This window comes from Kineococcus mangrovi, assembly GCF_041320705.1.
Classification (GTDB): Bacteria; Actinomycetota; Actinomycetes; order Actinomycetales; family Kineococcaceae; genus Kineococcus; species Kineococcus mangrovi.
On sequence record NZ_JBGGTQ010000005.1, the window covers coordinates 287,456 to 342,661 of the forward strand.

A 55,206-nucleotide genomic window follows, 5' to 3' on the forward strand; every position below is an offset into this window, starting at 1 on the left:
GGGCGGCGGGCACGTCGTGCGCGACGGCCTCGCGCAGCCAGCGCTCGAACAGCACCACCGGGTCACCCGGAGCGGTCTCGGGGTCGAACGCGGGCGCCTGCGGGCGGGGCCAGGACAGTTCGGCGAGGAAGCCGGACAACTCACTGCGCACCCCGCGACGGTAGCCCGTCACCCCGCCCGCCCCGGACACGGCTCCGGCCCGCCACCGCACCCGACCCCGCCGGTCAGGGACCGACGTCCCACAACGCCCGGTAGTACGCCGTGCGCACCGGGTCCGGCTCCACGCCGTACGCGGCCAGGAACACCTCCTGCCACCCCGGCCCGTAGTTCCAGTCCAGGCTCATCGTCGCGACCGCGATGTCGGCCCACCGGTCACCCACCCCGACCCCCGACAGGTCCACCCACGCCACCGCCTCCCCGGTCCCCTCCGCCAGCAGCGTGTTCGGCGCGCACGCGTCGCCGTGGCACACCACCAGCCGGTCCACCGCCGGCGGCTCCCGCAACCCCGAGACGTCCCGCACCGCCCGCCGCAACCGGAACGGCACCGACCAGTCGAACGGGCACCCGGACACCGGCAGCTCCTCGTGCCAGCGCCGCAGCGCCCGCCCCAGGGAGGGCACCACCACCTCCGGGCGCGCCAGCCAGTCCGGGTCCACCGCCGAACGACCCGGCAGCGCCCGCGACAGCAGCCACGACCCGCTCACCCCCGCGCCGGTCTCCACGACGTCGGGCACCGGCAGCCAGCGCGCCGCCCACCGCGCCTTCACCGCCTCCGCCGCCAGGTCCAGCCCCACCCCGGCCGGGGCCCACTTGCAGAACAGCGCACCCCCGGGCCGCTGGAGGCGGAACGTCGTCCCACCCGCCGCGTTCACCCACACCGCCGGCACCGCCGCCACCGCCGGCGGCGCGCCCCACCGGGCCAGCACCGGCCGCAGCTCCGCGGGCACCGGCACCGGCCCGGCCGGCACCTGGCTGATCGGCACGCTCACCCGGACCAACCTAGGGGTGGTGTCGAACCGTTTCCCCGCCCACCTCGTGATGTCCTCGACAGGACGGACGACGAAGGGGAGGACCACCGGTGACCGGTGCCGACGAGGACCTCGTGCGCGCCCTGCACGACGAGCACGCCGGCGCCCTGTGGGCGTACGTGGTCTCCCTCACCGGCGACCGCGTCAACGCCCACGACGTCGTCCAGGAGACGCTGCTGCGCGCCTGGCGCCACCCCGAGTCCCTCGACCCCGCCCGCGGCTCCACCCGCGCCTGGCTGTTCACCGTCGCCCGCCGCCTCGTCATCGACGACTGGCGCTCGGCGCGCAACCGCCGCGAGAGCGTGCACGCCGACCTGCCCGAGCGCGCCGTCCTCGACGAGTCCGAGCAGGTCCTGCAGCAGTGGGTCCTCGCCCAGGCCCTGACCCGACTCTCCGGCGAGCACCGCGCCGTCCTGCGCGAGTGCTACTTCGCCGGCCGCTCCGTCGCCGACGCCGCCCGCAGCCTCGGCATACCCCCCGGAACCGTGAAGTCCCGCACCCACTACGCCCTGATGAACCTCAGACTGGCCCTGCAGGAGATGGGGGTGACCCACCGGTGAACCAGCCACCCCGCCACGAGCACGACGACCACGCCTTCGACGCCGACCCGTACGCCACGACCGCCGGCCCCTACGTCCTGGGCGCCCTGACCCCCTCCGACCGCGCCGACTTCGAGCACCACCTGCGCAGCTGCGCCGACTGCCGGCGCAGCGTCGAAGAACTCGCCGGCCTGCCCGGCCTGCTCGCCCGCACCCCCCGCGAAGTCGTCGACACCCTCACCGAGGACGACCCCCACGCCGCCCTGCGCGAGGGCACCGGCGTCCCCGACACCGTCCTGCCCGCCCTCCTGCGCGCCGTCCGCCGCCACCGCCTCACCCGCCGCGCCGCGCTCGCGGGCGGCCTGGTCGCCGCCGCAGGACTCGCGGCCCTCGCCCTCACCGGCGGACTGCGCCCCGACGCACCCGCACCGACCCCCCAGGCGCTGCCGACCGCACCGTCCTCCGCGCCGCCCTCCACGCCGCAGACCCCCGCGGCCCCACCCGGTCCCGCGCTGTCCATGGACCCGCTGGTGCCCACGCCCATCACCGCCACCGTCGCCCTCACCGAGGTCGGCTGGGGCACCAAGGTCGACCTCGTCTGCGCCTACGCCGACGCCACCACCACCCAGACCCGCGGCTACGCCCTCTACGTCACCGGCACCGACGGCTCCACCCAGCAGATCGGCACCTGGACCGCGGTCCCCGGCGGCGACGCCCAGCTCAGCGGCGCCACGTCCTGGACCCCCGCGCAGATCAGGAGCGTGGAGATCAAGACCCTCGAGGGGGCCACCGTGCTGCGGCGCCAGGAGACCTGAGGACCCGGGCACACCGCGACGGCGCGACCGCGCGACGTCCCGGGGCCCGGGGGCCGGGGCGGCGTCAGCCCCCGAACCCCTGCGCCGCCAACTCGTCGGCGACCCGCTGCACCAGCTGCACGTACCAGTCCGCGTGGTTGTACCGGAACACCGCCGCCGCCTCCGCCTCCCGGCCCCCGCCCGCCCCGTTCGCGCACAGGTACCCCGCCGCGCTGAACACCGCGTCCGCCGGGTCACCCGCCTCGACGTCCCCGTCACCGTCCCCGTCCACCCCGTACGCCGCGAACGTCGCCGGCATGAACTGCATCGGCCCCACCGCCCCCGCCGCACTCGGCCCGGTGCTCACCCCGTGCCCGCTCTCCACCTGACCCACCGCCGCCAGCAACGCCGGACGCATCCCCGCGCACGTCGCCGCCGCCCGCACGTACAGGTCGGCGTAGTCCGCCGGCACCCCGCGCGCGTGGACCCCCGCCGCCCGCCCCGACACCGCCACCTCCAGCGCCGCAGCCGCCGCCTGCGCCGCGGCCAACGCCGCCGCCGCGTCCTCCGCGGCCTGCAGCTGCGCCGCCTCGCCCGCCAACGCCTCCACCCGCGCCCGCGCCACCCCCAGCGCCTCTTCCGCCCGGCCGACCCGCACCGCCACGTCCCCCAACGACGCCACCGCCGCGCTCGCCCCCGACTGCGCCTCCTGCGCCTGGCGCCCCGCCGCCGCCGCACCGGCTTCCCGCTGCGCCACCAGCGCCCGGTCCCCGCGCCGCACGGACGAGAACGCCCGCTCGGCCACCGCCGGGTCACCCCCCGAGACCGCCGAGGTCAACAGCGCCAACCCCCGCCGCGCCCCCACCGCCCCCGACCCCAGCGCCCCGTCCATGTAGATCGCCCGCACCCGCGCCGTGGCCGCCGCCCGCTCCCGCCGCGCCGCCGCCGCCGACCGGTCCGCCTCCACCTGCGCCCGCACGCTCGCCCCGACCGCCACCCCCACCGCCGACGTCGACCGCGCCAACTCCTCCTGCGCCCGCGCCACCGCCACCACCGCCGCCTGCGCCGCGCTCGCCGCCGCCGCCGCGTCCGCACGCGCCTGCGCCGCCGTCCGGCCCGGGTCGGCGCTCGCGGGCGCGGCGGTCAGCAGGCCCGAGGCGGTGACGGTCGCGGCGAGCGCGAGCGCGAGACCGGTGCGGCGGGCGGTGGTGGGGGCGCTGGTCCGGTGGCCGCGGGCTCGGGTCGACACCGGGAGGTGATCGACCGCGGCGGGGAACGTCTTGAGGTTCCGGACGGCCCAAGACATGAGCAGCGTGTGACCATGCGATTACCCCGATATGCTCCGCCACACGACGCCGGATCCTCACGCCGTGTTCACGGAGAGGATCCAACGACGCTGCGGTCGGGAGCAGCTACGGGGAGCAACCGTGGCCGGTCCCGCGACGAGGGGGTGGGCAATGGGTGCTGCGCGTGACGTGGCGCACCGGGGCAGGTGGCACCGACGACTGGACGGCGTCTGCGCCGACCCGGCCGCGCTGCGCCTGGTCCTGCACCCGGTGGTCGACGTGGGCGCCGGACGCGTCGCCGGGTACGAGGTCCTCAGCCGCTTCGCCTCCGACGTGCCGACCGAGGAGTGGTTCCGCGCGGCCCGCGCCCTGGACCGCGACGCCGACCTCGACCGCGTCGTGCTGGCCGGGGCGTTGCGCCTGCTGCCCGACCTGCCACCGGGCACCTTCCTGACCGTCAACGCCAGCCCCACCTCACTGGCCGACCAGCGCGTGCTGGACGTCCTGACCGCCCACGACCTCACCGGCGTGGTGCTGGAGCTGACCGAGCACGCCGACTGCGACCCCCGCCAGCTCCTGGAACCACTGCGGCTGCTGCGCGCCCACGGCGCGCTCGTCGCCCTCGACGACGTCGGCACCGGGCACTCGGGGCTACTGCGGATGGCGGTCGTGCGCCCAGAGATCCTCAAGGTCGACCTGCAGCTCGTGCGCGACCTGCACCGCGACCTCGTCAAGCGCTCCCTCGTGCAGTTCCTGGGGGAGTGCGCCGGACGGCTCGACGCGTGGATCATCGCCGAGGGCGTCGAGACCGTCGACGAGCTGGACGTCCTGCGCGCCATGGGCGTCCCCCTCGTGCAGGGGTTCCTGCTGGCCCGGCCCGCAGAACGCTTCGCCGATCTCGACGACCACGCCCGCCGGCTGCTGCACCCCACCCGCGGCCCCCACCGCCCGTCCGCCACGACGGGGGGGCACGCGCGGCGGGCGAGGGACCTGGCCCGGCGCACCAAGACCGACCGCACCGTCGGCGACGCCGTCCGCACCGCCGCGGAGCAGAGCGCCCCGGTCGTCGTCGTGGACGCCGAGGACGTCCCCCGCGTCATCGTCCTGCCGGCCCAGCGCCCCGGTGAGGCCCCCCGGGTGGAACCGGTGGAGGTGACCGTGGCCCCGGAGACGGCCGTCACCGACGTGGCGGCCCGCGCCGTCGCCCGCTCGGCCGGGGTCCGCTTCGACCCGCTGGTGTGCACCGACGCCGCCGGCCGCTACGTCGGCGTCGTCGGCGTCGAGGACCTCGTGCTGGACCTTGCGGTGACCCCCCGGGGCCGTCCCGCGGTGCCGGCCGGAGCAGGGGAGTGGAGGAGAGGCGCGTGAAGGCCTTCCGCTGCGGGGACGTCGTCCCCGGCTGCACCCGCGAGTTCACCGGCACCGACCGGCAGGACATCCTCGAACAGGTCGCCGAGCACGCTCGCGCCGACCACGACCTCGACCCCGACCCGACCCTCACCCAGGCCGTCGAGGCCCACCTGCGGGACCGCTGACGCGGTCCCCGCGGACGGTGCCCCGGGGCCTCAGCCCGCCAGCCGGGCCGGGAAACCCCCGGTGGCGATCGGGCCCCAGCGTTCGGCCGTCAGCCGCATCAGCGACTTGCCCTGCTCGCGCATGGCCTGGCGGTACTCGGCCCAGTCGGGGTGCTCACCGGAGATGCAGCGGAAGTACTCCACGAGGGGTTCCACCGCGTCCTCGCCGTCCAGGACCTCCCACCGCCCGTCCACCTGCACCCACGCGCCGCCGAAGTCGTCGGACAGCACCAGCACCGAACCGCGAGGGTCGCGGCGGGCGTTGTTCGCCTTGGCCCGGTCGGGGTAGGTCGAGACCACGATGCGGCCCGAGGCGTCCACACCGGCGGTGACGGGGGAGGACTGCGGGAAACCGTCGGCGCGGAACGTCGAGGCGACCACGTGGTGACGGGGGCGGACGAAGTCGAGGAGTTCGGGCAGGTCGACACGACGCGCGGTCGCGATGGTTCGCGGGCTCATGCCCGGCGACGCTACCCGCCCACGCGCTCGGCACCACCAGGAGACGCCGCGAGGTCCACCACGAGGGGCCGCGGGAACCGGCCCCGGACCGCGCCACACCGCGCCACACCCCCGCACGGTGCCGGTCCGGCAACCGCGGTGGCCCCCCACCCCGACGCGGCACCTAGCGTCGGGGCATGGAGTTCTGCTCGTGAGCATGGAGAACGTCGCCCAGACCGCCCTGTGGAAGGCGACCAGCGCACCCGAAGGCGCCCCCGGCGCACGCCCCTTCCGCCCCACCACCCCCCGCCGCGTCCTGGCCATGGCCCGCGAACGATCCCGCCTGCTCGCCCTCTTCGTCCTCGGCAGCGTCGTCCTCGCCGTCCTCGCCGTGGCCACCCCCGTCCTGGCCGGCCGCGCCGTCCACGCCGTCAGCACCGGTGACCGCTCCCTCGTCACCACCCTCGCCCTGCTCATCGCCGCCGTCGCCCTCGCCGAAGCCGCCCTCGGCCTCCTCGTGCGCTGGCTGTCCTCCACCCTCGGCGAGGACCTCATCCTCGACCTGCGCACGCGCGTCTTCGACCACGTCCAGCGCATGCCCGTCGCCTTCTTCACCCGCACCCGCACCGGCGCCCTCGTCAGCCGGCTCAACAACGACGTCCTCGGCGCCCAGCGCGCCTTCAGCGACACCCTCTCCGGCATCGTCAGCAACGTCGTCGCCGTCGCCCTCACCGCCGCCGTCATGATCGGCATCTCCTGGCGCATCACCGCCCTGGCCCTCGTCCTGCTACCGGTGTTCCTGCTGCCCGCCCGCCGCACGGGCCGGTCCCTCGCGCTGCTGGCCCGCCGCGCCGCGCACCTCAACGCCACCATGATCAACCAGAGCACCGAACGCTTCTCCGCCCCCGGCGCCACCCTCGTCAAGCTCTTCGGTCGACCCGAGGAGGAGTCCCGCGCCTTCGCCCGCGCCGCCCGCGCCGTCCGCGACATCGGCGTCACCACCGCGGTGCGCCGCACCGTCTTCGTCACCGCCCTCACCCTCGTCTCCGCGCTGGCGCTCGCCGTCGTCTACGGCGTCGGCGGTCTCGCCGCCATCGCCGGCACCCTCGACGCGGGCAGCATCGTCACCCTGGCCCTCCTGCTCACCCGCCTCTACGCACCCCTCACCGCCCTCGCCGGCGCCCGCGCCGACGTCACCAGCGCACTCGTCAGCTTCGACCGCGTCTTCGAGGTCCTCGACCTTGTGCCCCTCGTGCGCGAACGCCCCGAGGCCCACGACCTGCCCGACGGCCCCGTCGCCCTCGAGTTCGACCACGTCGGCTTCGCCTACCCCGCCGCCGCCGACGTCTCCCTGGCCTCCCTCGAGGACGTCGCGACCCTGGACGCCCGCGGTGGCGTCCCCGTCCTGCACGACGTGTCCTTCCGCGTCGAACCCGGCCAGGTGGTCGCCGTCGTCGGCTCCTCCGGAGCCGGCAAGTCCACCCTCGCCCAGCTCCTGGCCCGCCTGTACGACGTCGACACCGGCGCCGTCCGCATCGGCGGCCACGACGTCCGCGACGCCACCACCGAGTCGCTGCGCCGCACCGTCGGTGTCGTCACCCAGGACGGGCACCTCTTCCACGAGTCCCTGCGCTCCAACCTGCGCCTGGCCCGCCCCGAGGCCACCGACGCCGAACTGCTCGACGCTCTCGACCGCGCTCGCCTCACCGACCTCGTCGCCGCTCTGCCCGAGGGGCTCGACACCGTCGTGGGGGAGCGGGGCTACCGCTTCTCCGGCGGTGAACGCCAGCGGCTCACCATCGCCCGCCTGCTCCTGGCCCACCCCCGCATCGTCGTGCTCGACGAAGCCACCGCCCACCTCGACAACGCCTCCGAGGTCGCCGTCCAGGCCGCCCTCGACGAAGCCCTCGAGGGCCGCACCGCCGTCGTCATCGCCCACCGGCTGTCCACCGTCCGCGGCGCCGACCAGATCCTCGTCCTGGAAGCCGGACGCGTCGTCGAACGCGGGACCCACCGCGAACTGCTCGCCCTCGGTGGCCGCTACGCGGAGCTGCACCGGCACGGCGGGCAGGAGGAGGACGCCTCCGCGGTGGGCCTCACCCCCTGAGCGCGCGGTCCGCGGACCCCGGTCGGGCGGCTCACTCCCCGAGGACCTTGCGGCACAGCCGTGCCAGCTCGGCCAGCTCCTCGACCGTCAGCGCCGAGAACTCCCGCGCGACCCCGGCCGCGTGCCGGCCGCCGACCTCCCGCTGGAGCGCGGCGCCGTCGCCGGTCAGCACGACGACGACCCCGCGACCGTCGTGGGGGTCGGGTTCGCGGGTGAGCAGGCCGCGCACGACGAGGCGGTCGACGAGCCTGGTCAGCGACGGCTGCGGGAGGTAGACCTCCTGCGACAGCCCACCGAGGCGACACCGACCACCGGAGCGGGCGAGCGTGTAGAGCACGTCGTACTCCCGCACGCTCAGCCCGCCCCAGACCTCCTGAGCGCTGAACCGGCGCAGGAGGGTGGCCTGCACCCGGAACACCTGCTCCCAAGCCCTGACCGCGGCCCGGGTCCGACCGTCAGGCACCGGGGGTCGCGGCGCTCGTCCTCGCGGCGACCCGGGACGCGTGCGAGGGCGGGTCGCTCGGCACCCCCGGGGCGCGACGGGCCTCGAACTCCTGGCGCAGCACCGGGACGACGTGTTCGCCGAGGAGGTCGAGCTGTTCGAGGACGGTCTTCAGCGGCAGGCCCGCGTGATCCATGAGGAACATCTGACGCTGGTAGTCGCCGAAGAACTCCTGGAAGGTCAGGGTCTTCTCGACGACCTGGTCGGGGGTCCCCACGGTGAGCGGTGTCTGCTGGGTGAACTCCTCCAGCGACGGCCCGTGCCCGTAGACGGGGGCGTTGTCGAAGTAGGGACGGAACTCGCGCACCGCGTCCTGGGAGTTCATCCGCATGAACACCTGCCCGCCGAGCCCGACGACCGCCTGCTCCGGCGTGCCGTGCCCGTAGTGGGCGTAGCGCTCCCGGTACAGGTCGATGAGCCGGATGTAGTGCTCCTTCGGCCAGAAGATGTTGTTGGCGAAGTACCCGTCCCCGAAGTACGCGGCGATCTCGGCGACCTGCGGGGTCCGGATCGACCCGTGCCAGACGAAGGGCGGCACGCCGTCCAGGGGTCGCGGGGTGGAGGTGAACCCCTGCAGCGGGGTGCGGAACTGCCCCTCCCAGTCGACGACCTCCTCGTCCCACAGGCGGCGCAGCAGCTGGTAGTTCTCCACCGTCAGCTCGACGCCGCGCCGGGGGTCCTGGCCGAACCAGGGGTAGAGCCGGCCGTCGTTGCCGCGGCCGAGGACGAGGTCGACGCGCCCCCCGCTCAGGTGCTGGAGCATCGCGTAGTCCTCGGCCATCCGCACCGGGTCGTTCGTGGTGATGTGCGCGATGGACGTCGAGACGGTCAACCGGCGGGTGCGGGCGGCCACCCACCCCAGGAGGGTCGTCATGGCGGACGGCACGAACGGGGGGTTGTGGTGCTCCCCGACCGCGAAGACGTCGAGCCCGACCTGCTCGGCGTGCTCGGCGATGGTCACCAGCGCCTGGATGCGCTCGTGCTCGCTCGGCGCGCGGCCGGTGGTGGGGTCGGGGGTGATGTCGCCGACGCTGAAGATCCCGAACTGCATGTCCGCTCCTCGTCAAAGTCCATGCGTTTGCATGTACCTCCTCAAAGAGTTTCGGAGGTGCGTCTGTTCCCGGGACCGGGGGGGCGGACGACCGGGTGCCCCGGTGCGGCGGTCAGGCCGTGCGCGCGACCCTGATGATCTTGCGCCGGAGCCACACCTTGCGGCTGCCCCCCATGTAGAGGCGCACCCGGGCGAGCTCCCAGCGCCCGTACTCGGCGTGCTCGGTGAGCAGTCGGCGCGCGTCCGAGCGGGAGGTCTCCCGGGGCAGCGTCAGCACCCGGTACTCGTACTCCTCCGGGCTCCCCGGACCCGACGTCCTGCCCGTGCCCCGACCGGGACGACGACCCTCCGGTCGGTCCGGCGTGTTCCCCTCGTGCGCAGCCATCGCGACCATGATGCACCCGGTGGGGCGGCGGCACCCGTTCCCGGTACGGTCGGTCCATGACGCCCGACCCGCGCGCGGCCCTGGCCCGACTCGTGGCAGCCCTCGAGGACCACCTCGCCGCCGCCGCCAACCGGCGCGGTGAGACCGACCCCGCCGTCGCCGACGCCTACCAGCGCGTGGCGGACGCCTTCGAGGTGTACGAGGAGGCGATCTACGACGCGTACGACGAGGTCACGCCCTTCGTCCTCTACGACGACGTCGAGGACGAGCGCGAGGACGAGCGCGAGGACGACGACGAAGACGACGAGGACGACGAGGACGACGAAGACGACGAAGACGAGGACGAGGGCCCCGCACCCCTCTGACCGTCGCGTGTGAGGGTTCCGTGCGGCCCCGGTGACGTGCCGGGTCGCCGGGCGGTGGCCTCCGGGGTGGCCCGATAGCGTTCGGCCGTGCTCACCCCCAGTTCGCGCGTCATCACCCCCTGCCCGCCGACGGGGGGTGCCCCGGCGTGAGCATGGGCGTCCTCGAGGGTGCGTTCCTCGGGCTGGTGCAGGGGCTGACGGAGTTCCTGCCCATCTCCTCCAGCGGCCACCTGGCCATCGTCGGCACGCTCGTCGGGACGCAGGACCCCGGTGCGGCGTTCACCGCCATCAGCCAGCTCGGCACCGAGGCGGCCGTCGTCCTCTACTTCCGCCAGGACATCGCGCGCATCATCAGCCGGTGGGTCCTGTCGCTGACCGGCCGGGTGCCGCGCGCGGACCCCGACGCCCGGATGGGCTGGCTCGTCATCCTGGGGACCATCCCCATCGGCGTCCTCGGCCTGCTCTTCCAGGACGCGATCGAGACCACGCTGCGCGGGTTCGTCGTCATCGCCACGACGCTGTGGGTCTTCGCCCTCGTGCTCGGCGCGGCCGACCGCTTCGGTCGCAAGCAGCGGACGCTGGACCGGCTGACGTGGAAGCACGGCGTGCTCTTCGGGCTGGCGCAGTCGATGGCCCTCATCCCCGGCGTCTCGCGCTCGGGCGGCACCATCTCGATGGGTCTGCTGCTCGGGTACACGCGGGAGGCGGCTGCCCGCTACTCCTTCCTGCTGGCGATCCCGGCGGTCGTGCTGTCGGGCTTCTACCAGCTCTACGACGAGGTGAGCACGGGCGCGGCCATCGCCTGGGCCCCCACCGCGGTGGCCACCGTCGTCGCGTTCGCGGTGGGGTACGTCGTCATCGCCTGGCTCATGCGCTTCATCACCACGCACAGCTACACCGTGTTCGTCGTCTACCGCATCGCCCTGGCCGCCGTGGTCTACGGCCTCGTGCTCACGCAGGTCCTGCCGGCGTGGCACGGCACCAGCTTCGGCTGAGACGGCGGGACCGGCACCGGGTCGTCACAGCCACCCCGAGCGCTTGAAGAGGCGGTACAGGGTCGCGCAGACCGTGAGCATGACCAGCACGCACACCGGGTAGCCGTACCGGAAGCCGAGCTCGGGCATGTGCTCGAAGTTCATCCCGTAGATCCCCGCGATGAGCGTGGGGGCCACCGCGATCGCCGCCCACGCCGAGATCTTGCGCGCGTCGTCGTTCTGCTGGACCGACACCTGCGCGAGGTGGGCGTTGAGGATGTCGGTCAGCAACCGGTCGTACGTCTCGACGTGCTCGACGGTGCGGACGAGGTCGTCCAGCACGTCGCGCAGGACGAACAGGGCCTGCACGTCCGCGGGGTGGTGCGCGTCCTCGGGGCCGCGAGCGGGCTGCTCGCCCGCCCCGGCGTCGACGAGCTTCTTCAACGGCGCGACCAGCGGGAAGGCTCCGCGGCGCACCTCGAGGACCTCCCGCTTGAGGGAGTAGATGCGCTCGGCGTCGGAACTGCGGCTGGGGGAGAAGACCTGCTCCTCCATCTCCTCGACGTCCCGCTCGAGCTCACCGTCGATCGCCACGTAACCGTCGACGACGTGCTCCATGACGGCGTGCAGCACGCCCTGGGGTCCCCGGGCCAGCCGGCGCCGGTCCTGCTCGACGGCGGAACGGACACCCGTCAGCGCCCCCACCGCGCCGTGCCGGACGGTCACCACGAACCGGCGGCCGACGAACAGCACGATCTCGGCGGTCTCGACGCTGGAGGTCTCGTCGAAGTACGCGAGCACCTTCAGCACGACGAAGACCGTGTCCCCGAACCACTCGATCTTCGGCCGCTGGTGCCCCTCGACCGCGGCCTCCACGGCGAGGCGGTGCAGCTGCAGGGCCGCCGCGATGTCCGCGAACTCCTCCGCGGTCGGGTCCTTCAGGCCGAGCCAGAGGAAGTCCTCCTGCGCCGGGTCGGCGGCGGGTCCCGGACCGTCCTGCCGGCACGCGCGGAGGGCGGCGGGCAGGTCGGGGACCTCGTGCCGGCGCCCGTCCCGGTAGGTGGCCACGTCGACGATCACCGGTGCATCACGGGGCCATCGTGCCGCACTCCCAGAACAACGATGGAAGTTCAGTTACCGGAGCTAATTTTGGTTAAGCGTGTTTGCCCTTGAAAAACCGCGCCTACAGTGACGCCGTGCCGACTCTCCTACTCGTCCGTCACGGCCGCAGCACCGCCAACACCGCCGCCGTCCTCGCCGGCTGGACGCCCGGGGTCCACCTCGACGACACGGGGCGTGCCCAGGCCGAGGGACTGGCCCAGCGGCTCGCCCCGGTACCGGTGGCCGACTTCGTCGTCTCGCCGCTGGAACGGTGCCAGGAGACGGCCCGGGCGCTGGGCGCGGTGGACGGGCCGGCGGGGCCTCGCCCGGCCCTGCGCACCGAGGAACGACTGGGGGAGTGCAAGTACGGCGACTGGACCGGTAAGGCGCTGAAGGACCTCGCCAAGGAACCGCTGTGGCGGACCGTGCAGTCCCACCCCTCGGCGGCGGTCTTCCCCGGCGAGGGCGGGGAGGGGCTGGCGACCATGCAGCACCGGGCCCTGGAAGCGGTGCGCGAGCACGACGCCCGGGTGGCGGCCGAGCACGGGGACGACGCGGTGTGGGTGGCCGTCAGCCACGGTGACGTCATCAAGGCGGTGCTGGCCGACGCCCTCGGCATGCACCTGGACCTCTTCCAGCGCCTGTCCGTCGACCCGTGCTCGGTGTCGGTCGTGCGCTACGCACCCCTGCGGCCCTTCGTGTTGCGGATGAACGACTCCGGTGGCGACCTCGCCGGGTTCGCGCCGGCGAGGAAGAAGCGCCGCTCGACGCGCCGGGCGGCCAGCAGCGACGCGGTCGTCGGCGGCAGCACGGGCTCGGCGTAGGGTCGCCACCATGCCCGTGCACGAGTACGACCCGCCCGAACGCTTCGTGGCGGGCACCGTCGGTCAACCGGGGCAGCGCACCTTCTTCCTGCAGGCGCGGGCCGGGGGGCGGTTGACGTCCGTGGCGCTGGAGAAGACGCAGGTCTCCGCCCTCGCCGAACGCGTCGGGGAACTGCTCGACGAGATCGTCCGCCGCTCCGGGGGTGCCGCACCGGTGCCGGCCATACCGCCCACCGGCAGCGAGGACACCGCGCCCCTGGACCTGCCCATCGAGGAGGACTTCCGCGTCGGCACGATGAGCCTGGCCTGGGACGGTGAGCGCGACGTCGTCGTCATCGAGTGCTTCGAGGTCAGCGAGTCCGACGTCGACCCCGAGCAACCCGAACCGGGGCCGGACCAGAACCTCCTGCGCGTCTCCCTCGACGGGGCCGCCGCTCGTGCGTTCGCCGCCCGGGCCCTGGCCCTCGTGGCCGCGGGCCGTCCGCCGTGCCCGTTCTGCGCCGGTCCGCTGGACCCGGCCGGTCACGTCTGCCCGCGCGCGAACGGGTACCGGCGCTGAGCGCGACGTTCGCCGGGGTGGACGAGCAGGAGGCGCTCGTCCGGCTCGCCTCGGGGGAGCTGGAGATCCACGGCCGCCTCGCCGACGCGTCGAACGCGACGCTCTACGCGACGGCCACCACGGACGAAGGTCCCCTGGCGTGCGTCTACAAGCCCGTCTCAGGGGAACGTCCGCTGTGGGACTTCCCCGACGACACCCTGGCCCGCCGGGAGGTCGCGTCCTACGCGGTCTCGGCGGCGACGGGGTGGGACGTGGTGCCGCCCACGGTGTTCCGGGACGGGCCGCTGGGCCCGGGATCGGTCCAGCTGTGGTTGCAGCAGGACGGGGCCGACCCCGCTGACGCCGCCGAGGTGGTGCTGCCCTCGCCGGGGGCCGGGCTCGTCGACATCCTCCCGCCGCGACGGGTCGACCCCGGCTGGCTGACCGTGCTGGAGGCCGAGGACGGGGCGGGCCGGCCCGTGTCCCTCGTCCACGCCGACGACCTGCGGTTGCGGCGGATGGCCGTCCTGGACGTCGTCCTGAACAACGCCGACCGCAAGGGCGGTCACGTCCTGCCCGGCTGGTCCGGTGCCGTCCACGGCGTGGACCACGGCCTGACCTTCCACGAGGAGCCGAAGCTGCGGACGGTCCTGTGGGGGTTCGGGGGCACGCGGCTGCTGGCCGAGGAGCGCGAGGTCCTGAGCGTCCTCGTGGGCGACCTCGACGGAACCCTCGGGGACGTGCTGGGGGAGCTGTTGTTCGTCGAGGAGGTCGTCGCGACGCTGGAGCGGACCGAGCGGCTCCTGGCGGCCGACCGGATGCCGAGGCCGCGCGGGCAGCGCACCATCCCGTGGCCGCCGTTCTGACCGGCGCCAGGTAGGTTCGGCCCGTGCGTTCCTGGCCCGTCCCCGCCGTCCCGTCCCTGCCCGGTCGGGGTCCCCGCGTCCACCTCCACGACACCTCGACCGGGAAGGTCGTGCCGGTCGGTCCGGAAGGGGGCACCGCGACGCTCTACGTCTGCGGCATCACCCCCTACGACGCGACGCACCTGGGTCACGCGAACACCTACGTCGCCTTCGACCTGCTGGGGCGCGCGTGGCGCGACGCGGGGCTCGACGTCCGCTACGTGCAGAACGTCACCGACGTCGACGACCCGCTGCTGGAGCGCGCCACCGCCACGGGTGTCGACTGGCGCGACCTCGCCGCCTCGCAGATCGACCTGTTCCGCGCCGACATGGAGGCGTTGTCGGTCGTCCCGCCGCAGGAGTACCTCGGCGTCGTGGAAGCCGTCGACCTCGTCTCCACCGCCGTGCGGGACCTGCTCGCCGCCGGTGCGGCGTACCGCGTCCCGGGTGTCGACGGGGAACCGGACGGAGACGTGTACTTCCCCGTCGCCGCCGACGAGGCGTTCGGCGAGGTCAGCGGCGCCGACCGCGACACGATGCTGGACCTGTCCGCCGAGCGCGGCGGCGATCCGCAGCGGCCGGGCAAGCGGGACCCGCTGGACCCGCTGCTGTGGCGGGTGGAGCGCGCGGGGGAACCCGCGTGGGACGCCGGGGACCTCGGACGGGGACGCCCGGGCTGGCACGTGGAGTGCACGGCGATCGCGTTGCAGCACCTGGGGATGCCCATCGACGTGCAGGCCGGCGGGTCGGACCTGGTGTTCCCGCACCACGAGATGGGGGCTTCCCACGCGCACCTGCTGCGTCCGGGGTCGCGTCCGTTCGCCCGGGCCTACGCGCACTCGGGGATGGTCGCGTTCGACGGCGAGAAGATGAGCAAGTCCAAGGGCAACCTCGTCCTCGTCTCCAAGCTGCGCGCGGCCGGGGTCGAACCCGGCGCCGTCCGGCTCGCGCTCGTCGCCCACCACTGGCGCAGCGAGTGGGAGTGGACCGAGGAGGTCCTGGCCGCGGCGCGGGAGCGGTTCGCGGCGTGGAGCGCCGCCGTCGACCGCCCCGCCGGTCCGCCGGCCGAGGACCTGCTGGCGACGGTGCGGGAACGGCTGGCCGACGACCTCGACGCCCCCGGGGCGGTCGCGGCCGTCGACGCGTGGGTCGCGTCGGGGGAGGGCACCGACGAGGCCGCGCCCGGGCTGGTGCGCGACCTGGTGGCGGCGCTGCTCGGGGTGGAACTCGCCCGCTAGTCCACCGACGTGCCGTCCTGCGCCTCCTCCAGGACGCGCAGGGCGTTGCCGCAGGTGAGGGCCCGCAGGTCCGCGGCCGACCAGCCCCGGTCGGCCAGGGCCTGCAGCAGGGCCGGGTAGCAGGACACGTCGGCCAGCCCGTCGGGGAACGCGTCGGTGCCGTCGTAGTCGCCGCCGAGGCCGACGTGCTCGATCCCGACGACCTCGCGCGCGTGCTCGAGGTGGCGGACGACGTCGTGGAGGGTCGCCCGGTCGGTGCCGGGTGCCGACACGAACGCCGGGACGAAGGTCACCATGAGCACGCCCCCGTTGTCCGGCAGGCGTTCCAGCACGCCGTCCGGCACGTTGCGCGGGTGGTCGGTGACCGTCCGGCAGGAGGAGTGCGAGAACAGCACGGGCCGCGTCGTGGTGTCGAGGGCGTCGTGCATGGTGCGTTCGTGGACGTGGGAGAGGTCGACGAGGACGCCGGTCCGGTTCATCTCCCGGACGACGTCGCGGCCGAACCCCGTCAGCCCGTGGTCGACGGGTTCCCCGGTCGCCGAGGCCGCCCACGGGGTGTTGTCGTTGTGGGTCAGCGTCACGTACGCCAGGCCCGCGCGGCGCAGTTCCCGCAGGACAGCGAGCGAGCCGGCGATGGAGTGCCCGCCCTCGGCCCCGACGAGGGAGGCGATGCGGCCCGCGGCCACCGCCTCCCGCACGCCCGTCGCGGTGGGCGTCCACGCGAAGACGTCGGGCTGGGCCCGCACGACGCGGCGCACGACGTCGACCTGTTCCAGCACGGCGACCGTCGCCGCGGCCGGGTCCAGGTCCGAGGGCACGTAGACCGACCAGAACTGCGCCCCGACGCCCCCGGCGCGCAGCCGGGGGACGTCGGTGTGCAGGGTCGGCTGGTCCAGCAACCCCGCCGCGACGGGGTCGGAGCCGAACCGTTCGCGCACTTCCCACGCCAGGTCGTTGTGCCCGTCGAAGACCGGGTGGGTGGTGAGCACGTCGCGGTGCAGGTCCACGCTCACTGCTGGTGCTGCGAGAGCTGCTGCTGGATGACGCCCGACAGGTGCCGCAACTGGTTGGGCCCCAGCTGGTGCACCTCGCCCTCGAGCCGGCGCACGACCTGCGGGTCCTCCAGCACGCGCTCCGAGCTCTGCAGCAGGACCGTCCCCGCACCGGTGAAGTCGTACTGCCGCTCCTCCCCGGACCGCGTCCCGAACAGCGCGCCCCGGGCGGCGCCGAGGAAGTGCCCCATCCAGCCGGCGTCGAAGTGCTGGGAGGGGGCGGGGCAGTCGGCCCAGCCGACGAGCGCCTCCGGGTCCACCCGCACCGGGGGCTCGACGAAGATGACCGGCCCGGAGGAGCTGGCGAGGAACTTCCCCGTCCCGATGAGGGTGAGGAACCCCGGGATGATCGACTCCTTGAGCTCCAGGCTCGCGTCGAACGCCAGCAGGTTCGCGGCGCGGACGGTGAGGTTCCCGTCGTCGAGGTCGTAGGAGTTGATGTCGTACCCGCGGTCGCCGAGCAGGACGTGGCCCTGGCCGTTCGCGACGACCCAGTCCCGGCTGTAGAGGGGGGAGGAGAACGTGGAGGCGACCATGGCGGTCATCGACGTCGCCGTCAGGGGTTCGAACCGGATCGTCCCGCCGCCGGCGGGGTAGTAGGCGATCATCCGGCCGGTCTGCATGAACAGCGGACCGGTGAGCCGCACGCAGTACGCGTACGGGTTGTCCGGGAGGTTGTCGTGGTCCGGCAGCGACTGCGGGTCGAGGGGCTGGGGGCTGGTGGAGGCCATCAGAGCTTCTCCTCGCTCGCCTGGACGTAGACGGTGCCCTCGCCGGACACCTTGAGCTGCACGCCTTCCCCGGACCCGCGGCCCACGGCGTCGCGCCAGGAGACCGCCGTGGCCACGTCCAGGCGCAGGTTCCCGACGTGGGCGACGTACGCCTGCGGGTCGACGACGACCTGCCGGCTGCCGCCGACCGGGAGGGCGAAGGTGCCGCCGTGGGACAGGACCGCGACGGTGCCGCGGCCGGACAGCTGCGTGGTGAACAGGCCTTGACCCGTCACCGCCCCCCGCACCGCGCCGCGCAACCCGCCCTGCTGGCCGAGGAAGACGACCGAGCTGGAGAGGTTCGCGTCGTGGGCGAGCAACCGGTCGGCCTCGACCGACATGGGCTGGGAGCCGTCGAGGTCGACGACGGTGACGTGGTGCCCGCGGAAGCCGTAGTGCACCGTGCCGTCGCCCTCGGCGACCATGAGCGGGACCGCCTCGCCCTGCACGCCGCGCGCGAGCGCCGAGGCGATGCCGCCGCCGTACGCGCCGCCACCGGGACCGCCGACGACGGGGGAGAAGGCGATCTGCCCGGTGGTGGCGAGCATCGCGCCGCGGCGGGCGAGGACCTCGGCGCCGGGGCGGACCTCGGCGAGGACGACCTTGGAGGTGACCTTGGTGAACCCCATCACCGCTCCTCGGGCTGGATGTAGACGACGCCCTGGCCCTCGAACCGCAGGGAGAACGCCTCGCCGGAGCTCTCGCCGATGAGGTTGCGCCAGGAGACGTCGGTGACGAAGGACTGGGACAGGTTCCCGACGGCGCCGATGTAGGCGTCGGGGTCGACGACGAGCGGGGTCTGCGGGGTGACGCGCAGCGCGATGGGCGGCCCGCCGAGGGAGAGCAGCGCGACCTGGCCGTGACCGGTGACGGTGGTGGTGAACAGGCCCTGGCCGCTGGAGGCGCCTTGCAGGCCGGTGAAGGTGACGTCGGTCTTGAGGCTGTCGTGCAGGCAGAGCAGGCCCTCGGACTCGGCCTTGAGGGTGTCGCCGGCGAGGTCGAGGACGAGGACGTAGCCGGCGGCGACGGCGAAGTGGACGGTGCCGCGGCCGGTGACCTCCATGAGGGACAGGGACTCGCCGGTGACGCGCTGCTTGAAGGCGGCGCGCAGGCCGCCTCCGCCGCCCATCCCGGCGTTCTTGAACTGGACCTCGCCCTCGTAGGCGACCATCGAGCCGGTCTGGGCGCGCACGGCGCTGCCCTTGGACCCGTCGAGGTCGACGACGAGGACGCGCGGTGTTTCGAGCCGCCAGGACACGAGCTCCTCCTCGGTGTTCGGCACGTCGTTGCGCACATCGGGGACTGCTGTCGGACCATCATGGCGCGGGCCGGTCCGGGGACGCCGCGGGGGCGGTCGCGTGGTGGTGACCGCCCCCACGGGCTGGTGCTGTCGGCTCAGGACTGGCCGGGCTGGCCGTACTGGTTCGGGCCGCCGAACTGAGGGGGCTGCCCGGGGAACCGGCCGTAGCCGGCGTCGACCCCCTTGGGGTTGGGGCCGAAGCGGTTGGGACCGGGCTGGCTGTCCTTGCAGGCCCAGACGATGAGGAGGACCAGGAAGACGATGCCAGCCAGGGGGATGAAGATCGTCAGGAACCAGAGACCGGACTTGTCGATGTCGTGCAGGCGGCGCCAGGTGACCGCGAGGCCCGGCAGCAGCAGGGCCAGACCGACGAGGCCGCCGAACAACCCGGACCCCGAGCTGGTCGTGGTCCCGGCGACGGTGTCCAGGACGCTGGCGACCGCACCGGCCAGGAACGAGAAGAGCGTCCAGTACCAGTACTCCGAGCGCCGTGCTCTCCCGGAGAAGGTCACGTACTTGGAGAAGCCGGTCTTGACGGCGGTCTGGACGTTCACGGTGTCCCCCTCGGCCGGACGGTCCGGTCCCCACCAGTCTGCCGTGATCTTCGTCCCGGTGCGGGGTGGTCGGCCGACCGTGTCACCCGGCCAGGTCAGCCGCGGCGCGGCGGGTCGTCGCGCCGGCGCAGGTAGCGCTCGAACTCCCGGGCGATGGCCTCCCCGGAGGCCTCGGGCAGCTCGGCGGTGTCCTTGGCCTCCTCGAGCTGCTGGACGTACTCGGCGATCTCGGTGTCCTCGGCGGCGAGCTCGTCGACGCCGCGTTCCCAGGCGCGGGCGTCCTCGGGCAGCTCCTCCAGGGGGATGGACAGGTCGAGGAGCTCCTCGATGCGGCGCAGCAGCGCGAGGGTCCCCTTGGGGGAGGGCGGTTGACCGACGTAGTGCGGGATGGCGGCCCACAGGGAGACCGAGGGGATGCCGGCGGCGGTGACGGCGTCCTGGACGACGCCGACGATGCCGGTGGGGCCCTCGTAGCGGGAGGGTTCGATGTCGAGCTTCTCGACGAGCTCGGGGTCCTCGCTGCTGGAGGTGATGGGCAGGGGGCGGGTGTGCGGGACGTCGGCGAGGAGGGCGCCGAGGGTCAGGACGAGGGAGGCGTGGTGGGTGCGGGCGACCTCGACGAGCTCCTGGGCGTAGGTGCGCCAGCGCATGGAGGGTTCGATGCCGCGCACGAGGATCACGTCGCGGGGGCCGTCGGGCAGCTGCACGGCGGAGATGCGGGTCGTGGGCCAGGTGAGGCGGCGGCGTCCGTCGTCGTCGAAGTGGACGGTCGGGCGGTTGACCTGGAAGTCGTGGTAGAGCTCGGGGTCGAACTCCGTGACGTCGGTGGCGTCCCACACGTCGTGCAGGTGCGCGACGGCCTGGCTGGCGGACTCGCCGGCGTCGTTCCAGCCCTCGAAGGCCGCGATGACGACGGGGTTGCGCAGGACGAGGTCGTCCGTCGTGGGGTCGGCAGGCTGCTCTGGCACGGCTCAACCCTAGACTCCGGGGCTGATGAGTCCCCACGAAGCGCCCGCCGGACACGCCCCGGACCCCGTGACCGCCCCCGAGTCCCTGCCCGCGGCGGTGCTGTGGGACATGGACGGCACGCTGGTCGACACCGAGCCGCACTGGATCGCGGCCGAGACGTCGCTGCTGGGCCGGTACGGGGCGGCGTGGAGCCACGAGCAGGCGCTGGCGCTGGTGGGCAGCGCGCTGCCGGACTCGGGTCGGGTCCTGGCCGAGCACGTCGAGCGCAGCACGGGGGTGGTCCTGGACGCGGGCGCCGTCGTGGACGAGCTGGTCGAGGCGGTCATCGCCCAGGTGCGCGCGGCGGTCGTGTGGCGGCCGGGGGCGCTGGACCTGCTGGGGGCGCTCGGCGAGGCGGGGGTCCCGTGTGCGCTGGTGACCATGTCGTACCGCAACCTCGCGGGGACGGTCGCGGCGATGCTGCCGGGTGCCTTCTCGGTCGTGGTGGCCGGGGACGAGGTGGAGCGCGGCAAGCCGGCGCCGGACCCGTACCTGCGGGCGGCCGAGCTGCTGGGGGTGGACCCGGGCGACTGCGTCGTGGTGGAGGACTCCCCGACGGGGGTCGCCTCGGGGGAGGCCGCGGGGGCGCACGTGCTGGCCTGTCCGCACATGGTGCCGATCCCGGCCGCGCCGGGCCGCAGCCGGGTCGCGTCGCTGGCCGAGGTGGACGTGGCGGCGCTGGGTCGCATCGCCGCCGGCCGGCCGCTGGACACCGTCCCCGTGGGCTGACCACGGTGCTCTGGGGGCACTCCTCGGGGTGCTCGACCGCGCAGGCCGCGGCCTACCGGGCGGACGGGAAGCCCCTCGTGCGGCCGGCGAGCGGACCGCCGGGGGAGCTGTTGGGGCGGTTGTCGTTCAAGGCGTTGGACGCCCTCGACGACGCATTGCGGTTGCACCTGGATCTTTGAGCCTGCTGACGAGAACGACCCCATCGGGGGATGACCGTGATGTCCACCGTCTACCGCGACTCCAGCCAGTGGTCAGGTGGTACGTCGGGTCGATGCGGGACAGGACGTTCCTGCTCACCCCACGCACCGGACCCGAAGGCGAGGTCGGCCACCGTGCGCCAGAAGCGCCCGGCCCCGGGGTTGTCGTGCTGGAAGGCGATCGACCACGGCCCGTGGTGTCGGCCCAAGACGTCCAAGGCGAGGTGACGTCCCAGCCCCTCACGGCGGACGACGGGGGCGATCCACAGCGCCGCCAGGCCGCGGCGCCGGCCGGTGAGGCCGTCCACCACGGCGAAACCGACGGGGGCCTGCTCACCGGTCCTGGGGTGGGCCCGCCAGGCCAGGTACGCGACGTGATCCTCACCAGGTGCGCGGGGCAGGTCCTGGACCTGGTAGCGCCCGTCGGCGTAGGGCAAGGCGCCGACGGTGGGGGCCAGGTCGTGGCGCAAGCACTGCCACAGCCAGGCCAGGACGTCCCACTCCTGCTCGACCTGCACAGGCCGGATCGACACGGCAGGCGCGCTCTTCACGGGTTCGGTCATCATCGGTCGGTGATCACCGGTCCAGGGGGCGGACGAGTTCGCGGAAGGTCCGGCCGGCGGGGCCGGTGAAGTCACGCACGGCGACGAAGCCGGCCTTGCGGCACAGGGCCAGGGAGCGTTCGTTGAAGGTGGCCACGGCGGTGCGCAGCTGGACGGGCCCGAAGAGGTCGCGAGCCAGGGTGGCGACCTGCGGCAGCAGCTCGGAGGCCAGACCGCGGCTGACCAGGTCCGGGCGCACGCCCAGGCCGACGTCGAGGCCGTGCTCGTGGGGGTGCTGGCCGCGCACGCGTGCCTCGGGGCCCAGGACGCAGAAGGCGACGACCGCCCCGTGCTGGTCCAAGGCGGGGTAGTAGCCGTGACCGGCGTCGTCGCGGTCGGTGAACAGGGCGGTGTCGTCGGGGTCGACGTCGTAGAGGTCGAAGGGAGCTGGGTAGCTCCACGCGGCGACGGTGCGGGCTTCCTCACCGGTCATGGCGCGCGTCAGCAACGTCGGCACCCGCGTCACGGTAGTCGGGCGAGCTGACGTGATCGCGCGCCTTTTGCCGCACGAGCGCGACATCGGTAGCCACTCGAAACCGCACCACGCGGGACGACCGGATGCGTGGCGAGGACTTCACCTGGTGCGGAGCGGATCGCTGGGGCAGTGCGTCTGATGGACGTGCGACGTCGTCAGGCCCTTACGGCTACCGGTGCACTGGCCTTCGTCTGCCTGACGTTGGGCATGGCCCCCGGGGTCTTCCCCACCACGTCTGCCGCGGCCAGCTGCGTGGGCCCTCAACTGGCGATCGGCTCCGACCCCGCCGCGGCGGAGCCAACCGCCCAGGAGAGCCCGGCGCCGGTCCCCGTCCCCGCTAGTGAGCCCCTGCAGGTGTCCGGACAGTGGTTCCACGAGGGCTGCGACGACACCGGCACGGGTGGAGCGGGTTGCGCTGGGCCGATCACGACTTCGCAGAGCCCCATGAAGGACGTGGATCTGGTCCTGACGCAGGAAGAGGAGTCGTGGACGCTGGGCACGGCGGACGCCGCCGGTCAGGCCGAGCACTACGCCATCGGCTGGGAGGTCGAACTACCCGATGACGTCGCGCCGGGTCCGGCCGTGCTCAGCGCTGCTGGCACCGAGGTGATGGTGCAGGTCAGCGGCTGACACCTGCAGGCGCAGGGCGGGTGGTTCTCCGCTCACGGCACCATCCGACTTTCGGCAGGAGCGCAGACCGCGACGTCGCCAGCAACCGCCGACCGCGCACCACGCAGGATGACCGTGCGCCGCGCGCACCGCGGGAAGCTACGCCGGCAGCGTGTAGTGAGCGGTGCGCTGCTGACCCCAGCCGAAGCGGCTCTCAGCGATCCAGTCCTGCAGGTGGTCGGCGAGGCGGGCTGCGCACAGCTGCACGTCGATGGACTGCAGCTCACCGCCCGCCCCTGTTGCGGCGTCATCGCTGGCGCCCCACGTCGGGGAGGTGAGCCAGTCCTGGAACACCTCACCGCACGCCAGGACTCGGACCCAGGTCTCGCCGCTGGACCTGTCCTGGTCCCAGTGGACGCTGATGTGCTCCAGCTCGGCGTCGGTCACCAAGGAGGTGACGACCGGATGGGCCAGCCGGTGCTTGAGCTGGCGCAGCTGCTCGTCGTCAGCGTCGGTGATGTCGCTAGGGCCAGGGCTGGTGGTGGTCGGGGAGTCGGGGCCGTAATGCAGCGTCAGCTTGCTGGTGCAGGCCGGTCCACCGCTCATGGCTTCACCGTAAGCGGCATCGGTTGTCGCACCTCGTCACCGACGTCCTGGTCTGCGGGACGACCGGGACGTCACGTGCAGCCCGTCGTGACAGGACGATCCGTTGTGCGCCGCGAGGGAAGGAGGGCCCGTAGCGTCAGACCAGGGCCACGGGACGTGAGGTGCTGATGCCGCAGGACGGGATCAGGGGGTCGAAGAAGGCGAGGTGCTGCCCCACACCCCGACGGCGTACTCCACGTCGTCACCGGTCAGGACGTACAGCCGGGTTGGCGTACCTGGCAACTGCTCGGTCGGGTAGCTGGTGAGCGCGCCGCCGCCGACGCCGCCGCACGGCACGTTGGACTGCGCGGGCCAGACGAACCGGTCGTCACCGAGACCGATGGTCACCGATCCACCGGTCTGCTCCTCACCGCAGTCGGCCCCCGCGCTCAGCACGGAGTAGTCGATGCCCTCAGGCAGCTCGAAGACGTGCGAGCCGGTGTGCACCTGCGTCAGCAGAGCGGTGTCGCCGTCCGGCGGGCTCACGTGCGGAGCCTGGTCGTTGGACGTCACCGGCGCGACCTCGGCGGGGGAAGGTGCGGGAGTGGTCCCGTGGAGCGAGGAACACGCTGCCGTGGCGAGCAGCACGGTCGTGATCAGTACTGCTGCGCGTCGTCGCATCGTCTCTCCCGAGGGCTGGTCCAAAGCGCCACCCTAATCACGGCCGGTCCGCGGCGGGTCGATCTGCACATCACACGCGCTCTTCGACAAGACCGCGACAGCGTGGCCATCGTCATGACCGTGACGTCGCCCGAGGTGTGCTGGGTGAGTGAGCTTGCTTGGTACCGCGGTGGTCAGCCGAGGTAGCCGGTCGCGGGGTTGCTGTCGGCAAGGAAGTTGGCGATGGACCGCCGCATGTCGGCTTCGGTGATGGCCGAGCCGTTGGAGGTTCCCAGGCTGAAGCCGTAGTCAGGGTTGGGGCCGGTCAGCCAGGCGAAGTGGTAGATGCCGGGCGCGCCGGACTGCTGCTCGACCAGCCAGTCGTGCCCGTCGACGGTCATGTTCCAGGACGTCATGCTGTCCATGATCATTCGCCGTTGGTGTTTCCGGCTGACTTGGAGGTCATCGCGATGACCGCGTGGTCGTCGACACCGCGGCCAGCGCCACGGCCCTGCAGTCGTGCCGGCTGAGTCCCCGAGCAGGGCACGGTGCCTAAGACACTTGGCCATGGACGTCCCGTCGATGATCGTCGGTGCCGCCATCGCTTCCGTGGTGCGGGTGGCCCTCCGGCCGCGCGAGCGAACCCGCGTCGACGACGATCCTCGCACGTGAGGTTCCTCCACCGATGGACCTGCGGGACGGGCGCGAGGTCGCCGGCTCGCTGCTCGAAACGTGCCGCACCGCGCAAGTGGCGCGTCGCAACCCGTTCGCGGCTCGTGAGCGGGCCGGGACGTGCCACTCCAGCGGGTGCGCGCCGCGGCTGGGCAGGACGTCACCGGCGCCCGGTGCCGGGCGGCTCAGGTCTCCGGCAGCGGCGGTGGGGTGCCCCCGAAGCTGGGACACAGCGCCTTGTGGTCGCACCAGGTGCACGTCCGGCCGGGTCTGGGGCGCCAGTCGCCGGCGGCCCGGTTGCGCTCGATGGCGTCGGACAGGGCCCGGACCTTGCGCTCGGTGGCGAGCAGGTCGGCCTCCTCGGGCGCGTAGCGCAGGACGTCGCCGGACCCGAGGTAGACGAGCTGCAGGAGACGGGGCACCTGCCCGCGCAGCCGCCACAGGACGAGGGCGTAGAAGCGCATCTGGAACAGCGCCTTGGACTCGAACAGCTCCGAGGGGGCCCGGCCGGTCTTGTAGTCCACGACGCGCATCGCCCCGCCCGGGGCGACGTCGAGGCGGTCGACGACGCCGCGCAGCTGCAGTCCGTCGCCGAGGTCGATCTGGACCCGCATCTCCCGCGCCTCGGGTTCGAGCCGCGTCGGGTCCTCCAGGTCGAAGTAGCGCTGCAGGAGGCGGCGGGCTCCCGCCAACCAGGTCGCCAGCCCCTCGGCGTCGGCCGTGGCGGGATCGGCCGCACCGGGGTCGGCGCCGTCGTCGGGGAAGAGCGTGCCGAGGAGCGGTTCGCGGTCCAGCAGGGCCCGCCACTGCTCCTCGACCATGGCACCCGCACGCTCGGGGGTGCGTTCGCCGGCGGGCAGGTCGAACAGTCGTTCCAGGACGGCGTGCACGAGGGTGCCGCGGGCGGCGGCGCGGCTGGGGACCTCGGGGAGGCGGTCGATCGTGCGGAACCGGAACAGCAGGGGGCACTGCATGAAGTCCGCGGCCCGCGAGGGCGACAGCGGACGCCGCGCGGTGGCCGGTGGCGCGGCCGCGCTGTCGTCCAGCTGCGGCGCACCGTTGGTCACCGGACCACTGTAGGACGTGGGGGTGCTGCCCGCGGCGCGCCCGCGAGCGCCACCTAGGATCGGTGGATGCGCGTGGTCTGGCTCCGGGTCGTCGGTGGAGTCTCGTGAGGGGCGGCATCTCCCTGGGTCGCCCGTTCGGGGTGCCGTTGCAGCTGGCGCCCTCGTGGTTCTTGTTCGCCGCGCTCATCGTCGTGGTGTTCTCGCCGGTGGTGCAGCTGCGCGTGCCCGGTCCGGCGTCGTACGTGGTGGCGTTCGGGTACGCGGTGCTGCTGCTGGTGTCGGTGCTGCTGCACGAGGTGGCGCACGCGGTGGCGGCGAAGGCCAGCGGGCAGCGGGTGACCGGCATCGTGCTGAACGTGTGGGGCGGTTTCACGTCCCACGAGGGGCGGACGAGTCCGGGCAGCAGCCTGCTGATCGCGGTCGTGGGGCCGGTGGTCAACGGGGTCATCGCGGTGCTGGCGTGGCAGGTGCGGCAGGGGTTGGCGGTCGGGTCCGGTGGCGGGGTCGTGGATCTGCTGCTGGCGGCGTTGACGTTGTCCAACGCCCTGCTGGCGGTGTTCAACCTGCTGCCGGGGTTGCCGCTGGACGGTGGGCACGCCCTGGAGGCGGTGGTGTGGAAGCTGCGCGGGGATCGCGCGGCGGGGACGGTGGCGGCCGCCTGGGTCGGTCGCGCGCTGGCCGTGCTGGTGTTCCTGGGGGGTCTGCTGGTGCCGCGGCTGCTGGGCTGGGGCTCGTCGATCACCGACGTGGTGTGGGCGGCTCTGGTGGGGGCGCTGCTGTGGCAGGGGGCGTCGGAGGCGTTGAGGTTCGCGGCGCTGCAGCGGCGGGTGCCGGCGTTGTCGGTGCCGGCGTTGCAGCGGCCCGCGATCGCGGTGAACGCGCGGGCGACGGTGGAGGAGGTCGTGCGTTCGGCGCGGGCGGCCATCGACGCCGGGGTGGGCGCGGGGTCCGCGCGGGACCTGGAGGTCGTCCTGGTCACCGACGACGGGGTGCCGGTCGCGGTGGTGGACTCCGCGGCGTTGCGGCAGGTGCCGCAGGAGCGGCGGACGTCGCTGGGGGCCGGTGCGACGGCGCGGGCGTTGCCGCCGCGGTCGTGGCTGTCGGAGGGGCTGACGGGGGAGCAGCTGCTGGAGGCGGTGCAGGTGCGCCCGGGGGAGCACGTCGTGGTGGACACTGCTGGCCGGGTCCGTGGACTGCTGCACACCGGTGACGTGATCGCGGCGGTCACGGCCCGCTGAGACGGACGAACGGAAGAGGGACCCTGTGATCGACCCTGCCCACCCGCCGACGGGTGCGAGCACCCGCCGTGGACCGCTGCGCGAGGGTGAGCGGGTGCAGCTGACCGACCCCCGGGGGCGGATGCACACGATCACCTTGACCGCGGGTGCGGAGTTCCACACCCACCGGGGCAAGTTCCTGCACGACGAGCTGATCGGCCGCCCGGACGGGACGACCGTCGTCAACACGGCGATGGTCGAGTACCTGGTGGTGCGGCCGTTGCTGACGGACTTCGTGCTGTCGATGCCGCGCGGGGCGGCGGTGGTGTACCCCAAGGACGCCGGGCAGATCGTGCAGATGGCGGACGTGTTCCCCGGTGCGACGGTCATCGAGGCCGGGGTGGGGTCCGGGGCGTTGACGATGTCGCTGCTGCGCGCCGTGGGCGACCAGGGGCGGGTGCACTCCTTCGAGCGGCGCCAGGACTTCGCCGACGTGGCCCGGGGGAACGTGGAGACGTTCTTCGGCGGTCCGCACCCGGCGTGGACGGTGCGGGTGGGGGACCTGGTCGAGACGTTGCCGACGACGGACGTGCTGGCCGACCGGGCGGTGCTGGACATGCTGGCGCCGTGGGAGTGCCTGGACGCGGTGGCCGACCACCTCGCCCCGGGAGGGGTGCTGATCTGCTACGTGGCGACGGCGACGCAGTTGTCCCGCGTGGCCGAGGCGATGCGGGCCTCGGGGCGGTGGACGGAGCCGGAGGCGTGGGAGTCGATGGTGCGCGGCTGGCACCTGGAGGGGCTGGCGGTGCGTCCGCAGCACCGGATGATCGGGCACACGGGGTTCCTCGTCACCTCCCGCCGTCTCGCGGACGGGTTCGCCCCGCCGCTGCGCAAGCGCCGTCCCGCTCCCGGTGCGCACCCGGTCGAGGGGGAGGCTGCGGAGGTGGAGGTCGTGGAGGGCACCGAGTACGGCGACCGGCCGGTCTCGGACCGCAAGGTGCGCCGGGCGGCGCGCGAGGCGGCCCGTGGTGCCGAGGCGTCGGCGGGGACGGACGAGCCGCTGGGGGACTGACGCGGGCGGGGGCGGGGCCTGCGGGGTCCCGCCCCCTGCGCCGGGGTCGGCTCAGAGCACCCACTGCCGGGGCGGGTTCGTGACGACCGGGGCGGCGCGGCGGTCCGTGGTGGGTGTGGCCCAGCGGACGCCGTTGGCGAGCACCTGCTGGATCTCGGCCTGCTGGTAGACGGGGTACTCCTGGTCGCCGGGGGAGAAGTAGAAGATCTTCCCCTGCCCGCGGGTGAAGGTGACGCCGGAGCGGAAGACCTCGCCGCCGGCGAAGGAGCTGATGAAGACGAGGTCGTCGGGGTCGGGGATGTCGAACAGCTCCCCGTACGTCTCCTGGCGCGGGATGACGACGGGGTGCGGGACGCCTTGGGCGATGGGGTGCGACGGCTTGACCGTCCACACCAGTTCCTGCTCGCCCTCGTTGCGCCAGGCCAGCGAGCACGTGGTGCCGAGCAGCTGCCGGAAGATCTTCGAGAAGTGCCCGGAGTGCAGGACGAGCAGTCCCATGCCGCCCAGGACGTGCTGCTTGACCCGTTCCACGACGGCGTCGTCGACCTGGTCGTGGGCGACGTGCCCCCACCACAGGAGGACGTCGGTGCGGTCCAGGACGTCGGCGCCCAGGCCGTGCTCGGGGTCGGCGAGGGTGGCGGTGGAGACCTCGGCGTCGGGCAGGAGCCGGCGCAGGCCCGCGGCGATCGCGCCGTGCATGCCTTCGGGGTAGTACTCGCCGATGTCGGGGGGTGAGCTGTTCGCCTCGTGGACGCCCTCGTTCCAGACCAGGACCCTCATGCGACCGTTCCTCCGACCTGTTCGACGGGTTCGACCGTGCCGGAGGCGGCGGAGCGGGCGGCTGCCTCCATGAGCGCGACGCTGCCGAGGTTGGAGCGTCCGGTGACGTCGGGTGCCGCTCCGCCGCGGATGGCGCGGGCGAACTGCCGCAGGCCCGCGGACCGGCCCCACACGTCCACCGTCGGCAGGTCGACGGGTTCGGCGGTCCGGCCCTGCAGGCCCAGGCGCACCTCGTCGTCGACGGGGCCGTCGTTGCCGCGCCCGGCGAGGGTGAGGTAGCCGTCCTGGCCCTCGAAGACCCACTCCCCGTCCCAGTGGGTCTGCGGGGCCCGGGAGACCCAGCTGCCGCGGTAGCTGCACACGAGGCCGCCGTCGAGCTCGACGACGAGGACGGCGGCGGCTTCCTCGGTGTACTTGCTCCACGTGGGGTCGGTGACCTTGGCGTAGACGCTGACGGCCTCGCGGCCGGTCGTCATGCGCAGCAGGTCGAAGTGGTGGATCGCCATGTCGTAGATGAGCGGGTGGGGGAACCGGTAGTGCCGGTACGTGTCCAGGGGGGCGTCGTGGTCCCAGCGCCGGAAGTCGACGTGGACGACGGACAGCTCACCGATCGCCCCGGCCGAGAGCAGTTCCCGCACCTTCTGCGGGCCGGGGTAGAAGCGGTAGTTCTGGCTGACCTGCAGGACCAGCCCGAGCTCCTCGGCACGGTCCACGGCGGTGCGGGCCTCGGCGACCGTGCCGGCGAAGGGCTTCTCCACGAGGACGTGCAGCCCGGCGTCGAGGGCTTCCAGGGTGACGGGCACGTGGAAGTCCATGGGGGCGGTGACGAGCACGCCCTCGGCGGGGACGGCCTGCGCCGCCTCGGTCAGCGAGGAGAAGCACACGTCGTCGGGCAGGCCCAGCTCCTCCTGGGCGGCCCGCAGCGTCGGCTCGTGGGCGTCGACGATCGCGACCCGGTCCACCTCGCTCACCGGGGGGATGGCGTTGCGTTCCCAGTCACCTCCCCACCCGCCGAGCCCGACGTGGATGATCTTCGTCTGCGGGGTCTTCGAGCGCCCCGGGGCGATGTCAGCAGCGACCACGATCACGACGCTACACGCTGGCCGGTGGCCCGGGCAGGGGGCGGGGGAGGGGCCGGGGAGCCTGCCTGGGATCGTTCCCGGCGCCGCCGCCCGGCACCTCCACACCGTCACCGGTCAGCAGTTCGCGCAGCCGCGCCACCCGGTGCTGCACCTGCGGGTGGGCCGCGGGCAGGTCGCGCAGCGGCCCGAACCACCGGCACAGCTGCCGCAGGCCCAGGAGGACGGCGCTGCGCCGCAGGGCGTCCGCACCGACGGCCGGTCCGTACCCGCGCAGCAGGTGCGGCAGGAGACCGGCGGGCAGCCACTCACCGTCGTGCAGCAGGAAGTGGGCCAGGTCGAACCACGGTTCGGCGCCCCTGGCCTCCCCGAAGTCGATGATCCCGGTCAACCGCGGGCCGCGGCAGAACACCGGCGTCACGTCGAAGTCCCCGTGCACCAGCCGCGGGGCGACGTCGAGCGCGACCTGCTCGGCCACGAGGGTCGCGAACCCGTCGAGCTCCTCGGGCGTGAACAGCGCCCTCAGCCGCCCCGGCCACGGGTCGGGCAGGTGCGAGCGCACGAACTCCTCGTGGGTGGCGAACTCCGCCCGCAGGGGCCACCGGGGTCCCCGGCGCAGCACGAACCCGAAACCCTCGACGGGGAAGGAGTTCACCGTCCGCAGGTGCCGGCCCGCCGCCTCCAGCACCGCGGGCGCGTCGCGCACGTCCGCGAGCGCGGCCCCGGGGACCTCCGTCGTCAGGGCGGCCCAGCGGTCCGCGTCCGCCACCCGCGCCACCGCGACGAACCGCGGGACGGGGACCCCCGCGGCCAGCAGCCGGGCGTGCAGTTCCGCGTCGGTCCACAGGTCGTCCTCGGGTTCCTCGCCGAACCGCAGGTACCACGTCCTGCCGCGGCTGCGCACGCGGTGCACGACGGTGCTGCCCCCGTCCGCGACCCGCTCGACGGTGCTCACCCCGGGCCGGCGCCCGTCGCCACCGGCCGGGACGGATCGGTGACCCACTCCGACCAGGACCCCGGGTACAGGGTCCCGGACAACCCGGCGACCTCCAGGGCCAGCAGCGTGTGCGCGGCCGTCACCCCTGATCCGCAGTACACGCCGGCGACGGCGTCGGGGCCCAGGCCCAGCGCGGCGAACCGGGACCGCAGGTCGGCGGCCGGCAGGAACGCGCCCGCGGCCGTGACGTTCGCCGTCGTGGGGGCGTTCACCGCGCCCGGGACGTGCCCGGCCACGGGGTCGACGGGTTCGACCTCGCCGCGGTAGCGCTCGGGGGCGCGGGCGTCCAGGACGGTGCCGGTGCGGGCCAGGTCGCCGACCTCACCGGCGGTCAGGACGGGCAGCGCACCCGGCTCGACCTGCACGTCGCCCGGGTCGGGCAGCGGCACCTGCGTGCTCACGGCGAACCCGGCCGCCGTCCACGCCGCCAGCCCGCCGTCGAGCACCCGCACGTCCGCCAGCCCCGCCCACCGCAGCACCCACCAGCCGCGCGCCGCGCTCGTCGACGTGGCCGCGTCGTACACGACGACGCGCGAACCGGACCGGACGCCCGCGTCGCGCAGGACCTCCTGCAGCGCCGCGGGACCGGGCAGCGGGTGCCGGCCCTCACCGGCCCGGCGCGGACGTGACAGCTGCGTGTCGAGGTCGACGTAGACGGCGCCGGGCAGGTGGCCCGCGGCGTACTCCGCCGCACCGTCGGGACCACCGAGGGCCCAGCGCACGTCGAGCAGGACGGGCGGGTCGTCCCCGGCGAGTTCCTGCCGCAGCGCGTGGACGTCGATCAGCGGACGCGTCATGGCGCCACTGTGCCGCACCCCGGCCACCGGGACGACGCGGTGGACGAGGTGGACGCGGTGGACGCGGGGACGCGACCGGCACCCGGGCCCCGCCGAGCGGCCCGTGGGTGCGCTGGGCGCGCTCGGTCCTGGGACCGGCCACCGACGGCCGCCTCGTCGTCCGGCCGGCCCTGGGCGGGGACCACGGACCGCGGCAGTAGGGTTCCGCGGGTGCGCCGCTGGTCCGAGGTCCCCGTCCTGCGACGCCTGGAACCCTTCGTCGTGGCCATCCTGCTGGCCGTCCTGCTCGCCGCGCTCGTGCCGGCCGGCGGCGCCGTCGCCACCGGGTTCTCGTGGGGGACCACCCTCGGTGTCGGGTTGCTGTTCTTCGTCTACGGCGCCCGGATGGCGCCCGCCGAGGCCGTCGCGGGGCTGCGGAACTGGCGCCTGCAGGGAGCGGTGGCGGCCACGACGTTCCTGCTGTTCCCGCTGCTGGGCCTGCTCCTGGCGTTCCTCGTCGGGGGGTTGCTGGACGACGGTCTCCTCGCGGGGCTGCTGTTCCTGGCCGCGCTGCCCTCGACCGTGCAGTCCTGCGTCGTGTTCACCGCGCTGGCGCGCGGGAACGTCCCGGGGGCGGTGGTGAGCGCGACGGTGTCCAACCTCGCCGGCATCGGTCTGACCCCGTTGCTGGCCGCGCTGCTGCTGGGGTCCTCCGGGGCCGGCCCGGACGCCGGGTCCGTCGGGCGCATCCTGCTGCAGCTCCTGGCGCCCTTCCTCCTGGGTCTGGTCGCCGGCCGCTGGGTCGGGGACTGGCTGCGCGCGCACCGCCGGCGCCTGGGGGTGCTGGACCGCGGCGTCATCGTCGCGGTCGTCTACGCCGCGTTCAGCCGCGGGGTCCGGCAGGGGGTCTGGCAGGAGGTCGGGGCCGGGGAGGTCGTCGTCGTCCTGGCGTGCGCGGCGGTGTTCCTGGCCGCCGTGCTCGCGGTGACGTGGTGGACGCCGCGGCTGTGGCACGCCGACCGCGCCGACCGGGTCACGATCGCGTTCTGCGGGTCGAACAAGTCGCTGGCGACGGGGCTGCCGATGGCGACGGTGCTGTTCGACCCCCACGTCGTGGGTCTCGTCGCGCTACCGGTCATCCTCTACCACCCGCTCCAGATCACCGTCTGCTCGTTCCTGGCCGGCCGCCTCGGCCGCGCGCCGCTGCTGCAGGGGTGAGCTGCCGAACTCCACGTGGACCCGCTCGAAACCCTTGTGCCGCTGCGCCTTCGCGATGCGGGTGTAGGCCCGCTGGTCACCGTCGGTGAGTTCGACGGCGTCGGTGAACGGAGTGAGCAGGGCCCTGGGGTAGAGGCGGCGGCTGCGCACCACGTCGATCTCGACGCACAGGACGGCGCAGACCGAGGTGATGAACAGGAACACGATGAGCCCCAGGACCGCGGTGAAGACCTGGTTGGACACGCTGCTGCGGTCGGAGACCAGGGTCACCAGACCCTGACCGGTGGACTGCAGGAACTGCCACAGCACCGCCATGACGACCGCCCCGGGCAGGATCACCCGGAAGGGGGGACGGTGGGCCGCGGCCAGCCAGAACGCCATCGTGAACCCCACCCCGGCCAGGACGGTGTAGGCGGCCCTGCTGGCCAGGGAGGGCAGGGGACCGGCGTCACCGAACAGGTCGCCCACCGCGACGTTGAGCACCGTCGTCCCGAGGACGAACAACCCTGCGGTCACCGTGAGCAGCAGGGCCCGCAACCGCGCCTTGAACGGGTTCGGCCGCTCGTTGCGGGGGATGCCCCAGGCGACGTTCACCGCGTTCTGCACGGCCAGCCCCACCCCGAGCGAGCCGTACAACGCGCCGGTGATGCCGATGAGGAGGCCGAACCCGCCGCCGCCGAGGGTGCCGGGGTTGCCGATCTCCTGCCCGATGACCGGGAGCTGGGAGACGGCCGAGTTGACGATCGCCTCCTGCGCGCCCGGGTTCCCCCGCAGCACGAACCCCAGGACCGTCGACAGCAGCAGCAGGAGCGGGACGAGGCTCAGCAGGCCGTAGTAGGTGATGATGACGGCGAGGTAGACGCCCTGGTCCTCGAAGAACTTGTACAGGACCGCCAGGGGGTAACCGACGACGGAGTGCCGACGCTGGAACCCGTCGATCCTCGAGACCGACGACATCGCCCCGCTCCCGTCCTCCACCGACCGACCGTGGTCCGGTCGTGCGGCACGAGGGTACGGACAGGCCCTCAGCCCTGCACGTCGCCCCGCCGCAGCGGGTCGAGCAGGTCCACGACCGCCGCCCACACGGTCGAGGAGGGGTCCACGACGGAGAAGTGGTCGCCCTCGTCCTCCACCACGTGCACCTCGTCACCCGCCGACCGCGCCGCCGCGGCGAAGCGCCGGGAGGCGTCGAGCAGGTCCGGGTCGTCACCGCGGCAGCAGACGACCGCCACGGGCGCCCCCAGGGGCAGGCGCGCCAGGGGCGAGGAGGCCGCGTACACGTCCGGCAGTTGCGCCGGTGTCCCGCCCAGCGCCCCGGCCACGGCGTGCTCGGACAGGGCGCGGGCGTGGATCGAGTGCAGGTCCAGGCACCCGGCCAGCGACACCGTCAGCGCGGGCTTGCCCGCCGCCGGCAGGTCGGCCGTGAGGCGACCCACGAGCTGCCCGCCCGCGGAGTGCCCGAGGGTGACCAGCCGGGCCCGGTCCAGCGGGCCCGGGAGGTCCGCGAGCGCGGCGTACCCGGCGGCGACGTCGGCGGTGGTGGCGTCCCAGCCGTGCCGGTCGGGTCTGCGGTACTCCAGGTTCCAGGTGGCGAAGCCGCGGGTGGTGAGGTCGGTGGCGGCGGCGTGCAGGGTGTCGGCCTCCCAGCGCGAGCGCCAGTACCCGCCGTGGACGAGGACGGCGAGGGGGTGGGGTCCGGGGCCGTGGACGTCCGGGTCGGGCAGGCGCAGGTGGGCGTGCTGGTCGGGGTCGGGTCCGTAGTCGACGCGGGTGGCGGGGGAGGTGCGCTGGAAGTACCAGTCGTCGACGGCGAACCGCAGCCCGGCGGTGCCGCGCCAGCGGATGTGGCGGCGGACGCGGTGGGAGGGGTCGACGTCGCGGGCGTCGAGGTCGACGCGGACCACGGTCGCGTCGTCGGGCAGGTGGGCGAGGAGTTCGTCGGCGGGGGTGTCGTCGCCGGTGACGAGGAGGAACTCCCCGGTCGCGGCGGCGGTGGCGCAGGCGGCGCGGAACTCGTCGGCGTCGGCGGTCAGGACGAGGGAGCCGTGCAGCCGGCGGGAGCGCAGGGCGGTGTCGAAGACCTCGCGGGCGGTGCGGGAGCCGGCGAGGACGCCGGGGGCGGCGACGGCGACGAGGCCGGGCGGGGCGGGGGTCACGAGCCGATCTCCGTGCGGACGGCGTACAGCTCGGGGAAGAAGGTCAGGTTCAGCGCGCGGGCGAGGAAGTCGACACCGGAGGACCCGCCGGTGCCGCGTTTGAAGCCGATGGTGCGTTCGACGGTCTTGAGGTGGCGGAACCGCCACAGCTGGAAGTTCTCCTCCAGGTCGACGAGTTCCTCGCAGGCCTCGTACTCGCTCCAGAACTCACCGGCGTTCTCGTAGATGCGCCGCAGGACCGGGACGAGGGCGGGGGTGTGGACGTGGGCGCAGGTGACGTCGCGTTCGAGCACCGCGGCGGGGACGGCGTGCCCGCGGCGGGCCAGGAAGCGCAAGAACTCGTCGTAGAGGCTGGGGGCGTGCAGCAGGTCGGCCAGCTCGGCGTGCCGGGACCCGTCGTGGGCGAAGACGTCGAGCACCGCGGCGTTCTTGTTGCCCAGCAAGAACTCCACCGCCCGGTACTGCTGGGACTGGAAACCGGAGGAGTTGGCCAGGAACCCGCGGAACTGGGCGTACTCGGTGGGGGTGAGGGTGGCCAGGACGGACCACTGCTCGGTGAGGGTGCGCTGGATGTGCTTGACGCGGGCGATGTTCTTCAACGCGGTCTGCAGGTCGTCGGCGGCGATGGCCGCCACGGCTGAGCGCAGTTCGTGCAGGACGAGCTTGAGCCACAGCTCCGACGTCTGGTGCTGGACGATGAACAGCAGCTCGTCGTGGTGCTCGGGGACGCTCAGGGGGTGCTGGGCGCTGAGGAGCTCATCCAGGTGCAGGTAGGCGCCGTAGGACATGTCGCGGGTGAAGTCGGTGACGACACCCGCCTCGACCGCGCGCGTGTTCTGGGAGCCGGCGGCGCTCACGCGGACCGGACCAGGCGTTCGAGGGCGACGATCCCCTCCAGGACCTCGACGAAGCTGGTGGACAGCGGCGCCAGGCCGAGCCGGATGCCGTCGGGGGTGCGGAAGTCCGGGACGACGCCGCCGGCCCACAACCGGCGGGTGAGGTCGGCGAAGTCGGCGCCGCTGGTGCCGGCGCCGACGGTGAGGTGCCCCCCGCGCCGGGCCCCGTCGCGGGGGCTGAGGACGTGCACTCCGTGGGGGACGAGCAGGGCGTCGGCGAGGTCGAGGGCGAACCCGGTGAGCAGGACGGACTTGGCGCGGACCGCGTCGATGCCGGCCCGTTCGAGCTGCTCGACGCCGGCGCGGACCGGGACCATCGCCAGGATCGGCGGGGTGCCGGAGACCAGCTGGCGCACGCCGGGTGCCGGTTCGTAGCCCGAACCCATCGCGAAGGGGTCGGCGTGCCCCATCCAGCCCTGCACGGGCTGGCGCAGGAGACCGTGGTGGCGGGCGGCGAGGTAGGCGAACGCCGGGGCGCCGGGGCCGCCGTTGAGGTACTTGTACGTGCACCCCACGGCCAGGTCTACCCCCCAGGCGTCCAGCTCCAGCGGGACGGACCCCACGGAGTGGGACAGGTCCCACAGGACGAGGGCGCCGGCGTCGTGGACGGCGCCGGTGATGCCGGGGGCGTCGGCGAGGTGCCCGGAGCGGTAGGCGACGTGGCTGAACGTGGCCAGCGCGGTGCGGGGGCCCACCGCGGCGCGGACCTGCTCCAGGGTGATCCCGGCGGCCGGGTCGGTCTCGATCCAGCGCAGGGTCACCCCGTGCTCGGCGGCGACGCCTTCCAGGACGAACCGGTCGGTCGGGAAGTTGCCGGTGTCGGCCACGACCTCGTCGCGGCCCCGGGCCAGGCCGTGGCCGACGGCGGCGCGCACGAGCTTGTAGAACAGGACGGTGGTGGAGTCGGCGACCACGCTCTGCCCGGGCCCGGCGCCCAGGGCGGCGCGCCCGATGCGGTCGCCGAGGTCGAGGGGCCAGTCCATCCAGCCACCGTCGGGGACGTGGGCATCACCGGACCAGCCCTGGATGAGCCGCCCGCCCCACTCGTGGTGGACGAAGGCGTCGACGGCGGCGGCGGTCGCGCGCAGGGGACGGCCCAGGGAGTTGCCGTCCAGGTAGGCCGAGACGGCGGGAGCGGCCTGGAGGAGGAACTCGTCGCGGTGGCCGGCCAGGGGGTCGGCGGCGTCGAGAGCGGCGGCGCGGGCGGCCCAGTGCGCCAGGTCCTGCCTCGGCTCCTGCTCGGTCGCGGTCACGGGTGTCCTCCGGGGTCGGTGCGGTGGGGTGGCGCGGTGGGGTGGTGCGCCACCAGTGTCCCCGACCGGTGCCCGGGGCGGGCGGGTGCTGCCGGGTGCGGGGCGGCGCGTCGTCCGGTTGCCGCCGCGCGATCGGTGGTGCGCGGGTTAGGGTCGAATGCACCACCCAGGACGGGAGATGCGCCATGACCGAGCCCACACGCCGCTTCGGCGGTGGCGGTGAGCGGGACGCCCGCCACCTCGCCGCTCTCGAGGAACAGCTCGGGGCGGCCCGCACCCGGCTCGCCCAGGTCGACGCCCAGAACGACCGGCTGGCCTCGACGCTGCGCGAGGCCCGCGACCAGATCGTCGCCCTGAAGTCCGAGGTCGACCGGCTCGGTCAGCCGCCGGCCCAGTTCGCCACCTTCTTGCAGGTCGGCGGCGAGGACGGGACGGTGGACATCGTCTCGGCCGGTCGCCGGATGCGGGTGGCGGTCAGCCCGGCCGTGGACGTGGAGGCGTTGCAGCCCGGTCAGGACGTCATGGTCAACGAGGCCATGAACGTCGTGGCGGCGTTCGACTACGAGCGCACCGGTGAGCTGGCCACGGTCAAGGAGGTCCTGACGGACGGTCGGGCCCTGGTGCTGGCCCGCGCCGACGAGGAGCGCGTGGTGCGCCTGGCGGGTCCGCTGCTGGACGGGCCGCTGCGCGTGGGGGACTCCCTGACCGTCGACACCCGGTCGGGGTTCGCCTTCGAGCGCATCCCCAAGGCCGAGGTCGAGGAGCTGGTCCTGGAGGAGGTGCCCGACATCAACTACGAGGACATCGGTGGGCTGGGCCCGCAGATCGAGGCGATCCGCGACGCCGTCGAGCTGCCGTTCCTGCACGCGGACCTGTTCCGCGAGCACGGGTTGCGGCCCCCGAAGGGGATCCTGCTGTACGGCCCGCCCGGGTGCGGCAAGACGCTCATCGCCAAGGCGGTCGCGAACTCGCTGGCGAAGAAGGCCGCCGAGCTGCGCGGGCAGACGCAGGCCAACGCCTACTTCCTCAACATCAAGGGCCCGGAGCTGCTCAACAAGTACGTCGGGGAGACCGAGCGGCACATCCGGCTGATCTTCGCCCGGGCACGGGAGAAGGCCAGCGGCGGCACGCCCGTGGTCGTCTTCTTCGACGAGATGGAGTCGCTGTTCCGCACCCGCGGGTCGGGGGTGTCCTCCGACGTGGAGACGACGATCGTGCCGCAGCTGCTGAGCGAGCTGGACGGGGTGGAGCGGCTGGAGAACGTCATCGTCATCGGCGCCTCGAACCGCGAGGACATGATCGACCCCGCGATCCTGCGGCCCGGCCGCCTCGACGTGAAGATCAAGATCGAGCGGCCGGACGCCGAGAGCGCCGGGCAGATCTTCTCCAAGTACCTGACGGCGGACCTGCCGCTGCACTCCGAGGACCTCGCGGTCAACGGGGGCAGCGCGCAGTCCACGGTGGACGCGATGATCCAGGCCACGGTGGAGCGGATGTACACCGAGACCCCGGAGAACGAGTTCCTGGAGGTCACCTACGCCGGGGGCGACAAGGAGGTCCTGTACTACAAGGACTTCAACTCCGGGGCGATGATCCAGAACATCGTCGACCGCGCGAAGAAGATGGCGATCAAGGACCTGCTGACGGCGCGGCAGCGGGGCCTGCGGGTCGAGCACCTCATGAGCGCGTGCGTGGACGAGTTCAAGGAGAACGAGGACCTGCCGAACACGACGAACCCGGACGACTGGGCGCGCATCTCGGGCAAGAAGGGGGAGCGGATCGTCTTCATCCGCACCCTCATGCAGGGCAAGAAGGGCACCGAGGCGGGCCGGTCGATCGACACGGTCGCCAACACGGGGCAGTACCTGTGAGGTGACCTGCTGCTGACCCGGTCCCACCGCGGGCCGCACCCCGCTCCGGCGGGGTGCGGTCCGCGGTGCGTTCAGCGGCCGGCGGGGTCGCACCACCACCGCGGCCAGTGGGCCAGGAGCTCACGGGTGTCCGGCGCGAACGGCCACGTGGGGTCGTCCAGGCGCTCTCGCACCGTGGCCGGGTCCTCCCACCAGGCGTCGGCGACCTCGCTGGGCTGCAGCCTCAGCGCGCTGCCGTCCCACCGGGCCTCGTGGACGAAGGTGAGGTGGTGGGTGCTCCGGTCGCGGTACCAGCGGGTCAGGACGGGGGACAGGGGCAGGTCCAGGCCCAGTTCCTCGCGCAGTTCGCGGCGGGCGGCGTCCAGCGGTTCCTCCCCGGCCCCCACGACGCCGCCGGCCAGGCAGTCGTGGGCGCCGGGGTTGAGGTCCTTGACGTCGGTGCGGCGGTGCAGGAGGACCCGGCCGTCGGGGTGGCGCAGCAGGACACCGGTCGCGGCGTGGGGCAGGTTGCGGGCGCGGACCTCGGTGCGCGGTGCGCTGCCGGTGACGCGGCCGGTGGTGTCGGCCGGGTCGTACAGGGCGACGATCTCACTCACCGTCGCGAGGGTAGGACAGGGCGCCGGGGATCGCGGGGCGCGTGCGACGCAGGGTGGACGTGAGGTGCCTCCCACCCCGCCCTGCGGGGGACTCCCCGGGCCGGGTGAACGCTTAGTGTGACCGCGTGCGAGCCCTCACCCACCCCCGAACCCCGTCCGGTCCCCGGCGGCGCGCCCGGCGCGCGGCCCGGGGCCTGTCCCTCGCGGCGTCCGGGGTGCTGGCCGCGCTGGTCGTGGCGGGGTGCAGCTCGGGTGAGGACGAGGCGACGATCGGCACCGGCGAGGTCACCCGCGGCGACGTGCAGCAGGTGGTCGACGCCGCCGGTCAGGTCCAGCCGCGGGCCTCGGCGGTCCTGACGGCCCCCGCGGCCGGCACGGTCGCGACCCTGGCGGTCACCGACGGCCAGGAGGTCCAGGCCGGGCAGGTGCTCATGACCCTTGAGTCCCCCTCCGCCGTGCAGGCGCTGGAGCGGGCGCGCTCGGCCGACGCCGAGGCGGCGCGCAGCGGTTCGGGGGCGGGGGCGGCGGTGACGCCGAAGCAGCTGGCGGCCCAGCAGCGCGCGGCCCAGCGCGACGCCGAGGCCCGCTTCGCCCAGGCCGAGGCGCAGGCCCGCGCGATCCCGGACCCGACCGCCCAGGCGGCCGCCCTGGCGGCGGTGCAGTCCTCCCGGACCCAGTACGAGCTGCTGGCCTCCCAGACGCAGGCCCTCGTGGACCAGGTCAACGCCGGTCTGGGCAGCCTGGACACCGCCGTGGCCTCCCTCGGGTCGGCCCAGCGCGTGCAGACGCGGGCCGCGGTCGCGGCCGCGCAGGCCACCGTGGACGCGCTGACGGTGACGGCGCCCATCTCCGGGCGGGTCTCGCTGGGCTCCTCCGGCGGCGGGGGCGGGTCCGCGCTGCCGGCGGGGGCCGAGCAGCTGCTCGCCGGCAGCGGGGTGTCGCTGCCCGGCGGGGCCGGGGGGGAGGCCGCCGCCGCGGCCGGGGCGCCCGTGCTGGCCCAGGGGGCCGCGGTGTCGCAGGGCGCCACGCTCGTCACGGTCATCGACGCCTCCACCCTGAGCCTGACCGCCGACGTCGACGAGACCGACGTGCTGCAGGTGCAGCCCGGGGTGGAGGCGGACGTGATGGTGGACGCCGTCGAGGGCGCCACGTACCACGGGACCGTGACGAGCGTGGACCCCACCGCCAGGAGCGGCGGCGGTGGCGGGGTCACGTACACCGTCCGCCTCAGCTACGACGGCGGCACCGGCGCTGACGGTGCCCCGGCGGCGACGCCCCTGCCGGGCATGAGCGCCACCGTCTCCCTCGTGGTGCGCAGCGTGAGCGGTGTCGTCGAGGTGCCCGCCTCGGCGATCGTGCGCGCCGGGTCCCCGAACGGGTCGAAGGACTCCGACAGCGTGTGGGTCGTCCGCGACGGGCAGGCCGAGCGGCGCGAGGTGCGCGTCGGGGTCCGCGGCGACGCCGACGTGGAGGTCGCGCAGGGGCTGCGCGAGGGCGAGACGGTCGTCACCGACGGTGCCGCCGACGTGAGCGCGGGGCAGCAGGTCCCGTGACCCACGGCACCACCGACCGGACCGGACCGTCCGACCTGCCGGGGGCCCGCCCCGGGCCCGGGGGCAGCGCGGCGGGCAGCGCGGCGGCCATCGAGGCCGTCGACGTCACCCGCTCCTACCGGTTCGGGGACACGACCGTCCAGGCCCTGCGCGGGGTCAGCTTCACCGTCGCCGAGGGCGAGTACGCCGCCATCATCGGGCCCAGCGGATCGGGCAAGTCCACGCTCATGCACCTGCTCGGCTGCCTGGACCGCCCCACGTCGGGGGTGCTGCGCGTCGGTGGGCGCACGGTCGCCGAGCTGTCCGACGGCGAGCTCGCCGCGCTGCGCAACCGGGAGATCGGCTTCGTGTTCCAGGCCTTCCAGCTGCTGCCGCGTTCCAGCGCCCTCGACAACGTGGGCCTGCCCCTGCTGTACCGCGGGGTCAAGGTCGCCGAGCGGCGCGAACGGGCCGCCGCGGCGCTGCGGGCCGTGAACCTCGGGCACCGCCTGACCCACCGCCCCACCCAGATGTCCGGCGGGGAGCAGCAGCGCGTGGCCATCGCCCGCGCCCTCGTGGGCGAGCCGCGCATCCTGCTGGCCGACGAGCCGACGGGGAACCTGGACTCCCGCAACGGCGCGGAGGTCATGCGCGTCCTGGAGGAGCTGAACTCCGAACGCGGTGTCGCGGTCGTCCTCGTCACCCACGACGACGAGGTCGCCGGCCGCGCGCGCCGGCAGGTGCGGGTGCGCGACGGGCTCGTCGAGCACGACTCGGCGGTGCGCGCGTGAAGGGCTGGGAGGCGTTCCGCGTCGCCCTCGACGCGCTGCGCGGCAACCGGGTCCGCAGCCTGCTGACGATGCTCGGCATCATCATCGGCATCGCCGCCGTCATCGTGGTGGTCTCCATCGGCTCCGGGGCCCGTCAGCAGATCGAGCGGCAGGTCGAGGGCCTGGGCTCCAACCTCATCCTCGTCGTGCCCGGGCAGTTCGACACGAACAACCTCGGCAACAACGCCGCCGCGACGTCCACGATGCAGGTCAAGGACGGTGAGGTCCTCGCCGACGTCGTCGGCGACCCGCGCGCCGTCACGGCCCGCGTCACCACGGGGGCGCAGGTGCGGGCCGGCACCCGGGAGCAGTTCACGACGATCCAGGGCGCGGACCAGAACCTGCCGCAGGTCCTGACCCGCCCCGTCGCGGACGGGCAGTACTTCACCTCCGTCGACGTCGACTCCCGCCGTCGCGTCGCGGTCCTGGGGGCGGCGGCCGCGCGGAACCTGTTCCCCGGCACCGACCCCGTCGGGCGGCAGGTGACGATCTCGGGCACCCGCTTCCAGGTGATCGGGGTGCTCGCCGAGCAGGGCGAGAGCTTCGGGGTCTCCCTCGACAACGAGATCCACGTCCCCATCACCACCGCCCAGCGGTTGTTCTCCCTCGACCGCGTCGACGCCTTCGCGGTCAAGGCGCCGTCGGCGGCCACGGTGCCGCAGCTGTCCGAGCGGCTGTGGCAGGCCATGAAGGCGGAGTACCCCGACCAGACGTTCTCGGCGGTCACCCAGACGCAGATCCTCGGCGTCATCGGGCAGATCCTCGGGCTGCTGACGGCGGTGCTGGCCGCGATCGCGGGCATCTCCCTGCTCGTGGGCGGTGTCGGGGTCTCCAACATCATGCTCGTCTCGGTCCGGGAGCGGACCCGGGAGATCGGGCTGCGCAAGGCCCTGGGGGCCCGCCAGCGCGACGTCCTCGTGCAGTTCCTCGTCGAGGCCGTCCTGCTGACCAGCGTCGGCGGCGTCATCGGCATCCTCATCGGGGTCGCGGTCTCGATCGGCGTGAACGAGGTGTCCCCGCTGCCGGCCGTCATCGAGTGGTGGAGCCCGGTCGTCGCCTTCGTCGTCTCCGCCGCGGTCGGCATCTTCTTCGGGGTCTTCCCCGCGCGGCGGGCCGGGCGGCTGGACCCGGTGGTGGCCCTGCGGACGGAGTGAGACCGGGCACGTAGGGTCGGCCCATGACGGTGCGCCGCGTGGTGGGGATCGAGACGGAGTACGGGATCTCGGTGCCCGGCGACCCCGGGGCCAACCCGATGCTGCTGTCGGCGCAGGTCGTCAACGCCTACGCCACCGCCACTGCCGGCGGTCGGACCCGGCCGCGCTGGGACTACGAGGACGAGGCCCCGCTGCGCGACGCGCGCGGGTTCGAGGTGGACCGGGCCAGGGCCCACCCCTCCCAGCTCACCGACGCCCCGCGCCGGGCCACGCCGAACGCCTCGGACGTGGTGAGCGCGGAGACCGAGGACCCGACGATGGCCAACGTCATCCTCACCAACGGGGCCCGGTTCTACGTCGACCACGCCCACCCCGAGTACTCCTCCCCGGAGGTCCTCACCCCCCGCGACGCGGTGCGCTGGGACCGGGCGGGGGAGGCGATCCTGCTGGAGTCGCTGCGCCGCGTCGCGGCCACCCCCGGTCTGACGCCGGTGACGATCTACAAGAACAACACCGACGGCAAGGGCGCCTCCTACGGCACCCACGAGAACTACCTCATGAGCCGGTCCACCCCGTTCGGCGACGTCGTGCGCCACCTCACCCCGTTCTTCGTCTCCCGGCAGGTCTTCACCGGCGCCGGTCGCGTGGGCCTGGGGCAGGACTCGCGCGAGGCCGGTTTCCAGATCAGCCAGCGCGCCGACTTCTTCGAGGTCGAGGTGGGGCTGGAGACGACGATGAAGCGGCCCATCATCAACACCCGCGACGAACCGCACGCCACCGTGGACAAGTACCGCCGCCTGCACGTCATCGTCGGGGACGCCACGATGTGCGAGGTCGCCACCTTGCTGAAGGTCGGCACCACCTCCCTGGTCCTGGCGATGCTGGAGGACGGCTGGCTGGAGGGCGGCCCGGCGGGGGACCTGCTGCTGTCCGAACCGGTCCGGGCCCTGCACGAGGTCTCCCACGACCCGGGCCTGACCCACCTGGTCCGGCTGCGCGACGGGCGCCGGATGAGCGCCGTGCAGCTGCAGCGGGCCTACCTGGAGGCCGCGCATGCCTACGTCGCCGACCGCTACGGCGCCGACGTCGACGCCGACACCGCCGAGGTCCTGACGCGCTGGGAGCAGGTGCTGGGCCGGCTGGAGACCGACGTGTTCTCCGCGGCCCGGGAGGTCGACTGGGTCGCCAAGCTGCGCCTGCTGGAGGGGTACCGCTCCCGCGACGGGCTGGACTGGGACAACGCCCGCCTGCAGGCGGTGGACCTGCAGTGGTCCGACGTGCGCCCGGAGAAGGGCCTGCACCGCAAGCTGGCGCAGCGGGGGCAGGTCGAGACGCTGCTGAGCGAGCAGGAGGTCGCCCACGCCGTGGACCACCCGCCGACGGACACCCGCGCCTACTTCCGCGGGGAGTGCCTGGCCCGCTACGGCGCCCGCGTGGCGGCCGCGAGCTGGGACTCGGTGATCTTCGACGTCGCCGGTCGCGGCGCGCTGCAGCGGGTGCCGACCCTGGAACCGCTGCGCGGGACCCGCGAGCACGTCGGGGCGCTGCTGGACCGCTGCGAGAGCGCCGAGGACCTCGTCGCCGCGCTCACCGGCTGACCCGTCGCCGGGTCGCGGTCCGGTGACGGCCCGGTGACGTGCGCCGCAGATCGGGCCACCGGCGGTGGTGCGGGGTTAGTGTCGTGGGCAGGTACCGGACCGGCTGGTCCGGTGGGGTCCGACACGTCAGGGGGAGCCAGCCATGCCTGGACAGGAGCAGCAGCGCCCGAGCCGGCGCGAGGACGAGACCGAGGACGTCCCCGCGGTCCCGGCCCAGGGAGCGGGCCAGACGTCCGCCAAGAGCTCCGAGACCGACGCCGACGTCGACGCCCTGCTCGATGAGATCGACGAGGTCCTGGAGTCCAACTCCGAGGAGTTCGTGCGCGGCTTCGTGCAGAAGGGCGGCCAGTAGCCGCCCCGCACCCCGGCCACGGTCCGTCCCGGCGGGGTCACGGCCCCGCCGGGTAGGGTCGCTGGGGTGAACCACTCCAGCGACCAGTCGGGACGGTTGCCGGCCGCGTTCCTGCGGCCCGGGTCGTCGTCCTTCACCGAGTTCGTGCGCGAGTACTCGCCGGACGTCCTGCCCGCCGCCCGCACCCTGCCGGCCGGTGCGCTGCCCGGCGGCGGCCCCGGTGCGGGGCAGGCCCCGCACGCCACGACGATCGTGGCGATCGTGTTCGCCGACGGGGTCGTCATGGCCGGGGACCGCCGCGCCACCGCGGGCCCGGTGATCGCCCAGCGCGACATCACCAAGGTGTTCCAGACCGACGAGCACTCCTGCGCCGGGATCGCCGGCGTCGCGGGCCTGGCCGTGGAGATGATCCGGCTGTTCCAGGTCGAGCTGGAGCACTTCGAGAAGCTCGAGGGGACGCTGATGTCCTTCGAGGGCAAGGCGAACCGCCTCTCCACCATGATCCGCGGGAACCTGGGCCTGGCCATGCAGGGCCTGGCCGTCGTCCCGCTGTTCGCCGGGTACGACCTGGACGCCGGCCGTGGCCGCATCGTCGGCTACGACGTCACCGGCGGGCGGTCGGAGGAGCACGACCACCACACCGTGGGGTCCGGCTCGGTCTTCGCCCGCGGCGCGCTGAAGAAGCTGTACCGGCCCGGCATGGACGAGGCGCAGACCGTGCGGGTCGCGCTGGAGGCCCTGTGGGACGCCGCCGACGACGACTCGGCCACCGGCGGCCCGGACCTGCTGCGCAAGATCTGGCCCGTCGTGGGCGTCGTCACCGCCGCCGGGTTCCGCAAGGTCCCCGACGCCGAGCTCGAACCCGTCGTCGAGGCCGTCGTGGCCGGTCGGCGCGGCAACCCCGGGGGCAACCCCGGCATCACGGGACAGGAGGCCTGAGCGATGAGCGTCCCCTTCTACGTCTCGCCCGAGCAGTTGATGAAGGACAAGGCCGACTACGCGCGCAAGGGCATCGCGCGCGGGCGGGCCGTCGTCGTCGTCGCCTGCGCCGACGGCATCGTCTTCGCCTCCGAGAACGCCTCCCGGGCGCTGCACAAGATCTCCGAGATCTACGACCGCGTCGCCTTCGCCGCCGTCGGCAAGTACAACGAGTTCGAGAACCTGCGGGTGGCCGGCGTCCGGTACGCCGACGTGCGCGGGTACTCCTACGACCGCTCCGACGTCACCGCCCGCGGGCTGGCCAACGCCTACGCCCAGACCCTCGGGGCGATCTTCACCACCGAGTCCAAGCCCTACGAGGTCGAGATCGTCGTGGCCGAGGTGGGCCGGACCCCCGAGACCGACCAGGTCTACCGCCTCACCTACGACGGGTCCGTGGCCGACGAGCACGGCTTCGTCGCCATGGGCGGGTCGGCCGAGCAGATCACCGCCAAGCTGCGCGAACGCTGGGCACCGGGGCTGTCCCTGTCCGCGGCGCTGCGCCTGGCCGTGGAGGCCCTCGGTTCGGACGCGGCCGCCGAGGCCGCGGGTCAGGGCCCGCGACCCATCGCCGCCGACCAGCTCGAGGTCGCCGTGCTGGACCGCACCCGCGAGCGCCGCACGTTCCGCCGGCTCACCGGACCGACCCTGGCGGGGTTGCTCGACCCCCAGGGGTAGCCGGTGCCGCGGGGGTGGTCTCGCGCGTCTCGCTGCGCCGCACGGCGCCCGTGTGCCTAAGGTGGGGAGATGGATCGCCGGATCTTCGGGCTGGAGACGGAGTTCGGCGTCACCTGCGCCTTCGAGGGTCAGCGCAAGCTGTCCCCGGACGAGGTGGCGCGGTACCTGTTCCGCAAGGTCGTGTCGTGGGGCCGTTCGAGCAACGTGTTCCTCAAGAACGGGGCACGTCTGTACCTCGACGTGGGCTCGCACCCGGAGTACGCCTCGCCCGAGTGCGACGACGTGCGCCAGCTGGTCGTGCACGACCGCGCCGGTGAGCGGACCCTGGAGGGTCTGCTGACCGACGCCGAGCGGCGGCTGGAGGAGGAGGGGATCGCCGGGGAGGTGTTCCTCTTCAAGAACAACACCGACTCGGCGGGCAACTCCTACGGCTGCCACGAGAACTACCTGGTGTCCCGGCACGGGGAGTTCGGCCGGTTGTCCGACGTCCTCATCCCCTTCCTGGTCTCGCGTCAGCTCGTGGTGGGCGCGGGCAAGGTCGTGCAGACGCCGCGGGGTGCGGTGTACTCGCTGTCGCAGCGGGCCGACCACATCTGGGAGGGCGTCTCCTCCGCGACGACCCGCAGCCGGCCGATCATCAACACCCGGGACGAGCCGCACGCCGACGCCGAGCGGTACCGGCGCCTGCACGTCATCGTGGGCGACTCGAACATGTCCGAGACGACGACGATGCTCAAGCTCGGCGCCACCGACCTCGTCCTGCGGATGGTCGAGGAGGGGGTGCCGCTGCGGGAGATGACGATGGAGAACCCGATCCGGGCGATCCGGGAGATCTCCCACGACCCGACGGGCCGCAAGCCGGTGCGCCTGGCCAACGGCCGGGAGGCGTCCGCGCTGGAGATCCAGGGGGAGTACCTGGAGCGGGCCAAGGAATTCGTCGAGCACCGCGGGTTGCAGACCCCGACGGTGAAGCGGGTCCTGGACCTGTGGGAGCGGGCGCTGCGGGCGGTGGAGACGCAGGACTTCTCCCTGGTGGACCGGGAGGTCGACTGGGTCATCAAGAAGAAGCTGCTGGACCGGTACATGGCCAAGCACGACCTGCCGCTGACGTCGGCGCGCATCGCGCGGCTGGACCTGGCCTACCACGACATCCACCGGGGCCGGGGGCTGCACTACCTGCTGGCCCAGCGGGGCATGGCCGAGCGGGTGTGCTCGGACATCGAGGTCTTCGAGGCGCTCAGCGTGCCGCCGCAGACGACGCGGGCCAAGCTGCGCGGGGACTTCGTGCGCGCCGCGCAGGACAAGCGCCGCGACTTCACGGTGGACTGGGTGCACCTGAAGCTCAACGACCAGGCCCAGCGGACGGTCCTGTGCAAGGACCCGTTCAAGGCTGTCGACGACAGGGTGGAACGGCTCATCGACAGCATGTGAGGATCCATCGGCGGGCGCCCAGGCCGCGCGGTTACGCTGACCCGGTTCGACCCGTCGATGAGTGAGGACCTTCGTGCGCCGCCGTACCGCCCTGATGTCCGCGTCCGCCGCCTTGGCGATGTCCCTGCTGGGCGCGTGCGCGTCCGAGGGAGACACCCCGACCCCGAGTGAGCAGACCTCGTCGGCGTCCGCGTCGGCCAACGCGATCGAGCCGGCGGTGACCGATGACACCCTGCCCGTGGACGTCACCGAGGGCGTGACCCCCGGGGTGAAGCCGACGGTGGTGTTCACCCCGCCCCTGACGGTGTCCGAGACCTCCCGCAAGGTCATCACCCAGGGCACCGGGCCCGAGGTGGGGGTGGACGACAAGGTCGTCTTCGACTACACCCTGTACGCCGGGTCCACGGGGGAGGAGCTGGACACCAGCTACGGCGGGACACCGGCCCGCTTCGAGCTGGCGAACATCACCAAGGGGCTGGCCCGCGGCTTCGTCGGCGCCCACGTCGGGGACCGCCTCGTCATCGCCATCGCCCCCGACGACGGCTTCGGCGACGCGGTGCAGCAGTTCGAGAAGGAGAACGTCGACGCGTCCACGACGATCGTCGTCGTCGCCGACGTCGTCAAGGTCGTGCCGACCGCGGCGGAGGGGGCGCCGGTGACCCCGCCGGCCGGGCTGCCCACCGTCGTCACGAACGACCAGGGCGTGCCGACCGGCTTCGAGATCGCCGACCCGACCCCGCCGGCCGACCTGGTCGTGCAGCCCCTCATCGAGGGCACCGGCCCGGAGGTGACGGCGGGCATGAACCTGTCCGTGCAGTACCTGGGCGCCCGGTTGGCCGACGGTGAGGTCTTCGACCAGTCCTGGACGCGGGGTGAGCCCTTCTCCTTCGTCATCGGCCAGGGCAACGTCATCCCCGGGTGGGACGACGGGCTGGTGGGTCAGAAGATCGGCAGCCGCGTCGAGCTCGTGATCCCCGCCGAGCAGGCCTACGGCGAGGAGCCGAGCAACCCGAACGCCCCGGCCGGCGCCCTCGTCTTCGTCGTGGACATCCTCGACGGGTTCTGAGCCGAGTGCTGAGCCCGCACGGGTCCGGTGGGGCCGGGAGCCACCGGACCCGGTGGGTAGGGTCGGGGCATGAGCGAACGCACCAAGCCCGAAGTGGACTTCCCCGAGGGCGAACCGCCCACCGACCTCGTCATCACCGACGAGATCGTCGGTGACGGGACCGAGGCGACGCCCGGCAAGACCGTCAGCGCGCACTACGTGGGCGTGGCGTTCAGCACCGGTGAGGAGTTCGACTCCTCCTGGAACCGCGGCCAGCCGCTGGACTTCCCCGTGGGGGCCGGCATGGTCATCCAGGGCTGGGACCAGGGCCTGCTGGGCATGAAGGTCGGTGGCCGGCGCAAGCTGGTCATCCCCCCGCACCTGGGCTACGGCGACCGCGGCGCCGGCGGCGCCATCAAGGGCGGGGAGACCCTGATCTTCGTCGTGGACCTCGTCGACGTGAAGTGAGCTGACCTCCCGCACGACTGCGCACGAGACCCCCCGGGCAGTCTGCCCGGGGGGTCTCGTCACGTCCGGGTCAGCAGCGCCGCGGCGTGCCGGCCGGCCGCGGCGGCGGCCACGAAGCTCGCCCGGTCGGCCTCCAGCCCCCGCCCCATCGTCGACAGCCGCACGGGGCTGGTCGCGAGCGCCTCCTCCAGCCCGGCCGCGGGGACCTCGACGTAGCGGTGCCGCCCGCACAGCGACCGCGCCTGCTCCCGCACGCCGTCGGCGAACGGGCCGGGGGTGTCGGGCACGGGCACGTCGGCGGGGGCCAGGGCGACCCGCCCGACGGCGGTCAGGGAGTGGTGGGAGATCCCGCGGTGCCGGGGCCGGGCGTCGGCCTCGGAGACCCGCAGGGCCGCCACGGGCCGCCCGCCCAGCACCGCGGCGGCGTTGAGCGCCTCCCCGGCGGCGACCCCGGAGAACCCCCAGCGCGAGCCGGTCCCGAGGTTGCCCGGCCCCTGCGCGACGACGACGACGTCGGCGCCGGTGACGAGGACGGCGGCCAGCAGGCCGGTGTGGACGGTGGCGGTCTCCAGGTCCCCGCCGAAGGCCTGGCCGGTGGTGACGCAGGCGGCGATCCACCCCGCCTCGCGCAGCCCGGACACGGCGCGGGAGAACGCGGCCGGCAGCGCGCCGCCGTCGGTCATGACGTACGCGACCCGCGCGCCGGGGGCGTCGGCGCGGATCCCGGCGACGACCGCGGGCAGCGCCGAGTGCAGGTCGGCCACCACGACGGGCGTGCCGGCCAGGTCGTCGGCGTCGGCGAGCAGGTCGTGGTGCGCGGACTCCTGGTCGTCGGCGCCCAGGACCATCGTCTGCAGCGGCGTGTACCGGGCCTTGACGAGGTGCCCGGGTCCCGGCGGCGGGTCCTCGGGCAGGGCGTCAGGCAGCGCGACGACGAGCGCGTAGCCGCCGGTGCCCAGGCCCCGGGCCAGCGCCGAGACGTTGAGCAGGACCCGGTCCCCGGGCCGGGGGGTGCCGACGAGGTCGGGGTGGGCCAGGGCCTTGACCCCGGTGCCGGCCTCGGGGCCGGAGGTGAGGGTGGCGTGCAGCTCCACCGAGCCCGCCCACGTCGCCCCGAGCCGATCGACCGTTGCAGAACGCCACCTGATCGTCACTTTCCGAGCGTACGCAGGCTGCGCGCGGCCCGCGTTCCGGTAGCGTCCACCGCACCATGACCAGTACCCCCGCTGCGAGTCGTGCCGCCGGACCCGCCCCCGGCGGGGCCGCCGCCGCGGCTCGGGGTGCCCGCCGGACCGAGCGGCTGCTCAACCTCGTCATCGCGTTGTCGGCGACCCGGCGCTGGCTGACGAAGGAGCAGATCCGCACCGCCGTCCCGCAGTACGCCGACTGCGCCACGACCGCCGCCTTCGAGCGCATGTTCGAGCGCGACAAGGAGGACCTGCGCGAGCTGGGCGTCCCGCTGGAGACCGGCGGGCAGGACCCCTTCTTCGAGGACGAGGCCGGGTACCGCATCGACCGGGAGGCCTACGCGCTGCCCGAGATCCGCTTCACCCCCGCCGAGCTGGCGGTCCTGTCCCTGGCCAGCCGCGTCTGGCAGCAGGCGAGCCTGGCGGGACCGGCCACCCGCGCTCTCGTGAAGCTGCGCAGCCTGGGCGTGGAACCGGACGAGAGCTCCCTCATCGGCGTCGAACCGCGCGTGCGGACGGCCGAACCGGCCTTCGACCCCCTCTACGCCGCCACCCGCGACCGCACCCCCGTGCAGTTCACCTACCGCCGCGCCGGCGGCGAACCGGCCGTCCGGCACGTGCAGCCGTGGGCCATCGTGTCCTGGCACGGGCGCTGGTACCTCGTCGGGCACGACCGGGACCGGCAGGCCACCCGCGTGTTCCGCCTCTCCCGCGTCGCCTCGGCGGTCAAGCGGATCGGCCGTCCCGGCTCCTACGAGGTGCCCGAGGGCATCGACCCGCGCGAGGTCGTCGGCCGCAGCGTCGGGCCCGTCCAGACCCGCCAGGCGCGCCTGCTCGTGCGGACCGGGGCCGGGCTCGCCGTGCGCCGGCGGGCCCGGTCGGTGCAGGCCCGCGCGGAGGGGGACGACGACCTGGTCGTGCTCGACGTCAGCGACGTGGAGATGGCCGCCGACGAGCTGGCCGCCTACGGCGCCGACGTCCTCGTCCTGGAGCCCGAGGACCTGCGCGAGGCCGTCCTGCGCCGCCTGCGCGGCGCGGCGGGGGTGCGCCCGTGACCGGCAACGCCTCCACCGAGCGGCTCTCGCGGCTGCTGGCGATGGTCCCTTACCTGCTGACCCACCAGGGCATCCCGGTGGACGAGGCCGCCGAGCACTTCGGCATCACGCAGGACGACCTCGTCCACGACCTCGAGCTGCTGTTCGTCTGCGGCACCCCCGGGCACCTGCCCGACGACCTCATCGACGCCCGTTGGGAGTCCGGGCACGTCTACCTGTCCAACGCCGACCCCATCGCCCGGCCCGCGCGCCTGGCCGTCGACGAGGCCGTCGCGCTGCTCGTGGGGCTGCGGACGCTGGCCGAGGTCCCCGGCCTGCACGACCGGGAGGCCCTCGAAGGCGCCATGGCCAAGCTGTCGGAGGCCACCGGGGAGGCGGGGGGAGCGGCCCGCAACGTCGCGGTCGACGTCAGCGACTCCTCCAGCGCCGCCGTCCTGGAGACCGCCCGGCTCGCCCTGCGCGAGCACCGCCGCCTGCACCTGTCCTACCTCGTGCCCAGCCGTGACGAGCGCACCGAGCGCGACGTCGACCCCATGCGGCTGGTCAGCGTGGAGGGCCGCTGGTACCTGGAGGCCTGGTGCCACCGCGCCGAGGGCGTGCGGCTGTTCCGCGTCGACCGCGTCGAGACCGCGCAGGTCCTGGACGTCGACGGGACCCCGCCGTCGCGGGCGCAGTCCCGGGACGTGGCAACCGACCTGTTCCGGCCCAGCCCCGACGACCTCGTCGTGACGGTCGACCTGGCCCCGCAGGCCGCCTGGGTCGTCGACTACTACCCCGTGGAGTCCGTGCAGGAGGCCCCCGAGGACGCCTGGGAGGAGGCCTCGCTGCGGGTGCGGGTGCGCACGGCCGACACCTCCTGGGTGCACCGGCTGCTGCTGCGGCTGGGGGCCGGGGCCCGCGTCGTCGACCCGCCGGAGCTGGCCGTGCAGGTCCGTGACGCAGCGTCGGCGGCCCTGGCCCGTTACGCCTGAGGCGCTGCTCTCACCGGGTCGGCCCAGTGTGGAACACACGCCCGCGGGAGCTGTCAAGGTCGGCCCGAACTCGCTGTTCAAGGGATCACCGGAGCGTGCCGAAGCAGTGGGTGTCGGACGGCGGGGTCGCCGCCGGACCAACACACGGACGAGAGGTGCACGACATGACCACGATCAAGGCTTCCTGCCCCTGCTGCGGCGACGTCGAGCTCACGCCCAAGCAGGTCCGCCTCGTGGTCTGCTCGGCCAAGGAGCGCTCCTTCTACGCGTTCGGCTGCCCCAAGTGCAAGGACGAGGTCCGCAAGCCCGCCGGTGAGGACGTCGTCGCGCTGCTGGTCTCCGGCGGTGTCGCCGTCGAGCGCTGGACCATCCCGGCCGAGGCCATGGAGACCCACACCGGCTCCAGCATCGCCTGGGACGACGTCCTGGACTTCGCCCTCGTCCTCGACTCCTGCGACGACCTCGCCTCGCTGGCCGCCCGCGGTCTGCGCACGGTGCGCTGAGCCCGCCCCCACACCTCTCCTGGAGCCGCCCCGCGGACGCCTCGGCGTCGGCGGGGCGGCTCGAGTGCTTCCCGGGAGTTCCCCGAGGATCCCCCGGCAGGACGCCGCCGGACCACCACCGGAGCGACTCGGAGCGCGTGCTTGTCCCACGTGCAGGCGTCGGCGACGTACGATGGCCGCGCAACGACCGACACTGGAGGACTGATGTTCCGCAACCTCGTCGACCACCCGTGGGTGCTCGTCATCCTCGTCGTCCTGATCATCGCGTTGTTCGGCAGCAAGCGCCTGCCCGACGCCGCGCGTGGCCTGGGCCGCTCGATGCGCATCTTCAAGTCCGAGGTCAAGGAGATGAAGAACGACGGCAAGGAGGAGACCAAGGCGTCCCCCTCCACCACCGCCACCGCTCCGACCCGCACCGAGGACACCGAGCCGACCGCGCTCGAGGCCAAGCTCGCCGCCGAGGACGCGGCGCAGAAGAACGCCGAGCAGCAGTCGCGCGCCTCCTGACCCGCCGCACCGAGCACCCGCCGCTGACATGGCCGTGACCACCGTCCGCCGACGCCGCACGCCCCGGGACCCCGAGGGGCGCATGCCCCTCATGGACCACCTCAGGGAGCTGCGCAACCGCGCGGTCAAGGCGGGGATCTTCCTGGTCCTCGGCAGCATCCTCGGCTGGTTCCTGTGGCGCGGGTGGGGCGAGGCGTTCTGGCGGGTCCCGTCCTTCTCGGGGGGGATCTTCGGTCTGCTGCAGGACCCGATCCTCACCGAGGCGGCACGGCGCAACACGCTCGTCTCGATCAACTTCGGGCAGGTCGGCTCCGCCTTCGACTTCGCCATCAAGGGTGCGATCTGGGTCGGGGTCCTCATCTCGAGCCCCTTCTGGTTGTGGCAGTTCTGGGCGTTCATCACCCCCGGGCTGACCCGCAAGGAGAAGCGCTACGCCGTCGGCTTCATCGCCGCCGCGGTGCCGCTGTTCCTCGCCGGCGCGGCGATCGCCTACTCCGTCCTGCCCAACGCCATGGCCTTCCTCATCGGCTTCACCCCCGAGGACGGCTCGAACGTCATCGACGCGCAGATCTACCTCAGCTTCTGCATGCGCATCATCCTGGCCTTCGGGCTCGGGTTCCTGCTGCCCGTCGTCCTCGTGGGCCTGAACTTCGCCCACCTGGTCTCCGGCCGGACGATCGTCAAGCAGTGGCGCATCAGCGTCTTCCTCAGCTTCCTGTTCTCCGCGCTCGTGACGCCGACGTCCGACATCACGACGATGCTGCTGCTGGCGCTGCCGCTGCTCGTCCTGTTCGGCATCGCGATGGTCATCTGCGTGCTGAACGACCGGCGCCGCAGCAAGAACTCCCCGGAGCCGGACTACGGGCACCTGTCCGACGACGAAGCCAGCACCATCTGACGCAGGTGAGCTCCAGGGGGCGGGTCGGCCTCCTCGTGAACCCGACGGCGGGTCGCGGGGACGGCCGCGCCGCGGGCACCCGGGTGCTGCAGACCCTGCGCTGCCTCGGTCACGACGTGACCGACCTGTCCGGCCCGGACCTGGCGCAGGTCTCCCGCACGGCCCGCGAGCGCACGGGC

The 55,206-nt window shown here is 73.7% G+C and carries 64 protein-coding genes (2 of these 64 only partly in view); 34 read left to right on the forward strand and 30 right to left on the reverse strand.

What is annotated here, in order from left to right:
* Both AB2L28_RS12685 and AB2L28_RS12690 read right to left on the reverse strand, forming a co-directional pair.
* Positions 1-151, reverse strand: partial view of a pyridoxine/pyridoxamine 5'-phosphate oxidase gene (locus AB2L28_RS12685; RefSeq protein WP_370719313.1) — the 5' end (the start) only. 515 nt of this gene lie to the left of the window's left edge; 151 of the gene's 666 nt are visible here — the first part of the coding sequence; the start codon lies at positions 149-151; the stop codon falls past the left edge of the window.
* Between the two features lie 73 nt (positions 152-224).
* Entirely contained in the window at positions 225-989 is a 765-nt protein-coding gene (locus AB2L28_RS12690) for an aminoglycoside 3'-phosphotransferase (protein WP_370719315.1), read from the reverse strand.
* Between the two features lie 89 nt (positions 990-1,078).
* On the opposite strand from AB2L28_RS12690, the gene AB2L28_RS12695 reads away from it, so the two are divergent.
* Complete coding sequence (locus tag AB2L28_RS12695; RefSeq protein WP_370719317.1) at positions 1,079-1,588, forward strand: sigma-70 family RNA polymerase sigma factor; 510 nt, start codon at positions 1,079-1,081, stop codon at positions 1,586-1,588.
* The gene (locus tag AB2L28_RS12700) at positions 1,585-2,382 is read left to right on the forward strand and encodes a zf-HC2 domain-containing protein (protein WP_370719318.1); all 798 of its coding nucleotides are present in this window, start codon (positions 1,585-1,587) and stop codon (positions 2,380-2,382) included. Before AB2L28_RS12695 ends, AB2L28_RS12700 begins: the two co-directional genes overlap by 4 nt.
* Positions 2,383-2,446: 64 nt before the next feature.
* Here the strand turns inward: AB2L28_RS12700 and AB2L28_RS12705 are convergent, their stop codons facing one another.
* Positions 2,447-3,610 carry a lytic transglycosylase domain-containing protein gene (locus tag AB2L28_RS12705; protein WP_370719320.1) on the reverse strand — a complete coding sequence of 388 codons (1,164 nt, stop codon included), beginning with the start codon at positions 3,608-3,610 and terminating at the stop codon, positions 2,447-2,449.
* 208 nt (positions 3,611-3,818) lie between these two features.
* On the opposite strand from AB2L28_RS12705, the gene AB2L28_RS12710 reads away from it, so the two are divergent.
* Positions 3,819-5,015 carry an EAL domain-containing protein gene (locus tag AB2L28_RS12710; protein WP_370719321.1) on the forward strand — a complete coding sequence of 399 codons (1,197 nt, stop codon included), beginning with the start codon at positions 3,819-3,821 and terminating at the stop codon, positions 5,013-5,015.
* Entirely contained in the window at positions 5,012-5,182 is a 171-nt protein-coding gene (locus tag AB2L28_RS12715; RefSeq protein ID WP_370719323.1) for a DUF1059 domain-containing protein, read from the forward strand. The genes AB2L28_RS12710 and AB2L28_RS12715 overlap by 4 nt, the downstream gene beginning before the upstream one ends.
* A gap of 30 nt (positions 5,183-5,212) precedes the next feature.
* Here AB2L28_RS12715 and AB2L28_RS12720 read toward each other — a convergent pair whose 3' ends face one another.
* On the reverse strand, positions 5,213-5,680 hold the full coding sequence (locus AB2L28_RS12720) for a PPOX class F420-dependent oxidoreductase (protein WP_370719325.1): 468 nt from the start codon (positions 5,678-5,680) through the stop codon (positions 5,213-5,215).
* Positions 5,681-5,870: 190 nt separating this feature from the next.
* Between AB2L28_RS12720 and AB2L28_RS12725 the strand changes: the two genes are divergently transcribed.
* Complete coding sequence (locus AB2L28_RS12725; RefSeq protein ID WP_370719327.1) at positions 5,871-7,766, forward strand: ABC transporter ATP-binding protein; 1,896 nt, start codon at positions 5,871-5,873, stop codon at positions 7,764-7,766.
* Between the two features lie 31 nt (positions 7,767-7,797).
* On the opposite strand, the gene AB2L28_RS12730 is transcribed toward AB2L28_RS12725, so the two are convergent.
* The 3 genes from AB2L28_RS12730 to AB2L28_RS12740 form a co-directional block, all read right to left on the reverse strand.
* Positions 7,798-8,175: a MarR family winged helix-turn-helix transcriptional regulator gene (locus AB2L28_RS12730; RefSeq protein ID WP_370719329.1), complete on the reverse strand. Its 378-nt coding sequence runs from the start codon at positions 8,173-8,175 to the stop codon at positions 7,798-7,800.
* Positions 8,176-8,221: 46 nt separating this feature from the next.
* Positions 8,222-9,319 (reverse strand): LLM class flavin-dependent oxidoreductase, encoded by a 1,098-nt coding sequence (locus tag AB2L28_RS12735; RefSeq protein WP_370719331.1) that lies wholly within the window; start codon positions 9,317-9,319, stop codon positions 8,222-8,224.
* A gap of 112 nt (positions 9,320-9,431) precedes the next feature.
* Positions 9,432-9,704: a DUF5703 family protein gene (locus AB2L28_RS12740; protein WP_370719333.1), complete on the reverse strand. Its 273-nt coding sequence runs from the start codon at positions 9,702-9,704 to the stop codon at positions 9,432-9,434.
* 56 nt (positions 9,705-9,760) lie between these two features.
* On the opposite strand from AB2L28_RS12740, the gene AB2L28_RS12745 reads away from it, so the two are divergent.
* On the forward strand, positions 9,761-10,069 hold the full coding sequence (locus AB2L28_RS12745; RefSeq protein WP_370719335.1) for a primosomal protein: 309 nt from the start codon (positions 9,761-9,763) through the stop codon (positions 10,067-10,069).
* A 152-nt stretch (positions 10,070-10,221) separates the two neighbouring features.
* Positions 10,222-11,064 (forward strand): undecaprenyl-diphosphate phosphatase, encoded by an 843-nt coding sequence (locus tag AB2L28_RS12750; protein ID WP_370719450.1) that lies wholly within the window; start codon positions 10,222-10,224, stop codon positions 11,062-11,064.
* A 24-nt stretch (positions 11,065-11,088) separates the two neighbouring features.
* Here the strand turns inward: AB2L28_RS12750 and AB2L28_RS12755 are convergent, their stop codons facing one another.
* Positions 11,089-12,123 (reverse strand): magnesium and cobalt transport protein CorA, encoded by a 1,035-nt coding sequence (locus tag AB2L28_RS12755; protein WP_370719337.1) that lies wholly within the window; start codon positions 12,121-12,123, stop codon positions 11,089-11,091.
* Between the two features lie 116 nt (positions 12,124-12,239).
* Here AB2L28_RS12755 and AB2L28_RS12760 point away from each other — a divergent pair, with 116 nt between their 5' ends.
* The 4 genes from AB2L28_RS12760 to mshC are packed head-to-tail and all read left to right on the forward strand — an operon-like array spanning position 12,240 to position 15,649.
* Entirely contained in the window at positions 12,240-12,968 is a 729-nt protein-coding gene (locus AB2L28_RS12760; protein ID WP_370719339.1) for a histidine phosphatase family protein, read from the forward strand.
* A 10-nt stretch (positions 12,969-12,978) separates the two neighbouring features.
* A complete protein-coding gene (locus AB2L28_RS12765; RefSeq protein ID WP_370719341.1) occupies positions 12,979-13,527 on the forward strand; it encodes a DUF3090 domain-containing protein in 549 nt (182 codons plus the stop codon).
* A gap of 17 nt (positions 13,528-13,544) precedes the next feature.
* Positions 13,545-14,372, forward strand: a complete 828-nt coding sequence (locus AB2L28_RS12770) for an SCO1664 family protein (RefSeq protein ID WP_370719342.1) — start codon at positions 13,545-13,547, stop codon at positions 14,370-14,372.
* Positions 14,373-14,395: 23 nt separating this feature from the next.
* A complete protein-coding gene (gene mshC / locus AB2L28_RS12775; RefSeq protein WP_370719343.1) occupies positions 14,396-15,649 on the forward strand; it encodes a cysteine--1-D-myo-inosityl 2-amino-2-deoxy-alpha-D-glucopyranoside ligase in 1,254 nt (417 codons plus the stop codon).
* Here the strand turns inward: mshC and AB2L28_RS12780 are convergent.
* The 6 genes from AB2L28_RS12780 to AB2L28_RS12805 form a co-directional block, all read right to left on the reverse strand.
* The gene (locus AB2L28_RS12780) at positions 15,646-16,662 is read right to left on the reverse strand and encodes a dipeptidase (protein WP_370719344.1); all 1,017 of its coding nucleotides are present in this window, start codon (positions 16,660-16,662) and stop codon (positions 15,646-15,648) included. The two genes, mshC and AB2L28_RS12780, sit on opposite strands and share 4 nt — an antisense overlap.
* The gene (locus tag AB2L28_RS12785; RefSeq protein WP_370719345.1) at positions 16,659-17,432 is read right to left on the reverse strand and encodes an AIM24 family protein; all 774 of its coding nucleotides are present in this window, start codon (positions 17,430-17,432) and stop codon (positions 16,659-16,661) included. Before AB2L28_RS12785 ends, AB2L28_RS12780 begins: the two co-directional genes overlap by 4 nt.
* Positions 17,432-18,100, reverse strand: coding sequence for an AIM24 family protein (locus AB2L28_RS12790; RefSeq protein ID WP_370719346.1), 669 nt, complete (start codon positions 18,098-18,100; stop codon positions 17,432-17,434). Before AB2L28_RS12790 ends, AB2L28_RS12785 begins: the two co-directional genes overlap by 1 nt.
* The gene (locus AB2L28_RS12795) at positions 18,100-18,729 is read right to left on the reverse strand and encodes an AIM24 family protein (protein WP_370719451.1); all 630 of its coding nucleotides are present in this window, start codon (positions 18,727-18,729) and stop codon (positions 18,100-18,102) included. Before AB2L28_RS12795 ends, AB2L28_RS12790 begins: the two co-directional genes overlap by 1 nt.
* 137 nt (positions 18,730-18,866) lie before the next feature.
* On the reverse strand, positions 18,867-19,325 hold the full coding sequence (locus AB2L28_RS12800; protein ID WP_370719347.1) for a DUF805 domain-containing protein: 459 nt from the start codon (positions 19,323-19,325) through the stop codon (positions 18,867-18,869).
* 95 nt (positions 19,326-19,420) lie between these two features.
* Positions 19,421-20,293, reverse strand: coding sequence for a PAC2 family protein (locus AB2L28_RS12805; protein WP_370719348.1), 873 nt, complete (start codon positions 20,291-20,293; stop codon positions 19,421-19,423).
* A gap of 25 nt (positions 20,294-20,318) precedes the next feature.
* On the opposite strand from AB2L28_RS12805, the gene AB2L28_RS12810 reads away from it, so the two are divergent.
* Entirely contained in the window at positions 20,319-21,062 is a 744-nt protein-coding gene (locus AB2L28_RS12810; protein ID WP_370719349.1) for an HAD family hydrolase, read from the forward strand.
* 5 nt (positions 21,063-21,067) lie between these two features.
* Positions 21,068-21,241, forward strand: coding sequence for a hypothetical protein (locus AB2L28_RS12815; protein WP_370719350.1), 174 nt, complete (start codon positions 21,068-21,070; stop codon positions 21,239-21,241).
* Between the two features lie 50 nt (positions 21,242-21,291).
* On the opposite strand, the gene AB2L28_RS12820 is transcribed toward AB2L28_RS12815, so the two are convergent.
* Together AB2L28_RS12820 and AB2L28_RS12825 are read right to left on the reverse strand one after the other, a co-directional pair.
* Positions 21,292-21,810 carry a GNAT family N-acetyltransferase gene (locus AB2L28_RS12820; RefSeq protein WP_370719351.1) on the reverse strand — a complete coding sequence of 173 codons (519 nt, stop codon included), beginning with the start codon at positions 21,808-21,810 and terminating at the stop codon, positions 21,292-21,294.
* A 25-nt stretch (positions 21,811-21,835) separates the two neighbouring features.
* Positions 21,836-22,318, reverse strand: coding sequence for a GNAT family N-acetyltransferase (locus AB2L28_RS12825; RefSeq protein WP_370719352.1), 483 nt, complete (start codon positions 22,316-22,318; stop codon positions 21,836-21,838).
* A gap of 462 nt (positions 22,319-22,780) precedes the next feature.
* On the opposite strand from AB2L28_RS12825, the gene AB2L28_RS12830 reads away from it, so the two are divergent.
* Positions 22,781-22,966, forward strand: coding sequence for a hypothetical protein (locus tag AB2L28_RS12830; protein WP_370719353.1), 186 nt, complete (start codon positions 22,781-22,783; stop codon positions 22,964-22,966).
* 138 nt (positions 22,967-23,104) lie between these two features.
* Here AB2L28_RS12830 and AB2L28_RS12835 read toward each other — a convergent pair whose 3' ends face one another.
* From AB2L28_RS12835 to AB2L28_RS12850, 4 genes are all read right to left on the reverse strand, one after another.
* Positions 23,105-23,551: a hypothetical protein gene (locus AB2L28_RS12835; RefSeq protein ID WP_370719354.1), complete on the reverse strand. Its 447-nt coding sequence runs from the start codon at positions 23,549-23,551 to the stop codon at positions 23,105-23,107.
* Positions 23,552-23,734: 183 nt separating this feature from the next.
* A complete protein-coding gene (locus AB2L28_RS12840; protein ID WP_370719355.1) occupies positions 23,735-24,076 on the reverse strand; it encodes a hypothetical protein in 342 nt (113 codons plus the stop codon).
* A 308-nt stretch (positions 24,077-24,384) separates the two neighbouring features.
* A complete protein-coding gene (locus tag AB2L28_RS12845) occupies positions 24,385-24,606 on the reverse strand; it encodes a hypothetical protein (protein WP_370719356.1) in 222 nt (73 codons plus the stop codon).
* A gap of 441 nt (positions 24,607-25,047) precedes the next feature.
* Entirely contained in the window at positions 25,048-25,929 is an 882-nt protein-coding gene (locus AB2L28_RS12850; protein WP_370719357.1) for a RecB family exonuclease, read from the reverse strand.
* A 104-nt stretch (positions 25,930-26,033) separates the two neighbouring features.
* Here AB2L28_RS12850 and AB2L28_RS12855 point away from each other — a divergent pair, with 104 nt between their 5' ends.
* Positions 26,034-27,167, forward strand: a complete 1,134-nt coding sequence (locus AB2L28_RS12855) for a M50 family metallopeptidase (RefSeq protein WP_370719358.1) — start codon at positions 26,034-26,036, stop codon at positions 27,165-27,167.
* Between the two features lie 25 nt (positions 27,168-27,192).
* Positions 27,193-28,218: a tRNA (adenine-N1)-methyltransferase gene (locus tag AB2L28_RS12860; protein ID WP_370719359.1), complete on the forward strand. Its 1,026-nt coding sequence runs from the start codon at positions 27,193-27,195 to the stop codon at positions 28,216-28,218.
* 51 nt (positions 28,219-28,269) lie between these two features.
* Here AB2L28_RS12860 and AB2L28_RS12865 read toward each other — a convergent pair whose 3' ends face one another.
* Genes AB2L28_RS12865 through AB2L28_RS12880 form a run of 4 tightly spaced genes read right to left on the reverse strand, consistent with a single transcriptional unit; the run spans position 28,270 to position 31,871 of the window.
* Positions 28,270-28,998 carry a ThuA domain-containing protein gene (locus AB2L28_RS12865; protein ID WP_370719360.1) on the reverse strand — a complete coding sequence of 243 codons (729 nt, stop codon included), beginning with the start codon at positions 28,996-28,998 and terminating at the stop codon, positions 28,270-28,272.
* Complete coding sequence (locus AB2L28_RS12870; RefSeq protein WP_370719361.1) at positions 28,995-30,080, reverse strand: Gfo/Idh/MocA family protein; 1,086 nt, start codon at positions 30,078-30,080, stop codon at positions 28,995-28,997. Before AB2L28_RS12870 ends, AB2L28_RS12865 begins: the two co-directional genes overlap by 4 nt.
* Positions 30,081-30,090: 10 nt before the next feature.
* Entirely contained in the window at positions 30,091-31,032 is a 942-nt protein-coding gene (locus AB2L28_RS12875) for an aminoglycoside phosphotransferase family protein (RefSeq protein WP_370719362.1), read from the reverse strand.
* Entirely contained in the window at positions 31,029-31,871 is an 843-nt protein-coding gene (locus AB2L28_RS12880; protein WP_370719363.1) for a sulfurtransferase, read from the reverse strand. Before AB2L28_RS12880 ends, AB2L28_RS12875 begins: the two co-directional genes overlap by 4 nt.
* Positions 31,872-32,081: 210 nt before the next feature.
* Here AB2L28_RS12880 and AB2L28_RS12885 point away from each other — a divergent pair, with 210 nt between their 5' ends.
* Positions 32,082-33,068, forward strand: coding sequence for a bile acid:sodium symporter (locus AB2L28_RS12885; RefSeq protein WP_370719364.1), 987 nt, complete (start codon positions 32,082-32,084; stop codon positions 33,066-33,068).
* Here the strand turns inward: AB2L28_RS12885 and AB2L28_RS12890 are convergent.
* Genes AB2L28_RS12890 through AB2L28_RS12905 form a run of 4 tightly spaced genes read right to left on the reverse strand, consistent with a single transcriptional unit; the run spans position 32,979 to position 37,340 of the window.
* The gene (locus AB2L28_RS12890; protein WP_370719365.1) at positions 32,979-34,046 is read right to left on the reverse strand and encodes a YihY/virulence factor BrkB family protein; all 1,068 of its coding nucleotides are present in this window, start codon (positions 34,044-34,046) and stop codon (positions 32,979-32,981) included. The two genes, AB2L28_RS12885 and AB2L28_RS12890, sit on opposite strands and share 90 nt — an antisense overlap.
* A 47-nt stretch (positions 34,047-34,093) precedes the next feature.
* Positions 34,094-35,224 carry an alpha/beta hydrolase gene (locus tag AB2L28_RS12895; protein ID WP_370719366.1) on the reverse strand — a complete coding sequence of 377 codons (1,131 nt, stop codon included), beginning with the start codon at positions 35,222-35,224 and terminating at the stop codon, positions 34,094-34,096.
* Complete coding sequence (gene kynA, locus AB2L28_RS12900) at positions 35,221-36,081, reverse strand: tryptophan 2,3-dioxygenase (RefSeq protein WP_370719367.1); 861 nt, start codon at positions 36,079-36,081, stop codon at positions 35,221-35,223. Before kynA ends, AB2L28_RS12895 begins: the two co-directional genes overlap by 4 nt.
* On the reverse strand, positions 36,078-37,340 hold the full coding sequence (locus AB2L28_RS12905; protein ID WP_370719452.1) for a kynureninase: 1,263 nt from the start codon (positions 37,338-37,340) through the stop codon (positions 36,078-36,080). Before AB2L28_RS12905 ends, kynA begins: the two co-directional genes overlap by 4 nt.
* A 218-nt stretch (positions 37,341-37,558) precedes the next feature.
* Between AB2L28_RS12905 and arc the strand changes: the two genes are divergently transcribed.
* Positions 37,559-39,244, forward strand: a complete 1,686-nt coding sequence (arc, locus tag AB2L28_RS12910; protein ID WP_370719368.1) for a proteasome ATPase — start codon at positions 37,559-37,561, stop codon at positions 39,242-39,244.
* A 71-nt stretch (positions 39,245-39,315) separates the two neighbouring features.
* On the opposite strand, the gene AB2L28_RS12915 is transcribed toward arc, so the two are convergent.
* Positions 39,316-39,840, reverse strand: coding sequence for an NUDIX domain-containing protein (locus AB2L28_RS12915; protein WP_370719369.1), 525 nt, complete (start codon positions 39,838-39,840; stop codon positions 39,316-39,318).
* A gap of 125 nt (positions 39,841-39,965) precedes the next feature.
* Between AB2L28_RS12915 and AB2L28_RS12920 the strand changes: the two genes are divergently transcribed.
* From AB2L28_RS12920 to AB2L28_RS12965, 10 genes are all read left to right on the forward strand, one after another.
* Positions 39,966-41,393: an efflux RND transporter periplasmic adaptor subunit gene (locus tag AB2L28_RS12920; protein ID WP_370719370.1), complete on the forward strand. Its 1,428-nt coding sequence runs from the start codon at positions 39,966-39,968 to the stop codon at positions 41,391-41,393.
* A 35-nt stretch (positions 41,394-41,428) separates the two neighbouring features.
* Complete coding sequence (locus tag AB2L28_RS12925; protein WP_370719453.1) at positions 41,429-42,163, forward strand: ABC transporter ATP-binding protein; 735 nt, start codon at positions 41,429-41,431, stop codon at positions 42,161-42,163.
* On the forward strand, positions 42,160-43,356 hold the full coding sequence (locus AB2L28_RS12930) for an ABC transporter permease (RefSeq protein WP_370719371.1): 1,197 nt from the start codon (positions 42,160-42,162) through the stop codon (positions 43,354-43,356). The genes AB2L28_RS12925 and AB2L28_RS12930 overlap by 4 nt, the downstream gene beginning before the upstream one ends.
* 23 nt (positions 43,357-43,379) lie before the next feature.
* Positions 43,380-44,954, forward strand: coding sequence for a depupylase/deamidase Dop (dop, locus tag AB2L28_RS12935; RefSeq protein ID WP_370719372.1), 1,575 nt, complete (start codon positions 43,380-43,382; stop codon positions 44,952-44,954).
* A gap of 142 nt (positions 44,955-45,096) precedes the next feature.
* Positions 45,097-45,306 (forward strand): ubiquitin-like protein Pup, encoded by a 210-nt coding sequence (locus AB2L28_RS12940; protein ID WP_370719373.1) that lies wholly within the window; start codon positions 45,097-45,099, stop codon positions 45,304-45,306.
* 66 nt (positions 45,307-45,372) lie between these two features.
* A complete protein-coding gene (gene prcB / locus AB2L28_RS12945) occupies positions 45,373-46,245 on the forward strand; it encodes a proteasome subunit beta (RefSeq protein ID WP_370719374.1) in 873 nt (290 codons plus the stop codon).
* Positions 46,246-46,248: 3 nt separating this feature from the next.
* The gene (gene prcA, locus AB2L28_RS12950) at positions 46,249-46,962 is read left to right on the forward strand and encodes a proteasome subunit alpha (RefSeq protein ID WP_370719375.1); all 714 of its coding nucleotides are present in this window, start codon (positions 46,249-46,251) and stop codon (positions 46,960-46,962) included.
* A 69-nt stretch (positions 46,963-47,031) separates the two neighbouring features.
* The gene (gene pafA / locus AB2L28_RS12955) at positions 47,032-48,393 is read left to right on the forward strand and encodes a Pup--protein ligase (protein ID WP_370719376.1); all 1,362 of its coding nucleotides are present in this window, start codon (positions 47,032-47,034) and stop codon (positions 48,391-48,393) included.
* Between the two features lie 217 nt (positions 48,394-48,610).
* Positions 48,611-49,459, forward strand: a complete 849-nt coding sequence (locus AB2L28_RS12960; RefSeq protein ID WP_370719377.1) for an FKBP-type peptidyl-prolyl cis-trans isomerase — start codon at positions 48,611-48,613, stop codon at positions 49,457-49,459.
* A 69-nt stretch (positions 49,460-49,528) separates the two neighbouring features.
* A complete protein-coding gene (locus AB2L28_RS12965; RefSeq protein ID WP_370719378.1) occupies positions 49,529-49,906 on the forward strand; it encodes an FKBP-type peptidyl-prolyl cis-trans isomerase in 378 nt (125 codons plus the stop codon).
* Between the two features lie 59 nt (positions 49,907-49,965).
* Here AB2L28_RS12965 and AB2L28_RS12970 read toward each other — a convergent pair whose 3' ends face one another.
* A complete protein-coding gene (locus AB2L28_RS12970) occupies positions 49,966-51,060 on the reverse strand; it encodes a DUF3866 family protein (RefSeq protein ID WP_370719379.1) in 1,095 nt (364 codons plus the stop codon).
* 56 nt (positions 51,061-51,116) lie between these two features.
* On the opposite strand from AB2L28_RS12970, the gene AB2L28_RS12975 reads away from it, so the two are divergent.
* The 6 genes from AB2L28_RS12975 to AB2L28_RS13000 form a co-directional block, all read left to right on the forward strand.
* Positions 51,117-52,148 (forward strand): helix-turn-helix transcriptional regulator, encoded by a 1,032-nt coding sequence (locus AB2L28_RS12975; protein WP_370719380.1) that lies wholly within the window; start codon positions 51,117-51,119, stop codon positions 52,146-52,148.
* A complete protein-coding gene (locus tag AB2L28_RS12980) occupies positions 52,145-53,119 on the forward strand; it encodes a helix-turn-helix transcriptional regulator (RefSeq protein ID WP_370719381.1) in 975 nt (324 codons plus the stop codon). The genes AB2L28_RS12975 and AB2L28_RS12980 overlap by 4 nt, the downstream gene beginning before the upstream one ends.
* Positions 53,120-53,283: 164 nt before the next feature.
* Positions 53,284-53,622, forward strand: coding sequence for a hypothetical protein (locus AB2L28_RS12985; protein WP_370719382.1), 339 nt, complete (start codon positions 53,284-53,286; stop codon positions 53,620-53,622).
* Positions 53,623-53,826: 204 nt separating this feature from the next.
* A complete protein-coding gene (gene tatA, locus AB2L28_RS12990) occupies positions 53,827-54,129 on the forward strand; it encodes a Sec-independent protein translocase subunit TatA (protein WP_370719383.1) in 303 nt (100 codons plus the stop codon).
* Positions 54,130-54,220: 91 nt separating this feature from the next.
* The gene (gene tatC / locus AB2L28_RS12995; protein WP_370719384.1) at positions 54,221-55,027 is read left to right on the forward strand and encodes a twin-arginine translocase subunit TatC; all 807 of its coding nucleotides are present in this window, start codon (positions 54,221-54,223) and stop codon (positions 55,025-55,027) included.
* A 5-nt stretch (positions 55,028-55,032) separates the two neighbouring features.
* Positions 55,033-55,206 carry the 5' end (the start) of a diacylglycerol/lipid kinase family protein gene (locus AB2L28_RS13000; protein WP_370719385.1) on the forward strand. 750 nt of this gene lie beyond the right edge of the window, so the window shows 174 of its 924 coding nt (coding positions 1-174); its start codon is at positions 55,033-55,035; its stop codon lies off the right edge, out of view.

Coding starts and splice junctions, on each gene's coding strand:
- AB2L28_RS12940 (WP_370719373.1), top strand. CDS start 45,097: ATGCCTGGACAGGAGCAGCAGCGCCCGAGCCGGCGCGAGGACGAGACC.
- AB2L28_RS12740 (WP_370719333.1), bottom strand. CDS start 9,704: ATGGCTGCGCACGAGGGGAACACGCCGGACCGACCGGAGGGTCGTCGT.
- AB2L28_RS12975 (WP_370719380.1), top strand. CDS start 51,117: ATGACCAGTACCCCCGCTGCGAGTCGTGCCGCCGGACCCGCCCCCGGC.
- AB2L28_RS12865 (WP_370719360.1), bottom strand. CDS start 28,998: ATGAGGGTCCTGGTCTGGAACGAGGGCGTCCACGAGGCGAACAGCTCA.
- AB2L28_RS12765 (WP_370719341.1), top strand. CDS start 12,979: ATGCCCGTGCACGAGTACGACCCGCCCGAACGCTTCGTGGCGGGCACC.
- arc (WP_370719368.1), top strand. CDS start 37,559: ATGACCGAGCCCACACGCCGCTTCGGCGGTGGCGGTGAGCGGGACGCC.
- AB2L28_RS12735 (WP_370719331.1), bottom strand. CDS start 9,319: ATGCAGTTCGGGATCTTCAGCGTCGGCGACATCACCCCCGACCCCACC.
- AB2L28_RS12710 (WP_370719321.1), top strand. CDS start 3,819: ATGGGTGCTGCGCGTGACGTGGCGCACCGGGGCAGGTGGCACCGACGA.
- AB2L28_RS12810 (WP_370719349.1), top strand. CDS start 20,319: ATGAGTCCCCACGAAGCGCCCGCCGGACACGCCCCGGACCCCGTGACC.
- tatA (WP_370719383.1), top strand. CDS start 53,827: ATGTTCCGCAACCTCGTCGACCACCCGTGGGTGCTCGTCATCCTCGTC.
- AB2L28_RS12790 (WP_370719346.1), bottom strand. CDS start 18,100: ATGGGGTTCACCAAGGTCACCTCCAAGGTCGTCCTCGCCGAGGTCCGC.
- AB2L28_RS12785 (WP_370719345.1), bottom strand. CDS start 17,432: ATGGCCTCCACCAGCCCCCAGCCCCTCGACCCGCAGTCGCTGCCGGAC.
- AB2L28_RS12845 (WP_370719356.1), bottom strand. CDS start 24,606: ATGACGTCCTGGAACATGACCGTCGACGGGCACGACTGGCTGGTCGAG.
- prcA (WP_370719375.1), top strand. CDS start 46,249: ATGAGCGTCCCCTTCTACGTCTCGCCCGAGCAGTTGATGAAGGACAAG.
- pafA (WP_370719376.1), top strand. CDS start 47,032: ATGGATCGCCGGATCTTCGGGCTGGAGACGGAGTTCGGCGTCACCTGC.
- dop (WP_370719372.1), top strand. CDS start 43,380: ATGACGGTGCGCCGCGTGGTGGGGATCGAGACGGAGTACGGGATCTCG.
- AB2L28_RS12830 (WP_370719353.1), top strand. CDS start 22,781: ATGAAGGACGTGGATCTGGTCCTGACGCAGGAAGAGGAGTCGTGGACG.
- AB2L28_RS12835 (WP_370719354.1), bottom strand. CDS start 23,551: ATGAGCGGTGGACCGGCCTGCACCAGCAAGCTGACGCTGCATTACGGC.
- AB2L28_RS12965 (WP_370719378.1), top strand. CDS start 49,529: ATGAGCGAACGCACCAAGCCCGAAGTGGACTTCCCCGAGGGCGAACCG.
- AB2L28_RS12750 (WP_370719450.1), top strand. CDS start 10,222: ATGGGCGTCCTCGAGGGTGCGTTCCTCGGGCTGGTGCAGGGGCTGACG.
- AB2L28_RS12985 (WP_370719382.1), top strand. CDS start 53,284: ATGACCACGATCAAGGCTTCCTGCCCCTGCTGCGGCGACGTCGAGCTC.
- AB2L28_RS12880 (WP_370719363.1), bottom strand. CDS start 31,871: ATGACGCGTCCGCTGATCGACGTCCACGCGCTGCGGCAGGAACTCGCC.
- AB2L28_RS12745 (WP_370719335.1), top strand. CDS start 9,761: ATGACGCCCGACCCGCGCGCGGCCCTGGCCCGACTCGTGGCAGCCCTC.
- tatC (WP_370719384.1), top strand. CDS start 54,221: ATGGACCACCTCAGGGAGCTGCGCAACCGCGCGGTCAAGGCGGGGATC.
- AB2L28_RS12720 (WP_370719325.1), bottom strand. CDS start 5,680: ATGAGCCCGCGAACCATCGCGACCGCGCGTCGTGTCGACCTGCCCGAA.